Here is a 57,086-nt window from a genome sequence, read left to right as displayed (position 1 = left end):
GAGGATTTCGCGGCGGATCGTATGCATCAGGATACGAGCGGTGACCTGGCTGTACGCCGGTTCCTTCTCGATGAGGGTACGCGAGGCGAGGATCGCCGAATCGTAGACCTGCGACAGCGGCACGCCGTCGTACAGGTTTTTGATGGTCTCGGCCAGAATCGGCTCGGCGGTGACTTCACTGCCGAGATTGCTGCAGGCTGCATTCACCACGCCGCGCAGTGCCGCCATGTCGAGCGGGCGCGACACACCGTTGTCGGTAACATTCAGCACCGGGGTGTCGGGCGTTGCCGCCTCTTGCGCGGTCTCACCGGCGTGAGCGCGCTCTTGCGAACGCTTCTCACGGTACAGCACATAGGCGCGGGCGACGTTGTGCTCGCCTTCGCGCATCAGCGCGAGTTCGACCTGATCCTGAATGTCTTCGATGTGGAACGTACCGCCGTTCGGGCGGCTGCGCACCAATGCGCGCACGACGTTTTCCGTCAACTGCTCCACGAGCTCGCGTACGCGCGCCGAAGCCGCACCCTGACCGCCATTCACTGCCAGGAATGCCTTGGTCACGGCGATGGCGATCTTCGACGGCTCGAAACCCACCACCGTGCCGTTGCGTCGGATCACTTTGAAGTCGGCGTTGGTCGCCGGCTCGAATGCGCCCGTCGTCTGGGGCGCCGACGCACCCGTGCCACTGCCAGCGTTCGCGGCGGGCGTCGGGTTCGGGCGGGTGAGGTTTTCGTTAGTCTGCATGTAAAAACTCCCGTTCCAATGAGATGGTGCTGTTAGCGCACTTCCACCAGCAATACTGAGTACTGAAGTCGGCAAAAATGCGCCCTGGGGGCGCCGATGGAGCGAAGTGCTGAACACCGCACGACCGACGGACGGCCAAGGGTTCGAGGTGTCCGCTGCACGGCTTTGCTGCTGTGCCGCCCCACAAAACGCCGCAGGACAAGCACGGTATTGATGGATATTGCTTCCCGGTCACTGACCACTATATGTAGTGGTTGGGGGCCGGATTGGCACTAAGTATAGTGGAGATGACGCACTCCGCAAAATCAAAAATTTCATTCCCGGGAAGGCCCGTCGGGTCTTCGTGTCAAGCAAAACCTGCCCCCCGGTGAGGGTTAATCTGCCTTCTGAAACGGCAGCGCCTCCGGTTCCAGCGCCGCCATCCGACGCAGCCGTTGCCACTCGAAATGCGGCCCCGGGTCCGTCTTCCGGCCAGGTGCTATATCGGCATGTCCGGCCACGGCTTGAATCGGATAATGCTCACGCAAAACACGCGTGAGCGCCGCCAATGTCGCGTACTGCGCCGCCGTGAAAGGCACGTCGTCCGTCCCTTCCAATTCGACGCCTATCGAGAAATCGTTGCAGCGCGTGCGTCCGTCGAACGACGACGCCCCCGCATGCCACGCGCGCGCATCGCATGAGACGAACTGCTGCAACGCACCATCGCGACGCACCAGAAAATGCGACGACACATGCACGCCGCGAATCTCGTCGAAGAACGGATGCGCGTCGTGATCGAGCCGGTTCTGAAAGAACGCCGGAATCTCATCGCCGCCGAATTGCCCCGGCGGCAGCGAGATGTTGTGGACCACGAGCAAGCCGATGGGCATTTGCGGCGGACGCACGTCGAAGTTCGGCGATGGCAGGCGCTCTGCCTCCCGCACCCATCCTTCGGCGTCGAGTGTGAGCGCGGGCAGTTTGTCCGGTGCGTTCATGCGTCACCTCGCGAACGCGCAGCCGCGACGTCGACACCGCCGCCCTCCCCGAATCGACGCGTCGATGGAGACGATCGAACAAGGAGCCGCAGGGCAAACGACCGGAGCGAAACGTTAGGGGACGCAGATGACTGGAGCATGACGGGCACAACGAACTCCCGTGGAGCGAGGGGTGGCATTGTAGCCCACTTGGCGTGACGTCGCCGGTGACCGGCCCGGTCGTGAAGTCCGCCGCGAGGCAGGCGAAGTCCCAGTGTCGTGTGGGACTTCGTCCGAAACAAGTCGAAAAATAAAAAGGAAATTCCCAAAGAAGAAGCCCCTCGCCTGACCTGGCCGAGAGGCTTCCGTGGGCGTGTCCACGCCCGGGGATGGCACCGCTCTCGTGTCATAGAACACGGACACCATCCCGCGCCGCTCACAGGTGCGACGCTAATGGCCGTTGCCGGCCGGTAAAACGCGTTTGCACTCTCAATACCGTCACTGTCCTTGGTCTCCCTCCGCACGGTTTCAGGGGAACGCCGGAATCGCGGCCTCGATGCCCTCCATATGGGCTTCGGGGTGATGCTCCTTGAGCATCTCGCGAATCTCCTCGACGCGGCTCTCGCGCACATCCACCATCAGCAGGATCATGCCGCGCTCCAGGGGTTCACGAAACGCCTTGAGTCGCGAGTTCGGCACCGAGACGCCGATCATGCTCGACACCCATGCGCCAAACAGCGCGCCGAGCGGTGCCGTCACGATCATCAACTCCCATTGGGGGCGTGTGCCCACGATGGGGAAAAACGCCGCGACTGCACCGACTGCCAGACCACAGAAGCCGCCGATCACGAGCCCGGCTTCGGCGCCGTGCACGATATCGGAAGTCTGTAGCAGGTTAGCCTCGTGCAGTCCCTCCAGGTCCATTTCGTCACGTGCCATAAAGTGGATGTGACGCTCCTCGATCCGGGCGAGCAACAGATCGCTCATCGTGCGCTGGGCACTGGCCAGATCGGGAAGAAGGAAATACATCCGTCTGCGCATTAGCATATTGCGCCCTCCTGTCGTCGCCCCGTCCGCCTGTCATACCGTTTCGACGCGGCTCAACGAATGGGGTCGGTTACTGTGTTTTAGTGCATGCGACACGCATGCGCAAGCCGACGCACGTCGCGAGCGACGATGCGCAGCGTTCACAGGAAAACAGGGGATCAGGCGAGACGAGCAGAGTTGCGCAGGGATGCGCGATCGCTGCGCGGACAGGCCGCGCAGCGGGACTCAAACGCGGTGTTCGCGCGCGAGGTAGGCGTCTCGATGCGCCGTGCTGCAAAAGTGTTTGCCGCTGGTACCCGACAGCGATTCGCTTTCCGGAAGATAGGTATCGCACTCGCTGCAACGCACCATGCGCTCGGCGGGCGGCAGCGATTGTTGGGTCGTGGTCTGGCCACCATTGCCCTGCGGCGTGCGCATGCGCTCGTTGCGCTGGGGGCCTTCGGAATTGCGCTTACGCTCGTTGTGACGCATCCACCACGTCCCGGCGATAAGGAGCAACAGTAACAGCAGGATATTGCGCATCGCGCTTCAAGTCTCCGTCATGCGATGCAGCACCACCTCAAGCACGAAGCGAGAACCGACATACGCCAGCAACAGCGCCACGAACGACGCCAGAACCCAACGCAGCGCGACCTTTCCGCGCCACCCGTAAAAATGCCGCCCCAGCAGCACCGCGCCGAACATCAGCCACGACACCACCGCGAACACTGTCTTGTGATCGATGCGCACCGCACGCCCGAAGAGCGCCTCGGAGAACATCACGCCGGAGATCAGCGTGAGCGTCAGCAGCACGAACCCCGCGCCGATCAGGCGGAACAGCAGCTTCTCCATCGTGAGTAGCGGCGGCAGCGTTTCAAGCCAGCGCGAGAGCCAGCCCGTCGCCTCGTTGCTGCGCGACGGATGCAGTTGCCGCTCGGCATAGATCATTAGCAATGCGTGCAGCGCCGCCAGCGCGAACAGCCCATAGGCCATGTTGGCGATGATGAAGTGCGCCTTGAACACCGGATTGGCGGCAAAGCCCAGAATGCGCACGTCGGGAAAGATCATCGGCAGCAGACATGCGACAGCTGCCACAGGTGTGACCATCAGTCGCAGGCTCTCGAGCGGGAAAAAGAAACTTTCGATCCAGTAGATGCCGACCGAGAGCCACAACATGGCCGAGAGCATGTATGCGAAACCGAAGTGCATGCTGTCGGCACGGAAGATCGTCTGATGCAGCAACACCCCGTGCAGCACGAGCACGGCGAACAGCGAAAGCTGCATCGGCCAGCGCGAGGGCGTACCCGTGACAGGCGCAGGCGCGACTTGTCCACCCGCGAGTGCGAGCGCGGCGTCGCGCCGGTATCCTTGCCACGAACAAACCGCCAACCCGGCGTAGAGGATGGCGGTCAGCGCATACAGTAAAATAGTCATGTTTGAAGTTTACACCAGCCCATGAGGGGCGCGCTGCCGTGCTTGCCACCGCCGTCTACGGCCCGGGGGGCGGGCAACCGAGGCCGCTGAAGGTCTTACAGGATACGTTTCATGCTCGACAATCTCACTACGCGCCTTGCCAAAGTCGTCAAGACCCTGCGCGGCGAAGCCCGGCTGACCGAAGCCAACACGCAGGAAATGCTGCGCGAAGTGCGCCTCGCCCTGCTTGAGGCCGACGTCGCCCTGCCGGTGGTGCGCGATTTCATCGCCAAGGTGAAGGAAAAGGCCCTCGGTGAGGAAGTCATTTCCAGCCTGTCGCCCGGCCAGGCACTCGTCGGTGTGGTGCAGCGCGAACTGACCGCGCTCATGGGCGGCGACTACGAAGGACGTGCAGCCGAACTCAATCTCGCCACCACTCCGCCCGCTATCATCCTGATGGCCGGTTTGCAGGGTGCGGGTAAGACGACGACCGTCGGTAAGCTCGCCAAGCTGCTGCGCGCCCAGAAGAAGAAAGTCCTCACGGTTTCCACCGACGTCTACCGCCCCGCCGCTATCGCTCAGTTGGAGACGGTGACGAAGCAGGTCGACGCCGACTTCTTCCCGTCGCAGCCCGACCAGAAGCCGGTCGATATCGCCCGCGCCGCCGTGGACTGGGCGCGTCGCCATCACCATGAAGTGCTGCTCGTCGATACGGCCGGCCGTCTGGGTATTGACGAAGCGATGATGCAGGAAATTAGTGCCCTGCACGCTGAGCTGAAACCGATCGAAACGCTGTTCGTCGTCGACGCCATGCTCGGTCAGGACGCCGTCAACACCGCCCGCGCCTTCAACGACGCGCTGCCGCTCACCGGCGTGGTGCTTACCAAGCTCGATGGCGACTCGCGCGGCGGTGCAGCGCTGTCGGTGCGTCACGTCACGGGCAAGCCGATCAAGTTCGTCGGTGTCGGCGAAAAGCTCGACGGCCTCGAAGTCTTCTACCCGGATCGCATGGCGAACCGGATTCTCGGCATGGGCGACATTCTTGCGCTCGTCGAGGAAGCCCAGCGCGGCGTTGACGTTCAGGCCGCGCAAAAGCTCGCCGACAAGGTCAAGAAGGGTGGCGACTTCGATCTGAACGACTTCAAGGCGCAGATCGGCCAGATGAAGAAGATGGGCGGCCTGTCGTCGCTCATGGACAAGCTGCCGGCCCAGTTCCAGGCCGCCGCCAGCCAGACCAATATGGATCAGGCCGAGAAACAGGTGCGACGCATGGAAGGCATCATCAACTCGATGACGCCTGCCGAGCGCGCCAAGCCGGAACTGATCAAGGCGAGTCGCAAGCGCCGTATCGCCGCCGGTGCGGGCGTTCAGGTGCAGGAAGTCAACCGCATGCTGAATCAATACGATCAGATGCGCACGATGATGAAGAAACTCAAAGGCGGTGGCATGATGAAGATGATGCGCAGCATGAAGGGCATGATGCCCGGCATGCGCTGATTGAGACTCATCCGGTCGCGGTCCGGTCTGAACTACGGGCTTTCCGTATATACTCCGGGCCGCACATAGCGAAACCCCCGCAACACCGTTCCACAGGGTCGCCCCATATGAACCGCGAAGAAGCGCTCGAAGTATTCCGTAATTCCGAAGAAATCGTCTCCTCAGACGAGGTCAACCGGTCCGTCGACACCATGGCCAAGGCCATCAAGGCCGCCGTCGGCGACGACTTCCCGATGGTGCTGTCGGTCATGGGCGGCGCGGCCGTCTTCACCGGCATGCTGTTGCCGCGTCTCGACTTCCCGCTCGAATTCGACTACATCCACCTCTCTCGCTACAACAACACCACCACCGGTGGTGCGATGCAGTGGCGTGTGGCGCCGCGCGACTCGGTGCGCGACCGCGTGGTGCTTGTGCTCGACGACATTCTCGACGAAGGTGCGACGATGGCCGCGATTCGCGACCGCATTCTCGAGATGGGCGCGTCGAAGTTCTACAGCGCAGTGCTGTGCGAGAAGATCCTGACGAAGGACAAGCCGTCGCATCCGGATTTCTGCGGATTCACCGTGCCGGATCGCTACGTCTTCGGCTGCGGCATGGACGCCAAGGGATACTGGCGCAATCTGCCCGCGATTCGCGCGCTGACGACGCCGCGCTGATAAGAGCGCAACACTGTCGCAGGGTTCGCCTCGCGACAAAAGAGAAAGGGGCCTCTGTTCACACAGGGCCCCTTTTCTTTTGTGTCCCCCGGTAGCACCGGTCGCTTGAATCCCTATCAGAACTGGTGGACGAAGACTTTCACGCCCTTCAGGATCATCTCGACCGAGATCGCCACCAGAATCAGCCCCATCAGCCGTTCGAACGCCGCCACGACGCGCGAGCCCAGCCATCGTTCAATACGGTCGGCGAGCAATAGCACCACCGCGCACACGGCCATCGTCACGCTGAGCGCCGTAATCCATTCGAGCATGCGTCCCGGTTGCTGGGAGACCAGCAGCATGACGGTCGCGAGCGCCGACGGCCCGGCCAGCGCCGGAATCGCAAGCGGAACAATCAGCGGCTCACCGGCATCCGGCAGCGAGCCGTGGTCCGGACGCGGAAAGATCATCCGCAACGCGATCAGGAACAGCACGATACCGCCAGCGAGCTGCAACGACAGGTCGGTGAGACTCATCATGCGCAGGAACCGCTCGCCCACCAGCATGAACAGCAGCAGGATCGCGAACGCGATCAGCACCTCGCGAACGATCACGCGCGGCCGTCGGTTCGCTGGCACGTTCTTCAGCGCATTCACGAAAATGGGGATGTTGCCGAACGGATCGGTAATGAGCAGCAACAGCACGGTGGCCGACGCGAACGTGTATTCCATACAGACGACGCCTTCAGATATGACAACGGCAGCCGCGGGGCGACTGCCGTCAGGTAATGCATTTGTGCCGATACGAGGCGCGAGAGCGCTGAGCGCAGTGCTGCGCGCCACCGGCAATCACCGGCAACGCTTCGCACGTTACTTGATCAGACCGCCTTGGCGGCGCGCACGCGACCAGTGACGACTTCCGCCACCGAAGCGGCGTCGAGCAACTGGGCTTCCGTGTCGCGACGGCCCTGATACTCGATCTTGCCTTCCTTCAAGCCACGGTCGCCGATCACCACACGATGCGGCACGCCGATCAGCTCCCAGTCCGCGAACATCACGCCCGGACGCTCGCCACGGTCGTCGAGAATCACGTCGACGCCAGCGGCCACCAGATCTTCGTACAGCTTGTCGGCGGCAGCCCGCACGGCGTCGCTGCGGTCGTAACCCATCGGGCACAGCACCACTTCGAACGGCGCAATCGATTCCGGCCAGATGATGCCGCGGTCATCGAAGTTCTGCTCGATGGCCGCGCCGAGAATACGCGTGACGCCAATGCCGTAGCAGCCCATCTCCATCGGTGCCGGCTTGCCATTCTCGTCGAGGAACGTGGCGTTCATCGCCTCCGAGTACTTCGTCCCCAACTGGAACACGTGACCGACTTCGATGCCACGGCACAGTGCGATCTCGCCCTTGCCGTCCGGCGACGCGTCGCCCGGCACGATGTTGCGCAGATCGGCGACGATCTCCGGTTCCGGCAGATCGCGGCCCCAGTTCACACCGGTGATGTGGAAGTCCTTCTCGTTCGCCCCCACCACGAAGTCGCTCATGTGCGCGACGCTGCGATCGACCACGAGCTTGACCGGCTTCTTCGTGCCGATCGGGCCCAGATAGCCCGGCGGCGTGCCGAACCACTCGACGATCTCGGCTTCGCTCGCGAAGCGCAGTTCGCTCAGACCCGGCACCTTGCTCGCCTTGATCTCGTTGAGCTCATGGTCGCCACGCAGCAACAGCAGCCAGACCTGAGTACCGGCATCTTCGCTGTCGGTGGCCAGCACGATCGACTTGACGGTGCGTGCCAGCGGGATCGAGAGCAGTTCAGCCACGGCTTCGCACTTGGCCTTGCCCGGCGTCGCGGTCTTGGTCATGGCTTCGGCAGCGGCCGGACGCTCACCTTGCGGCGGCAGCGCTTCGGCCATCTCGACGTTGGCTGCATAGTCCGACGTCGGGCAGTAGGCGATGGCGTCTTCACCGGTCTCGGCGATCACGTGGAATTCGTGCGAGCCCGAGCCGCCGATGGAACCGTTGTCGGCCACCACAGCGCGGAACTCCAGACCCAGGCGCGTGAAGATGCGCACGTAGGCGTCGAACATCTTCTGATACGACACTTGCAGGCCCGCGCGGTCCTTATCGAAGGAATAGGCGTCCTTCATGATGAATTCGCGGCCACGCATCACGCCGAAACGCGGACGAATCTCGTCGCGGAACTTCGTCTGCACCTGATAGAAGTTCACCGGCAGCTGACGATAGCTCTTGATCTCGCGGCGAGCGATGTCCGTCACCACTTCCTCGTGGGTCGGGCCGACGACGAAATCGCGGTCGTGACGATCTTTCAGACGGAGCAGTTCCGGGCCGTACTTCTCCCAGCGACCCGACTCCTGCCAGAGTTCGGCCGGTTGCACGGCTGGCATGAGCAGTTCCAGCGCACCGGCGCGGTTCATTTCTTCACGGACAATGGCTTCGACCTTGCGGATAGAGCGCAGGCCGATCGGCAGGTAATCGTAGATGCCGCCGGCAACGCGGCGAATCATGCCGGCGCGCATCATCAGCTTGTGGCTGACGATTTCGGCGTCGGCGGGAGCTTCCTTGAGGGTGCCGATGAAGAAACGAGAGGCTTTCATGCAGATTTCCGGGAAAAAATAGGGTCAACGGCGCACGCGACGGTTCGGTCTGATGCAGGGAAGCGGGGCCGGGAGGATGCGGATTGACGACGGATGGTCGCCGTGCGCCATCCTCGCATCCCCTGAGACACCCGCCGGCCGTACGCGCCGCCCCGGTTGCCCGAGCCGCCGCCGGCCGCCGCGCCGGTGATTATCTGTTTATAATCGAAGCAATTTTAAAGGATTCAAGGGTGGTTGTATGCTGGACCGTGAAGGCTTTCGCCCGAACGTCGGCATCATCCTCTTAAACGCACGCAATGAAGTGTTCTGGGGCAAGCGGCTGGGCGAGCACTCCTGGCAGTTCCCGCAAGGCGGCATCAAGTACGGCGAAACGCCAGAACAGGCCATGTTCCGAGAATTGCACGAGGAAACCGGGCTAAAGCCAGAACACGTCAAAATCATCGGTCGCACACGCGACTGGCTGCGTTACGAGGTGCCGGACAAGTTCATCAAACGCGAAGTGCGCGGACATTACCGGGGCCAGAAGCAGATCTGGTTCCTGCTGCGCATGGTCGGACGCGACTGCGATATTTGCTTGCGCGCAACCGATCATCCCGAGTTCGACGCCTGGCGTTGGAACGAATACTGGGTGCCGCTCGACGCTGTGATCGAATTCAAGCGCGATGTGTATCAGCTCGCCCTGAACGAACTCTCGCGTTATCTGCGACGCTCGGCCGCACGCGCCCAGCAGGACCGGCGACGGTTTCCGCGCGCCGGTGCTCGGGTCGGCGAGATGCCGCCCGGGGCGACGGATGCGTCGCACGAGCAGGAGGACAGCTACGGCGGCGGCGATTGTGGCGACAGTGACGGCAGCAACACCGCCGATCCTGCCGCCAACGCCGGCAATGCCGACAGTGCCGACTTTCAGCACCGCCGGGGGCACTGAACCGGGCGGCTGACGGCCTGTCTCAACACCGGACGCGGGCAGCGTTGCCCGCGTCGGCTTTTTTTGATCTCTCGACCACATTCCCATGCGTCCTTCGATTGCCCGCCGCGCCCCGCGCCTGGCCACGCTTGTCTCTCTGGCCGCTCTGGCGCTGATCGCCGCCTGCAGCAGCGTGTCCCAGCCCGTTCAGGACTTTGACGAATACATGGCGCAGCAGGAAGCTGCCAAGGGCAAGTGGAAGGAGGCGGAATACAAGATGCCGACCGCCGCGCCGCAAGACGCCGATCTGATCAGCTTCTCGACTCTGCCGAACGCCACGCTCGACTACGCCGTCGACGCGAAGTCCATCGAGGTCACCCGGGAAGACGGCGTGGTGCGCTACATCGCGGTGATCCGCAGCAAGAGCGGTGCGCGCAACGTGTCGTACGAGGGCATCCACTGCTCGTCGTTCGAATCGCGTCTATACGCGACCGGCCGTCCGGACGGCACGTGGGCACCGGCGCGCAACAGCGAATGGCGTCCGATCAAGCCATACGGTTCGACCGCGTATCAGGGCATTCTGTACCGCGACTTCCTCTGTCAGGACAAGACGCCTTACGGCTCTGCCAAGGACATCATCCAAAACCTGCGCTATCCGACGACACCCGCCGCCTATCGCTAAGTCTGTGCCGTACCGACGCCGCATCGACGGCGTCACGACGCAAAAACGCCGGTCACGTATCACGTGCCGGCGTTTTTTGTCTTTGACGGTCTGCGCGGATAAGGATCAGCGCAGGATCAGGTTGTCGCGATGAATCAGTTCAGGCTCGTTCGCAAAGCCCAGCACCTGCTCGATGTCGCTGCTCGGGTGACGACGAATGAGGCGCGTCTCCGAGGCACTATAGTTGGACAGGCCCCGCGCGACCTCATGGCCCGCCTCATCGACGCACGAAATGACTTCGCCACGCGCAAACGTCCCTTCAACGTCGATCACGCCGATCGGCAGCAAACTCTTGCCCTCTTCCATCAGCTTCTTGCACGCGCCCGCATCGATCACCACACGACCGCGCACCTGAAGGTGATCGGCCATCCATTGCTTGCGGGCGGTCAGCACCGCCGTGCGTGCCACCAGTTGCGTGCCGATGGCTTCACCACCGGCCAAACGCACCAGGACGTCCGCTTCACGACCGGACGCGATCACGGTATGTGCCCCGCTCGTCGCTGCCCGTTTAGCCGCCAGAATCTTCGTCAGCATGCCGCCGCGACCGATGTTCGTGCCCGCACCGCCCGCCATCGCTTCGAGACGTTCGTCCCCCGCTTCGGCTTCGTGCACAAACTCGGCATCGGGGTCCTTGCGGGGATCGGCCGTATAGAGGCCCGACTGGTCGGTCAGGATGACGAGCGCATCGCCGTCGATCAGGTTCGTGACCAACGCGCCGAGCGTGTCGTTGTCGCCGAACTTGATTTCGTCGGTCACGACCGTGTCGTTCTCGTTGATGATCGGCACCACACCCAGACGCAGCAGCGTGAGCAGCGTCGTTCGCGCATTCAGATAGCGTTCGCGGTCGGCCAGATCGGCGTGCGTGAGAAGAATCTGCGCCGTACGCACGCCGTGTTCGGCGAAACGCGTCTCGTAGACTTGCGCAAGCCCCATCTGACCGACGGCGGCCGCAGCCTGCAATTCGTCGATGGCCTTCGGGCGCTTGGCCCAACCCAGACGCTGCATCCCCTCCGCAATCGCGCCCGAACTCACGAGCACGACCTGCTTTGGCGGACGCCCATCGCCCCCGTGCCGCAACGCGGCGATCTGCTGCGCCCAACGCGCAATGGCGACATCATCCAGCCCGCGACCGTCGTTGGTCACGAGACTGGAGCCCACTTTCACCACGAGCCGCTTGGCATCGGCGATGACCGAACGCATGGACCTGGATTCTCCTGCGGATGTATTGGGAAGACGAGACCACCGCGCCCCGGGACGATGCCGCGCGCGGATCGTCTCTCATTGGGCCACAGCAGCCGAATCGCTGGCGTTGGCGCAAGGTCCGGGACCTGATGACGTTCGAGACCTTACGACGTCAGCGCCAGCGTTTGAGTGATGTGGAGTTTACGCCTTTGGCGTGTCGTCCGTTGGGATTTGTGGTGCAGCGTCGGCGGCCGATGCGGCGCCAGCGGTACTACTTGCACGGAAGCGCGGATCGGCGGCAGCGTCTTCGATCGCTTCTTCGACTGCGCCACGTTGCTGGTACAGGTATTCCTGCACCTCCAGACACAACTTCTCGCAGCCTTCACCCGTCAGCGCGGAGATCTCGAAGGTCGGGCCGTCCCAGCCGTAGCGCGCCTTGAAGTCGGCGACGCGCGCTTCACGCTCTGCCTCGGGGACCATGTCGACCTTGTTGAGCACCAGCCAACGCGGCTTCTGGAACAGCTCTTCGTCGTACTTCTGCAATTCGAGGACGATGGCCTTCGCATCCGCCACCGGATCGACGCCTTCGTCGAACGGTGCGATGTCCACGATGTGCAGCAACAGACCGGTGCGCTGCAAGTGACGCAGGAACTGGTGGCCGAGGCCCGCCCCCTCGGCGGCGCCTTCGATCAGCCCCGGAATATCGGCGATCACGAAGCTTCGGCCCGGTGCCGTACGCACGACACCCAGATTGGGGTGCAACGTCGTGAACGGATAGTCTGCGACCTTCGGACGCGCGTTCGACACCGACGAGATAAACGTCGACTTGCCCGCATTGGGCATGCCGAGCAAACCGACGTCCGCGAGCACTTTCAGCTCAAGCTGGAGCATGCGGCGCTCACCGGGCTTGCCGGGCGTCGTCTGGCGCGGTGCTCGGTTCGTACTCGATTTGAAATGGATGTTACCCAGACCGCCCGCACCGCCCTGCGCGAGGACCACTTCCTGACCGTGTTCGGTCAGATCGGCGATGGTCTCGCCCGTGTCCATGTCAGTGATGATGGTGCCCACCGGCATACGCAGCGTGATATCGTCGCCGCCCTTGCCGTAGCAGTCCGATCCGCGACCGCGCTCACCGTCCTTCGCCAGATGCTTCTTCGAATAACGGTAGTCGATCAGGGTGTTGATGTTGCGATCCGCCACGGCGAGCACGCTGCCGCCACGACCGCCGTCGCCGCCGTCAGGTCCGCCGAACGGCACGAATTTCTCACGGCGCATCGATGCCGAGCCGTTGCCGCCGTCTCCGGCGATCACCTCGATTCGCGCTGCGTCAATGAATTTCATGTGGGTCCGTCCCGCTTAACGACCGTCCGCAGACGATCCTGATACTGTTCAATGATCCACACCGCACGCGGCATTACGCTGCGCACTGGCGGGAGAAACAAAAAAGGCTCCGCATGAAAGCGGAGCCTTTTGGTGGCAAAAGGCTTAGCTTACGCTGCCGCTACCACGCTAACCACTTGCTTCTTCGCTGCGCCCTTGACGGCGAATTGCACGTGACCGTCGGCCAGTGCAAACAGCGTGTGGTCCTTACCGATACCAACGTTTTCGCCGGCATGCATACGCGTACCGCGTTGGCGAACGATAATGCCGCCAGCCAGGATTGCCTGACCGCCGTACACCTTCACGCCGAGGCGCTTCGACTCGGAATCGCGGCCGTTACGGGACGATCCGCCTGCTTTTTTGTGTGCCATGACTTAACTCCTTACCTAGCTCGATCGATTAGCCGTTGATGCTGTCGATGCGCAGCTCGGTGTAGTTTTGGCGATGGCCTTGACGCTTTTGGTAGTGCTTGCGACGGCGCATCTTGAAAATCTTCACCTTGGGGTGACGACCCTGGGCGACAACGGTAGCCTTGACGGAAGCCCCAGTGACCAACGGCGCACCGAACTTAATCGATTCGCCCTCGCCAACGGCGAGAACCTGGTCAATGGTGATTTCAGCGCCAATGTCAGCCGGTATCTGTTCTACTTTGAGCTTTTCGCCAGCAGCAACCTTATATTGCTTACCGCCGGTTTTTATGACCGCGTACATTGTTGAACCTCACTCATAAACAAGAGAATTTCCGCGCAGACCGAGGGTCCCAAAAGGACTCCACTTACCGGTCGAACGCCCCCGCCGCAGCCCGCTTTCCGAAGTATTTTCGGACGCGGCGCAACGAATGCGCGCACGAAAACCGGGAATTATACAGACTTTCCCCTTTTGCGTCAAAGACTTCCGTAACTCCAGTCATTCCGCGGCCCTGGTGCCCGAAAGTTGCCGCGCCCACTATATAATTTGGGGCGAATTTTTCCTCACCCGAGCCTTGTCTTGACTGCTTCGACTTCTGCCCAGAACGTACTGGCCGCCATCACCGACGACATGAAAGCCGTCGATACGCTTATCCGCCATCGGCTGGCCTCCGAGGTGGTCCTGATCAATCAGATCTCGGAATACATCATCAATTCGGGCGGCAAGCGGCTACGCCCGGCATTGCTGCTGCTGGTCTCCGGCGCACTGGGCGTGACATCGCCCGCCCGCTACGAGCTGGCTGCCGTCATCGAATTCATCCACACCTCGACGCTGCTGCACGACGATGTCGTCGACGAATCCGACCTGCGCCGCGGCAAGCAGACAGCCAATGCGCTGTTCGGCAATGCGGCGTCGGTGCTGGTCGGCGACTTCCTGTATTCGCGTTCGTTCGAGATGATGGTGAGCGTGGACAACATGCGCGTGATGCAGATCCTTGCGCGCGCGACCAACGTCATCGCCGAAGGGGAAGTGCTTCAGTTGCTGAACATGCACGACCCCGATGTGGACGAGGCGCGCTACCTTCAGGTCATCAAGTACAAGACAGCCACGCTGTTCGAAGCAGCGACGCAACTGGCGGCCGTACTCGCCAACGCCGATGCGCAGACCGAAGCCGCAGTCTGCGAATACGGCGGCCGTCTGGGCACCGCCTTCCAATTGATGGACGACTGGCTCGATTACGCCGGCGACACCGATGCGATGGGCAAGAATGCCGGCGACGACCTGCGCGAAGGCAAACCGACGCTTCCGCTAATTCACGTTCTGCAACATGGCACGGAAGAAGAGCGCGCGCTCGTACGCGAAGCCATCGAGAATGGCGGCACCGACAAGTTCGAACCGATCCTCGCCGCGATCAAGCGCACGGGTGCGCTCGACTACACGCTCGCACGCGCTCAGGAAGAGGCAGATGCTGCTGCACGAATTATTTCTGCACTCCCCTCTTCCCATTATAAAAATAGCCTGCTAGAATTATGTTCTTACTCGATAGCGCGACGCACTTAGCGAAGTAGCAGTATCGAAGCGGGGTGTAGCTTAGCCTGGTAGAGCGCTACGTTCGGGACGTAGAGGCCGGAGGTTCGAATCCTCTCACCCCGACCAGGATTTACTTTGCTCTCAAGCAAAGCAAAAAAACCGACGGACTTGTCCGTCGGTTTTTTTATTTCTACTGTCGGATACATTCACGACGCCCGCCACATCGAAAAGTCGGCAGTCCTTCGCATCCGTCCGATGAGCTGCCCCCGTTTGGGTACGCAGCAAACGTTCCAATCCCCTCTGATATAGTGGCGACTCATTGCCACCGCCCGCGCTTAGCCGCCCCCAAACGCTTGGACGCCTTGCCCTTATGGGCGCAGATCTGCGCCGTCGCCTTCCTGATCATCTGCTCGGGATTCTTTTCCATTTCCGAGACGAGCATGATGGCGCTCAACCGCCATCGACTGAAGCACCTGGTACGCATGAACGTGCACGGCGCGCGCGCGACACAGGGATTGCTCTCTCGCACGGAAGATCTGCTCTCGACCATTCTCGTCGGCAATAACGTCATCAACACGGTCGTACCAGTGCTCACCACGTCCATCGCGGTGCGCTACTTCGGCAATGACGCCATCACGCTGTCGATCGCGACGGCGATGATCGCACTGCTCATCATCATCTTCGCCGAGATCGGGCCGAAGATCGTCGGCGCGACGTACCCCGACCGCATCGCCCTTTCCGTCAGCACGCCGCTCAAACCGATCGTGGCCGTGGCAACGCCACTGGTGTGGGTGCTCAACACGTTCGTGCGCGGCATGCTGCGCGTGCTGCGCATCGATACGCGCACTGCGGCGAGCGAGACACGTCTGACCACCGAAGAACTGCGCACCATCGTGCTCGAAGCCGGCAACTACATGCCGACCAAGCCACGTAGCGTGCTGCTCAATCTGCTCGATCTCGAGAACATCGCCGTCGACGATGTGATGGTGCCGCGCGCGCGCATTGAAGCGCTCGATATCTCAGCGCCGCTCGACACGATCCTCTCGCAACTCGAAACCTGTTATCACAACAAGTTGCCCGTCTATGACGGCGACATCGATCGCATCGTCGGCATTCTGCCGGTGCGTCGTACGCTCTCCGCGTTGCGTCACCCGGACGACCTCACAGTCGATACGTTGCGCGCGTTGCTCGTCGAACCGTACTTCATTCCGAGCGATACCCCCGCGCTGCGACAGTTGCAGTACTTCCAGGAGAACCATCGACGCGTGGGACTCGTGGTCAACGAGTACGGCGAAGTCGAAGGGCTGGTGACGACCGAGGACATCATCGAGGAACTCATCGGCGAGTTCACGACGAGCGTACCGGGCACCGGCGGCAGCCGTTCGGGCTGGACGACGGATGACGATTGCCTGGTCGGCGGCGGCGTGGGCCTTCGCGATCTGAATCGACGGCTGGGACTGCATCTGCCGACCGACGGCCCGAAGACACTCAACGGCCTGATCCTTGAAGTGTTGCGAGAGATCCCCGAAGCTTCGGTTAGTCTCGAGATCGACGGTGTGCGTATGGAAATCGTGCAGATCGATAACCAGGCGATCAAAACGGTACGCCTGTTCAAACCGACGGCGCGGGCCGCGCATCACGACTGAAACTACGTTATCGGCGGGAGACGCTCACATCATATTCGTTCACTGCCCGTCACCTAACGCTATTTTTCAGGTTATTCCGATTGAGGCACCGCAGGGATTTGACGAGACTGAAGCTTCACCCACCTCTCGCCGAACCCTGTCATGCCGCGTCAAACCATCGCCTCCGACGACGCCCTGCCGTCCACTGGAAGTCCGGCGTCTTTATCTCGCTCCGGAGTACCGCAAACGCCTTCAGCGGCTACCACACCGCTGCAACGCCTTGAGCGAATACTGAGCGAAGCGATTCGTGCAGGCGCTTCCGATATCCATTTCGAACCGATGGCGCAGCGCTTTCGGGTCCGCCTGCGTATTGACGGGGGCTTGCAGGACCATGGTGACGTTCCGCTGACAGCGCGCGACATGTTGGTCTCCCGCCTAAAGGTGCTCGCCAATCTCGACATCGCACAAAAGCGCTTGCCTCAAGACGGACGCATGGTGTGGCGCGAAGCTGGCGAACCGGTCGAGTGTCGCGTGAGTGCGCTCCCCACCCTGCACGGCGAGAAACTCGTGGTGCGCCTGCTCGATGGCGCGAAAGTCCCCCTCTCGCTTGAAGGTCTCGGCTATTCGCCGATGCAATACCTCGCACTCACGCAAGCGATTGCCCGGCCGCACGGCCTGATCTTGCTGACGGGCCCGACGGGCAGCGGCAAGACCGTCTCGCTCTATAGTTGCCTGCGACGTCTGAACGATGTATCGCGCAACATCGTCACCATCGAAGATCCGGTTGAAATTCGCTTGGCCGGTATCACGCAAGTCAATCTCAACGAACGCGCTGGCCTCGACTTTGCAACGGCCTTACGTGCGTTTCTGCGCCAGGATCCAGATGTCCTCGTCGTGGGCGAAATCCGCGATGCGCAGACCGCTGAAATCGCCATACAGGCGGCGCAGACCGGTCACCTTGTGTTTGCCACCGTGCACGCCAACGACGCACCAAGCACGCTCGCGCGGCTCTTCGATCTCGGCGTCGCCCCGTTCAATCTGTCGTCGACGTTATTGCTTGTCAGCGCACAGCGCCTGCTCAGGCGGCGATGCCCGGCCGGGTGCGAGCCGTCCGGCGCAACGACGAATGCAGCGGATCGCGAGCACACCTGCATGCGCTGTCACGGCACCGGTTTTGCGGGACGCATCGGCGCGTTTCAGGTGATGCCGATCAGCCCCACGCAGGCCATCAACATTGCGCAGGCCCGCAGTCCGCACGAGCTGGCGGCGCAGGCGCGCAGCGAAGGCGTCATGACGCTGCGAGAGGCCGGGCTCTGGCATGTCGATGCAGGCGCTGTCGATCAGGAGGATGTCGATGCGACGCTGCCCGCTTGATATCACTGAGATGCAAACACACGACACAGCGGACACACCGTCGATGAATCGAGCAGAGGGTGTTCAACACGACGGTGCGGACAACGACGCAAGACACGCGCCACCGGCCCGCCAATGGCAACCGCCGATCACGTCGGGCGCAGGTGCCGCATGACGATGTCGACACATCTACAGCGATGGCGCTGGCACGGACGGGACGCCGACGGACAACGTCTTCACGGAGACGTGATCGCTCACGGCGAGGCGGCCGCCCGAGTGGCATTGAGGCATCGGCATCCGCAATTGACCGTCACGCAAATACGTCCGCAGCGCCGCCATTCGCCGGCAGCACGCACGCGTCCGACAGACGCCACCGACCTCGTGCGACGTCTTGCGACGTTGCTCGGCGCAGGCGTGCCTCTGAGCGCCGCCCTTGATGTGCTTGCCAGAGGCGCGCACACACGGGGCCTCAAGCGGCTGGCCGCCACCGTCGCCGAGAATATCGCCCTGGGGCACCCGCTCGCGCAAGCGATGGCGCATGCCAGCCGTCGCTTCAGCAGCGTCGATTGTCAGTTGATCGCGGCGGGAGAAATGAGCGGCCAACTCGGCCCGACGCTGGCACGGCTGAGCGCACAGTACGATCACGTGCAAAGCGTTCGCGACAAACTGCAACGCGCACTTGCCTATCCGCTGACCGTATTGGCGGTGGCCATCGCCGTCGTCATCGCGCTCCTGCAATGGGTGATCCCGGAGTTCGAGCGGCTATTCGCGAGCGCTGCCGGCGGTGGCGTGCCGTTGCCGCCGCTGACTCGCTGGCTCATCGACATCTCGCGTGCGTCGCTCGACAACGGCCACTGGGTGCTGACGAGCACAGGTGCCGCCGGGCTGGTCGTCGCTGTCGGTTTGCGGCGAAGTCGACAGTTGCGACGTCATCGCGACCGGCTATTGCTGCGCCTGCCCGGCGCAGGCAAGATTCTTCGGATGATGAGCGCCGCGCGATGGGCCAGAACCCTCGGCACACTCCTCGACGCCGGGGTCGCACTGCCCGACGCCATGGACGCGGCCGCGAGCGCTTGCGGCAATCTCGTGATGCAGCGATCGGCGCACGACGTACATCGCAAAGTGGCCCGAGGCGAGCGTCTGGCGACGGCGTTGGAAGGCGATGAACACTGGCCACTGGCCGTGGCGCAACTGGTCGTCATCGGAGAGGAATCGGGTACACTCGGGCGCATGCTCAATCAGGCCGCCGGCCTGCTCGACGAGGAAGCGTCGCATGCGCTGGTCAGTACCTGCGCAACGCTCGAACCCATGATGATTACGTTGCTCGGCCTGCTGATCGGCGGCATGGTCCTCGCCATGTACCTGCCGATGTTCCAACTCGGATACGGTGTCGCATGAACGCCATGAATGGCTATGGCGAGCTGCTTCTCGTCGACTGGCTCGCGCAACTCTCTCCTCACTGGCGTCTTGCCTTGTTTGCCGTTTCCGGCATGATTGCCGGACTGCTCCTCGATGTCGTCGTGCGACGGGTGCCTGCCGCCATCGAGCGCGCGTGGCTCGAAGAATTGCAGGCCACCGAAAGCTCGGGCACCCACGCCCTGCCTGCCGCATCACCTCAGGTCTCCCCCCTTGCGCTCGCCTCGACCAGCGAGATGTCGGGCGTCGGCGCGGTCAACCTGCCCGTCGCACTCTCCGACCCCGCACCGTCGCGCCGATGGCAACTCGCGCTGCTCAGCGGCGTGCTGAGTGTCGCCATCTCCTGGCGTTTTGGCCCGACGTGGCAGAGCGTCGGCGCGCTCGGACTCGTCTGGACGCTGATCGCCCTCGCCTACATCGATCACGACACGCAATTGCTGCCCGACATCCTCACGCTCCCGCTGCTTTGGGCCGGGCTGCTCTGTAACCTCGGTCACTGGTTTGCCAGCCTGCCGTCGGCCGTCATCGGCGCGGCGGCGGGATACATGAGTCTCTGGGCGATGTATTGGGTGTACTGGTGGATCCGGCGTCGCGAAGGCATGGGCTTCGGTGACTTCAAACTTTTTGCGGCGCTCGGCGCGTGGTTCGGCTGGACGGCGTTACCGCAAATTCTGCTTGTCGCCTGCGTGCTCGCCATTGTCATTGCGGGCAGCGCATGGCTGATAGGACGCTTGCGCGGCGATCAGATGTTTCCTTTCGGCGCGTTTCTTGCCGCCGCAGGCATTGTCACGCTCTTCGGTGGCGACAGCCTCATGCTCTGGATCGGAGGAAATCCATGACTTACGCCATCGGCCTGACCGGCGGCATCGGCAGCGGCAAGACGACCGTCGCCAATCTGTTTGCCACGCATGGCATCACCATCATCGATACCGACGCCATCGCGCACAGCATCACCGCTCCGGGGGGCGCGGCGATGCCCGCGATCCGCCGGGACTTCGGCGATGCCTTCGTCGCACCGGACGGCTCACTCGATCGTGCGCGCATGCGCGAAGCGGTGTTCTCGGACAACGCCGCAAAAGCGCGTTTGGAGGCAATCACCCATCCGCTCATACGTACGGAGTGCGAGCGTGCAGCGGCCGAAGCCGAAGGGCCCTATCTGATTTTCGTCGTGCCGCTGTTAGTGGAGTCCGGCACATGGCGTGAGCGGGTGCAGCGCATTCTCGTTGTCGATTGCACCGAGGAGACGCAGATTGCTCGCGTCATGTCGCGCAATCGGTTCACACGCGAGCAGGTGCAGGCCATCATGGCACGTCAGGCGTCACGGGCGCAGCGACTCGCCGTGGCGGATGACATCATCGACAACGACGCGCAGGAGGCACCGCTCGCGCCCCAAGTCGACCGTCTGCACGCGGCCTATCTTCAGTTCGCCAGGCAGACCGGCGGCGAGTGATTTCCGGTCACGGCACATCGGAATACCGATGTCTGGAGGTATGTCGGGAGGCATTTCGTGCAGGCGTCTTGCGTTCGGTGGCCAATTGAGCGCCCACTCGCGTTGCAACCCGACAGATTCCCGCATTAGAATGTCGCCATTACGCTGAAAAGCGCCAACTTTTGGGCCAACGCGCTTGATCCTGTACGAATATCCGCTCAACGAACGCATTCGCACGCTGCTTCGGCTAGAAGAGCTGTTCGGGCGCTTTGCCTTTTTCGTCGGACAGGATCAGCCGCTCGATCATCACGCGGCCCTGATCACGATGTTTGAGATTGCCGACATCGCCGGTCGCACCGATCTGAAAAACGAGTTGGTCAAGGAGCTCGACCGGCAACGTCAGACGCTGCAGACCTATCGCGGCAATCCCGATATCGCTTCCGACGCGCTCGAACAATTCATTGGCGAAGTCGAGCTGGCCATCGCGAACCTCAACCAGATTCCCGGCAAACCCGGTCAGCATCTGAACGACAACGAGTGGCTTGCCAGCATTCGGAGCCGTTCGGTCATTCCGGGCGGCACCTGCCGATTCGATCTGCCGTCGTATTACGCCTGGCGTCACAACGATGCCGAGCAGCGCCGTCACGACATCGATAAATGGATCGGCCCGCTGTTCCCAATTCGCGACGCCATCAGCATCGTGCTGGGGCTGGCGCGCGAGTCCGGCCATGCCAGCAAGGCGATGGCGCAGCAGGGCAGCTATCAGCAAATGCTCACCGGCCGTGTCTATCAGCTGATGCAGGTGCGTGTCGCCGCCGACCTTCGCGTCATTCCGGAAGCCAGCGCCAACAAGTACATGCTGTGGGTGCGCTTCACGACGCAGGACGGCGATCTGAAGCCGCGTCCGGTCGACAGCGACGTGCCGTTCCTGCTCACCCTCTGCAATTTGTAAGCCGATGACGAGCGTCGTGAACTGCCCGACCTGCGGCAAGAAAGTCATCTGGGGTCCGCAAGCCAAATTCCGCCCGTTCTGCTCGGAACGCTGCAAGCAGATCGATATGGGCGCGTGGGCCGCGGAGAAGTACACCATCCCGTCAGAATCGCCGGAAGATCCCTCACAGGAATCGCCGCTCGACCCGACACAACGCTAAGTGCTGACGAACTCGCACCGAGCGATATAGAAAAAAGCCGCTTCGACATCTATCGAAGCGGCTTTTTTCCTTTTCAGCAGACCCGACCGGCATTCGCCTCGCCAACGCCCTCGGAGGCGTCATGGGTGCGTCATGGGTGCGTCATGGGTGCGTCATGAACGCTGCGCCAACTCCTCGGCGAGCCACGTCAGCGGCGGCAACGCAGCGGGTAGCAGCGGCTCCACGCTCACCGGCGGATGCTCCCACGCGAGGGCCTGCCCTTCCTTGCCATGCGGCTCGCCCTGCCATGCCGTCACTTTGCAGAAGTGCAAACGCACATACGCATGCGGGTAGTCGTGCTCGAGGACACGCCAGGGCGCGCAACGCTCGACCGTGACGCCCAGTTCCTCGTGCAGCTCGCGCGCCAGCGCCGCCGCAACCGACTCGCCCACTTCGAGTTTGCCGCCCGGGAACTCCCAGTAACCGGCGTACGGCTTGCCCTCAGGACGCTGCCCAAGCAGCACCGCGCCATCCGGGCGCACCATGACGCCAACGGCCACTTCCGTGACCGGACGCCCGTCCGGCGCCGTTTGTTTCGAATCTGTCATATCGCTACGCATTGCTGAATTTCGGGATCGGGCAAACGGCGGGCCGGGTCATCCCCGGACGACGCCATCCGCCCAATCGTTACGATGCCTGTGCCGCGCCTCGCTGCTTGCCCGCCCAATCGCGCGCAAACTGGAATGCCACACGGCCCGAGCGCGAACCGCGCTCCAATGCCCAGATCAGCGCTTCCTGACGCGCGCTTTCCGTCTGATCCGCCGACACGCCGAAGTGTTGCAGCCAGTGGCCAACGATCGTCAGGTAGTCGTCCTGCTTGAACGGGTAGAAACTCACCCACAGGCCGAAACGTTCGGACAGCGAGATCTTCTCTTCGATCACTTCGCCCGGATGAATCTCGCCGTCGTCGGTGTGACGATAGCTCTCGTTGTCCTTCATGTACTCGGGCAACAGGTGACGACGGTTGGACGTCGCGTAAATCAGCACGTTGTCCGACTGCGCGGCCACGGAACCGTCGAGCGCCACCTTGAGCGCCTTGTAACCCGATTCACCATCTTCGAACGACAGGTCGTCGCAGAACACGACAAAGCGTTCCGGACGCTGCGAGATCAGGTCGACGATGTCGCCCAGATCGGTCAGGTCGTCCTTGTCGACTTCGATCAGACGCAGCCCTTCCGACGCGTACTGATTCAGACAAGCCTTGATCAGCGACGACTTGCCCGTGCCGCGTGCACCGGTCAGCAGCACGTTGTTGGCCGGCTCACCACGCACAAACTGACGCGTGTTCTGCTCGATCAGCGCCTTCTGGCGTTCGATGTTCTGCAGGTCGCTTAGCGTAATGGAGGAGACGTGCGCGACGGGCTGCAGAAACCCACGGCCCTGCTTCTTGCGCCAGCGAAACGCCGTGGCGACGCTCCAGTCGATCTCAGGGGTCGCCGGGGGCAGCATTGCCTCCAGCCGGGCCAGCACGCCTTCCGCGCGCGTCAGGAACTGTTCCAGTTTGTCCATGCTTCGATATCCCCGCGCCGCTCATGGGCGCTCATGTCGATGCTTCGAGGTGTTGTCGTTTCCCTTCGCTGTGCGCCGCGGTGCTTTTGCCACCCGTCCGGCAGTCCAAACGTTGATTCCGATGGACTTGCGCGTTTCGCTCATTCACTTCCACCGGCACATGGCCGACGCCGGTCAGACATCGGTGCCATGCGCCGACGGCCCTCGCCTCCTGTGGGAAGCCTAGACCTTCAGGGCCGTCGCGTCGGGTCTCAGGAGCGGTAATCCGCGTTTATGCTCACGTATTCGTGCGAGAGATCGCACGTCCACAGCGTAGCGGCCGCGTCGCCGCGACCCAGCACTACGCGTACCGTAATTTCGCTTTGCTTCATCACGCGCTGACCGTCTTCTTCGCGATAGTCGGCGTTGCGGCCACCTGCGCGCGCCACCAGCACATCGTCGAGATACAAGTCGATCTTGCTGACGTCGAGGTCGTTCACGCCCGCATAGCCAATGGCGGCCAGAATGCGACCCAGATTCGGATCGGACGCAAAGAAAGCCGTCTTCACCAGCGGCGAATGGCCGATGGCATAAGCGATCTGACGGCACTCGGCCACGTCACGGCCACCTTCGACCGTCACGGTGATGAACTTGGTCGCGCCTTCGCCGTCGCGCACGATCAGTTGCGCCAGCTCTTGGGAGATCGACAGCAGCGCGTCGCGAAAGGCAGCAAACGCCGGGGTGTCCGTGCTGGCGATTTCCGGCAACTCGGTCTGGCCCGTGGCGGCCACGATGAACGAATCGTTGGTGGACGTATCGCCGTCGATGGTGATGGCGTTGAACGAGCGGTCGGCCACGTATTTCACCAGCGCGTCGAGCACCGGTTGTGCCACGCGGGCGTTCGTGCCCACAAAGCCCAGCATGGTCGCCATGTTCGGCTTGATCATGCCCGCGCCCTTGCTCACGCCCGTCATCACGATCGTCTGGCCGTCGATCACGATCTGACGCGAGGCAGCCTTCGGCAGCGTGTCGGTCGTCATGATCGATTGTGCAGCTTCGAACCAGTGCGCCGGTGCCAGATTGGCGATGGCCTGCGGCAGACCGGCGACCAGACGGTCGACCGGCAGCGGCTCGAGAATCACCCCCGTCGAAAACGGCAGGATCTGGTTGCTCGAGACCGACAGCAGCTTGGCCAGCGCGTCGCAGGTGGCGCGCGTGGCCAGCATGCCCGGCTCGCCGGTGCCCGCATTGGCGTTACCCGTGTTGACGACGAGCGCGCGGATGCCCGCATGGGCGGCCAGATGTTCCTTGCACACCGTCACCGGGGCTGCGCAAAAGCGGTTGGTCGTGAAAACGCCCGATACCGTGCTGCCGGCAGCCAGTCGCATGACCAGCACGTCCTTGCGGTTCGGTTTGCGGATATTGGCTTCGGCCCAGCCCAGTTCGACGCCCGGAACGGCGTGCAGTTGGGAGGCTTCGATCGAGGGGAAATTGACGGCCATGGGGGTTCGCCCGCGAGAGGTAAGAGTTCAAGCACCCGCCCTGGCGATGTCGGCACGACAGCCCGCCCGGGCGGCGGTTGATCGGTGCGGCCGGTTTCGAAGCTTTGCAAATCCTCACAAACCGGCGCTACAAACGACGCGGCGCCGATAAAGTGTCGGCGCCGCGTCGATCGTTCACATCTTAAGACAGTTTGCCGTGGCAGTGCTTGAATTTCTTGCCACTGCCGCACGGGCACGGGTCGTTGCGTCCGACCTTCGGCAGCATGTCGCCGCCAGCGGCCGCACCGGCCACACCCACAGCACCGGCTGCCTGGGCGAGCGCCGCGACCACCGGACGACCGGCGTCTTCGTCCACTTCGCCGTCGCCGCCCACGGTTTCGAGTTCGTCATGCTTGAACTCGATGTTCACCAGACCGCCTGCGTTGTCGTCGAGCGACTCCGTGGCTTGCTCAAGCTCTTCCTGTGACTGAATGCGCACGTTCATGATGACGCGCGTGACTTCCAGCTTGATGGTCTCGAGCAACTGCGCGAACAATTCGAACGCTTCGCGCTTGTATTCCTGCTTCGGATTCTTCTGAGCGTAACCGCGCAGATGGATACCCTGACGCAGGTGATCCAGCGCGGCCAGATGCTCACGCCAGTTCGAATCCACGCTTTGCAGCATGACCGAACGCTCGAAGCCCGAGAACGACTCACGGCCCACCAGATCGACCTTCGCGGCATACGACGCTTCGGCCGCCTCCATGACTTCCTTGAGGATGTCTTCGTCGTCGATCTCTTCCGCGCCTTCGATACGCGATTGCAGCGGCAGATCGAGCTGCCACTCTTCGCGCAGCGTCGTCTCCAGACCCTTCAGGTCCCACTGCTCTTCCACGGTCCCGACCGGCACGTAGTTGCGCACCAGATCCTCGAACACGCTTTGACGCATGCCCGCAATCGTTTCCGACACATCCTGCGCTTCAAGCAGTTCGTTGCGCTGCTGATAGATCACCTTACGCTGATCGTTCGCAACGTCGTCATACTCCAGCAACTGCTTACGCACGTCGAAGTTACGTGCTTCGACCTTGCGCTGTGCCGACTCGATCGAACGCGTGACGATGCCCGCTTCGATGGCCTCGCCTTCCGGCATCTTCAGACGATCCATGATCGCGCGCACGCGGTCGCCCGCGAAAATGCGCAGCAGCGGATCTTCCAGCGACAGATAGAAGCGCGACGAACCCGGATCGCCCTGACGGCCCGAACGGCCGCGCAGCTGGTTGTCGATACGGCGCGATTCGTGACGCTCGGTGCCGATGATGTGCAGACCGCCAGCGGTCTTCACCTGCTCGTGCAACCCTTGCCACTCGTCCTGCAACTGCTGGATGCGGGCCGCCTTGTCGGCGTCCGACAGGCTTTCGTCCGCTTCGATGAAACCGGATTGCTTCTCGACGTTACCGCCCAGCACGATGTCGGTACCGCGCCCGGCCATGTTCGTCGCGATGGTGATCACGCCCGGACGGCCCGCCTGCGCCACGATCTCGGCTTCACGCTGGTGCTGCTTGGCGTTGAGCACCTGGTGCGGCAGCTTTTCGCGCGTGAGCAGTTGGGAGAGGTATTCGGACGTTTCGATCGACGTCGTGCCCACCAGCACAGGCTGGCCGCGCTCGACGCAGTCGCGAATGTCCTTGATGACGGCGTCGTACTTTTCCTTGGCCGTCTTGTAGATCTGATCCTGACGGTCGATCCGCTTCGGCTGACGGTTCGTCGGGATCACCACCGTCTCAAGCCGGTAGATCTCGTTGAATTCGAACGCTTCGGTATCCGCAGTACCCGTCATGCCCGAGAGCTTGGCGTACATGCGGAAGTAGTTCTGGAACGTGATAGAGGCGAGCGTCTGGTTCTCGTGCTGGATCTTGACGCGCTCCTTCGCTTCCACGGCCTGATGCAGACCTTCGGACCAGCGACGGCCTGCCATCAGACGGCCCGTGAACTCGTCGACGATCACGATCTCGTTGTCTTGCACCACGTAGTGCTGATCCTTGTGGAACAGCGTGTGCGCGCGCAGTGCGGCGTACACGTGGTGCATGAGCGTGATGTTCTGCGGCGCGTACAGGCTATCGCCCTCGGCGATCATGCCCCACTCGGCGAGCAGTTGCTCCGCCTTCTCGTGGCCGCGCTCGGTCAGGAACACCTGACGCCCCTTCTCGTCGAGCGTGTAGTCGCCCGGCACTTCGACGCCCGTACCGTCGGACTTCTCTTCGCCGATCTGACGTTCGAGCATCGCCGGCAGGCGATCCATCTTTACGTACAGTTCGGTGTGATCTTCAGCCTGACCGGAGATGATCAGCGGCGTACGGGCTTCGTCGATCAGGATCGAGTCCACTTCGTCGACGATCGCGTAGTTGAGCGTACGCTGCACCCGCTGCTCGGTCTCGTAGACCATGTTGTCGCGCAGGTAGTCGAAACCGAACTCGTTGTTCGTGCCGTACGTGATGTCGGCCGCGTAAGCGCCTTGCTTCTGGTCGTGCGGCATCTGCGACAGGTTGATACCCACCGACAGACCCAGGAAGTTGTACAGACGCGCCATCCACTCGGCGTCGCGCTGTGCCAGGTAGTCGTTGACGGTCACGACGTGCACGCCCTTGCCCGAGAGCGCATTCAGGTAAGCGGGCAGCGTGGCAACGAGCGTCTTGCCCTCGCCCGTGCGCATTTCGGCGATCTTGCCGTAGTGCAGCACCATGCCGCCGATCAGCTGAACGTCGAAGTGACGCATCTTGAGGACGCGCTTGCCCGCCTCACGGCACACGGCAAAGGCTTCGACGAGCAACGAATCCACGCTCGCCCCCTGGGCGATACGTTGCTTGAATTCCTCAGTCTTGCCGCGCAGTTGCTCATCGCTCAGTTGGGCGATCTGCGGCTCGAGGGCGTTAATCGCCGTGACGGTTTTCTGGTACTGCTTGATGAGCCGCTGGTTGCGGCTGCCAAATACTTTTTTAAGAAGACCGGGAATCATCGGATCACTGGTTAGGGCGGCAAATGTCGTTCGCAATCACGCAGTCTGTCGTCTGACGGAAAACCTCACCCCGGAGTTGTGCCCCATGAGTAACGATCCGCCCGAACGTCTGCGCGCTGCGGGTCACCGGTATTTGGCACGTTGGCCGCACGCCGGTTCGATACCTGTACTGAAAAATGGATTCTAGCATGCTGACGTGGCACCTCCCGACGGCACCCAACGTCAACAAACCGGGGCTTTCAGGGGACGAGACGAGGCGACGCCCGATGGCGGGGTAAAATATGCGGCGACTTCTGTCTCATCATATGAAACGACCCAAAGCGCCTCGCGTTGCCCGACCTCTGACCGACCTGTTATCCGCATCCGACGGTGCCGGATCGCTGCTGGTCGCCGCCGAACAACTCGGCCGTCTGGAGCGTGACGTTCACGCGCTGTTGCCCGCCGCACTCAGCGGCAGCGTGAGGCTCGCGCCGCCGCGTGAAGGGGCGCTCGTCTTCCTGGTGAGCAATAACGCGCTGGCGGCGCGTCTGCGTCAACAAACGCCGTCGCTGATCGACGGACTGGCGACGCGCGGATGGCTCATCCGTTCGATCAAGATCCGTGTGAGCATCGCCACGCCGGAGCCGCAGAAGCCCCCTAAAGAGGCCCGGCTGTCGCGTCAGGGGCTCGTGAGCCTGCGCGATCTGCGTGACGCTCTGGAGCCGTCTCCGCTGCGCGATGCGCTCGCGCGACTCGTTGCTCGTCACTCTTATGGCGGGACGCGCAAACCCTGAACGTCGCACGCAATTGCAGCCCCCGATTTTGCTCGCGCGTCAAATAAAAAAGCGCCGGATCACCGGCGCTTTCTTTTTGTTACATCCCCGTCATACAGGATGACGGTTTGCGTCACTTACGCGAACTGTGTCTGCGGTTCGAACTGGAAGCCGCGCGGGGCGTCTTCTGCGCGCTCGAACGTGACGATTTCGTAGGCCTCCTGTGCGAGAAGCTCGCGCAGCAGTTGGTTGTTCAGACCGTGACCCGACTTGTACGCCGTGTACGACGCCAGCAGCGGGTGGCCGATCACGTACAGGTCGCCAATCGCGTCGAGCATCTTGTGCTTCACGAACTCGTCGTCGTAGCGCAGACCGTCATTGTTCAGAATGCGGTACTCGTCGAGCACAATCGCGTTGTCCATACTACCGCCGCGCGCAAGCCCCAGCTCACGCAGCATTTCGACTTCATGCGCGAAACCGAACGTGCGCGCGCGCGCGATTTCCTTCGCGTAGGACGTATCGGCGAAATCGACCTCAAGCGCCTGGCCCGTGCGATCCACGGCCGGGTGACGGAAGTCGATGGTGAACTTGAGCTTGAAGCCGTCGTACGGATCGAGACGGGCAAGCTTGTCGCCTTCGCGAATCTCAACCGGCTTCGTCACACGGATGAATTTCTTGGCAGCGGGCTGCTCTTCGATGCCGGCCGACTGGATCAGGAAGACGAACGTCGCAGCGCTGCCGTCCATGATCGGAATTTCTTCGGCGGTGACGTCGACATACAGATTGTCGATGCCCAGCCCCGCGCATGCCGACATCAGGTGTTCCACGGTGGACACCCGCGCACCATCCTTTTGCAACACCGACGCAAGACGCGTGTCGCCAATCGCCATCGCCGACGCCGGAATCTCTACAGGCGGATTCAGATCGGTACGGCAGAAGACAATGCCCGTATCGGGCGGCGCCGGACGCAGCGACAACTCGACCTTGCGACCGGAGTGCAAGCCGATGCCGACTGTCTTGGCGATGGATTTGAGAGTGCGCTGCTTAAGCATGCTATTTATTAAAACTATTAGGCGCTAAGTATCATAGATCGAATTATATCAGATCGGCGCCTTCATCGCTGTGCCACAAACACAACGCTTCGTTACCAAACATTCCGGATGTTGCCTCATCGGATTGTCCCTTACCTATAGCGCGATACGAAATGACGTATTTGCGAAAATCGGCTTTTTCCATCTTAGACGTCAGGCCATAGACCTGCGCGTCCATTAATTTTCGGGGCACCCCGGCCACTGCGACGGAGGCAAGCCGCAGCGGTCGGGGGGACAGATCCGCGAGACCGGGTCAGGGATCACGAACGCTTACCCGTAACGTCCGTCATCTGTGACGCGTCGATACCTTTTGCGACTCTGGTCGTCGCAACCACAAGGCATCTCGGCGCATCACAACCTTGCCGTATCGTCCTTCGGACCCGTACCCAGGCGCGCCTCCCCCACGCCACAGGGCATGGTAGTTGGAGCGACGGCGAATCCTCACGACGACCTGCGTAGGTCTCGCGATTCCCAAGGTGCGGCGGCGCCAGGCACTGGCACCCAGCCCGCGCGCAACCTTGTCAGTCGGCTTGCTTGCGCAGGAAGGCCGGGATGTCGTACGTGTCGACACCCTTTTCCTGCAACGCAGCGACGTGCGAAGCTGCGGTCTCCCGCGTGCTGCGCCACACGGCCGGCGTATCCAGCGCGCCGTAGTCCGTACCGGCAGCCTGACCGACGTTCGGCACGTGGCCGGTCGCGATCGGCATGTTGTCGGTACCGGTCTTGAGCAGCGTCATCGGTGCAGCGGCCTTCTTCGCAATAGCACGGCCCAGGCCGGTTGCCACGACGGTCACGCGCAGTGCATCGCCCATCTTGTCGTCGTAGACGGTACCGAAAATCACGGTCGCGTCTTCAGCGGCGTAGCTCTTGATGGTGTTCATCACTTCACGCGTTTCCGACAGACGCAGCGAACGCGATGCCGTGATGTTCACCAGCACGCCACGCGCACCCGACAGATCCACGCCTTCGAGCAGCGGGCTTGCCACGGCTTGCTCGGCAGCCAGACGCGCACGATCGACACCGGCAACCGTCGCCGTACCCATCATCGCCTTGCCTTGCTCGCCCATCACCGTCTTCACGTCTTCAAAGTCGACGTTCACCAGACCGTCAACATTGATGATTTCGGCGATGCCGGCCACCGCGTTGTGCAGCACGTCGTCGGCGCACTGGAAGCACTTGTCCATCTCGGCATCATCGCCCATGACTTCGAACAGCTTGTCATTGAGCACGACGATCAGCGAGTCGACGTTGTCTTCCAGTTCCTGCGCGCCCGTCTCGGCCACACGCATACGCTTGCCGCCTTCGAACTCGAACGGCTTGGACACCACGCCGACGGTCAGAATGCCCATTTCCTTGGCGATCTGCGCCACCACCGGTGCTGCGCCCGTGCCCGTACCGCCGCCCATACCGGCGGTGATGAACACCATGTGCGCGCCACGCAAGGCGTCGGCCACGCGCTCGCGCGCTTCTTCAGCGGCGGAGCGGCCCATTTCCGGCTTCGCGCCAGCACCCAGACCGGTCTTGCCGAGCTGAATGTTCACGCTGGCCTGCGAGCGGCCCAGTGCCTGAGCGTCGGTGTTCATGGCGATGAATTCCACGCCTTGCACACCACGGTTGATCATGTGCTGGACGGCATTGCCGCCAGCTCCACCAACACCCACCACCTTGATGATGGTGCCGTTGGTTTCCGTTTCCAACATTTCGAAGTTCATAGCGCCTCCAGTGAATTAAAAGCAGATCCGGTACTACGGGTCACGTGCCGCTCGGGTAAGCCGCGCGTGTTTTCAACACCGAATCCACACCCCTCAAAAACTCTTTAAAAAGACAACTTAAAAATTGCTGAAGAACCAGTCGCGCATCCGCGTCCAGACCTGGTTCGCCTGCCCCGACTGCACCGCAACCTTGCGGCCGCGCATGCGCTGGGAACGCCCTTCGAGCAGCAGGCCCATCGCCGTGGCGTAGCGCGGGCTGCGCACCACGTCGGCCAGACCGCCTGCGTATTCCGGCACGCCAATGCGCACGGGCTTGAGGAAGATGTCCTCGCCCAGCTCGACCATGCCCGGCATCATTGCCGCGCCGCCGGTGAGCACGATGCCCGAGGAAAGCAGTTCTTCGTAACCCGACTCGCGCACCACCTGCTGCACCAGCGAGAACAGCTCTTCGACACGCGGCTCGATCACCGCGGCCAGCGCCTGACGCGAGAGCGTACGCGGACCGCGCTCGCCCAGCCCCGGCACTTCGATCATTTCGTCCGGATCGGCCAGCGACTGCTTGGCGATGCCGTGCTGAATCTTGATGTCTTCCGCATCCGGCGTCGGCGTGCGAACGGCCATCGCGATATCGCTCGTGATCTGGTCGCCAGCAATCGGAATCACAGCCGTGTGACGAATCGCCCCTTCGCTGAAGATTGCGATGTCGGTCGTGCCGCCGCCGATGTCGATCAGCACCACACCGAGTTCCTTCTCGTCTTCCGTGAGCACCGAGATGCTCGACGCCAGCGGTTGCAGAATCAGATCGTTCACTTCGAGGCCGCAACGTCGCACGCACTTCACGATGTTTTGTGCGGCCGACACCGCGCCGGTCACGATATGCACCTTCACTTCGAGACGGATGCCGCTCATGCCGATCGGCTCGCGCACATCTTCCTGACCGTCGATGATGAATTCCTGCGTGAGGATATGCAGCACCTGCTGATCGGTCGGGATATTGATCGCCTTGGCCGTTTCGATGACGCGCGCCACGTCGGCCTGCGTCACTTCCTTGTCCTTGATCGCCACCATGCCGCTCGAATTGAAGCTGCGGATGTGACTGCCGGCGATACCGGTGAACACGTTGGTGATCTTGCAGTCGGCCATCAGCTCCGCTTCTTCGAGCGCACGCTGAATGGACTGCACTGTGGCCTCGATGTTCACCACCACGCCCTTTTTGAGGCCGCGCGATTCACTCTGGCCGAGGCCGATGACTTCATAGCGGCCTTCAGGGCGCAGTTCGGCCACCACCGCCACGACTTTCGACGTGCCGATATCGAGGGCGACCAACAGATCCTTGTAATCTTTGCTCATAGCGTGTGTAAGTCCTGAAGTCTCACTGGCTTCGCTTTACCGGCGCGGCAGGTTTCGCTGCCGGCTTCTGCGAATCCCGCTTTTGCACGGGTGTCGCGGCAAGCTTCTTGGCCTGTTCTTCGCTCAAGAAACGCATGCCCGCGGCACGCACTGCAAAACCGTTCGGGTACCGCAGATCGGCATACTCGATCTGATTTCCCCAGCGTGCCGCTACCTGCGGATACGCCTGTACGAAACGTCGGCTGCGCGTGGCGAGGGTCTCGGGGGTTCGCTCCCGTCCCAGCGCCAGTTGCACGCCCCCTGCGAGCCGTACGCCCCAGGCGTAGCGATTCGACAGCGTGACGGCTTCGGGTTTCATATTCAGCGGCGCAAACCACTTCACGAAGTCGTAGTACCGCGCCGTCACATCCTTCTCGCTGCCCGGCGGCCCCGCGAACTCCGGCAATTTGCCGTCGTCCTCCGCTTCCGCCAGGTTGGCTGCGAACAACTCGCCGTCCACACTCACCAGACGGCCGTCGTTCCACGTTGCCAGCGGTTTGTACTCCTCGATCGACACCGCGAGCTGATTCGGCCAGACACGCCGCACGCTCGCATGACGCACCCAGGGCACCGCTTCGAACGCCGCTCGTGTGGCGTCCAGATCGATCGTGAAGAAGTTGCCCTTCAGCCTCGAGACCGCATTCGCCCGCAAGGTCGGTCCGTTGATGTGGGACACATCCCCATCGATCTGAATCGCCTTGAGCGTGAAAACCGGCCGCTGAATCAGCCAATGACCGCCCGCCGCGAGCGCCGCCAGCACGACGAGCGCGACGAGCACACTCGCAATGGCGTTGAGCAGGCGTACGTTGTGCCACATGGCGATTTGCTTTCCGTATCAGGGCGTTCTTCAACGCGTTCAATGTCTTACTCGGGTTTCCACTGCGCGTTCGGATGCAGATCGAGCGTCGCAGTTGCCAGAATTTCAACCACCAGGTCTTCGTACGACAGGCCCGCCGCGCGCGCCGAAATCGGCACCAGCGAGTGACCGGTCATGCCCGGCGACGTATTGATCTCCAACAGGTACGGCTTGTTATCGCGCTTGCGCAGCATCACGTCGGCACGGGCCCAGCCACGGCAGCCGAGCACGAGGTAGGCGCGCAACACGAGGCGCTGCACTTCCTCTTGCAAGGACACCGACAACGGCGGCGGGCACTCGTAGCGCGTGTCGTCCTTGAAGTACTTGTTCTGGTAGTCGTAGTTCGCGTCCGGCGCGACGATGCGGATGACCGGCAGCGAGCGCGCGGCATTCGCGCCCTTCGTGCCCACGCCAAGCACCGGCACGGTCAGCTCGTCGCCGTCGATGAACTCCTCGGCGAGCACGTCCGGGTCGAGTGCTACCGCCTTCTCGAACGCCGCCTTCAGTTGCGAGGCTTCCGTCACCTTCGTCAGACCGATGGTCGATCCTTCGCGCGACGGTTTGACGATGAGCGGCAACCCAAGATCGCGCGCGACGGCATCGAAGTCGGTGTCGGCATTCAGCATCGTGAAGCGCGGCGTCGGCAGCCCTTCGTTGATCCAGATGCGCTTGGTCATCTCCTTGTCCATCGCCAGCGCGGAAGCCAACACGCCACTGCCGGTGTACGGAATGCCCAGATGCTCCAGCGCGCCTTGCAGCGTGCCGTCTTCGCCATAGCGGCCATGCAATGCGATGAACACACGGTCGAACTTCTGCGCGGCGAGCGCGGCGAGATCGTGCATGCCCGTATCGAACGCATGCGCATCGACGCCGCGCGAGCGCAGCGCTTCGAGCACACCATTGCCCGAAATCAGCGAGATCTGACGCTCGGCCGAGCGCCCGCCCATCAGGACGCCAACCTTGCCGAAACGTTTCGGATCGAAAGCACTCACGTCAAACTCCTTGCTGAACTTGCAACTTGCCGGGCACCGCGCCGATGGAGCCGGCACCCATGGTGATCACGACGTCGCCCGCACGGGCGACTTGCAGAATGGCGTCGGGCAGTTGCGCAACGTCTTCCACGAAAACCGGTTCTACCTTGCCCGCGACACGCAAAGCGCGCGCCAGCGCACGACCGTCGGCAGCCACGATAGGCGCCTCACCAGCCGAATAGACTTCGCCGAGCACGACGGCATCCGCATCCGAGAGCACCTTTACGAAGTCCTCGAAACAGTCGCGCGTACGCGTGTACCGATGCGGCTGGAACGCCAGCACGATGCGACGACCGGGGAACGCACCGCGCGCCGCCGCCAGCGTTGCCGCCATCTCGACCGGGTGATGCCCATAGTCGTCGATGAGCGTGAACGAACCGGTGCCGCTGGACTTCGGCAGCGCGATTTCGCCATACCGCTGAAAACGTCGGCCCACGCCGTTAAATTCCGCCAGCGCCTGTTGAATCGCGGCGTCCGGCACTTCGAGTTCGGTCGCAATCGCAATCGCGGCCAGCGCGTTGCGCACGTTGTGCTCGCCCGGCAGATTGAGCGTGATGTCGAGCGGTGCCGCGCCCGCGCCGAACTTACGCAGCACGGTGAAGCGCATCTGCCCGCCGTCCGCCCGCACGTCGATGGCGCGCACCTGCGCGTCGTCCGACAGGCCATAACGCACGATCGGCTTCGAGACGAACGGCAGGATCTCGCGCACGTTCGAATCGTCGACGCACAGCACGGCGATGCCGTAGAACGGCAGGCGCTGCGTAAATGCGACGAAGGATTGCTTCAGACGAGCGAAGTCGTGCCCGTACGTATCCATGTGATCGGCATCGATGTTGGTGATGACTTCGATGACCGGATTCAGATTCAGGAACGACGCGTCCGATTCGTCGGCCTCGACCACGATAAAATCGCCCGTGCCGAGTTTCGCGTTCGCCCCGGCGCTGTTCAGACGGCCGCCGATCACGAACGTCGGATCGAGCCCGCCTTGCGCAAGCACGCTGGCCACGAGACTCGTCGTGGTCGTCTTGCCGTGCGTGCCTGCAATGGCGACGCCCTGCTTCAGACGCATGAGTTCCGCGAGCATCAGCGCACGCGGGACGATCGGAATCTGACGTGCACGGCCCGCCAGCACTTCCGGGTTATCCGCAGTGATGGCGGTGGAGACGACGATGGCGTCGGCCCCTTCGATATGTTCGGCAGCATGGCCGCGTGCAATACGCGCACCAAGACCGGCGAGACGCTGCGTGACCGCGTTGTCGCCGAGATCGGAGCCGCTCACCTGATAGCCCAGGTTAAGCAACACCTCGGCAATGCCGCTCATGCCCGAGCCGCCAATGCCGACAAAGTGAATATGTTTGACGATGTGTTTCATTTCAATCCTTGGCCAGAGCCGCGCACACGCGCGCCACTTGTTCGGTGGCGTCCGGCTTGGCGAGCGCCCTGGCTTTCTCTCCCATCGCGAGCAGCGATTCGCGCGTCTGACGGCGCAGCCACTCGGCCAGGGTCTCGACCGACAGCTCGCGCTGGTCGATCAGCGTTGCCGCGCCCTTGTCGGCGAGGAAACGCGCATTCGTTGTCTGGTGATCGTCGACCGCGTGCGGGAACGGCACGAACAGTGCCGCCACGCCTGCCGCCGCCACTTCGGCCACCGTCATCGCGCCCGCCCGGCAGATCACCAGATCCGCTCCGGCATAGGCCGCGACCATGTTGTCGATGAACGGCAGCGCTTCGACCGTCACCCCAGCTGCGGCGTAATTCGCCTGCAACGTCTGAATATGTTTGACGCCCGCCTGGTGCGTGACCTGCGGACGATCTTCGCGCGGCAGCTTCGCCAGCGCCTTCGGCACGATCTCGTTGAGCACCGTCGCGCCCAGACTCCCACCGACGACCAGAATGCGCAGTGGCCCGGTGCGTGCGTTGTAGCGCTCGGCGGGTTCGGCCATCTCGTCGAAGTCGGCGCGAATCGGGTTGCCAACCCACTCGCCACCCGGAATCGTGTCCGGGAACGCGAGCAACACCTTGTCCGCCACGCGCGCGAGCACCTTGTTCGCCATGCCCGCCACCGAGTTCTGCTCGTGCAACACCAGCGGACGCCCCAGCAGCGACGCCATCATTCCCGCCGGGAACGTGATGTAACCGCCCATGCCGAGCACGACGTTCGGCTTAGCGCGACGAATCGCGCCGATGCTCTGCCAGAACGCGCGCAGCAGATTGAGTGGCAGCAGGAACTTGGTCATCAAGCCTTTGCCGCGCAACCCGCCGAACTTCACGAACTCCATCGGGATGTCGTACTTCGGCACCAGCGTGGCTTCCATGCCGGTCGGGTTGCCGAGCCAGACCACGCGCCACCCCTGCACACGCAGGAAGTTGGCGACCGCGAGCCCCGGGAAGACGTGACCGCCCGTGCCGCCGGCCATGACCAGCAGCGTGCGTGTCTTCGTCTGCGGTGCCGGCATCGCGGTAGCGCGCTCGGTCATACCTTGCCTCCCCGCATCAGCACGCGGTTCTCGTAATCCACTCGCAGCAAAATCGCCACGGCTACACAGTTCAGCAAGATGCCCGAGCCGCCGTAACTGACCAGCGGCAACGTCAGCCCCTTGGTCGGCAGCAGGCCCAGATTCACGCCCATGTTGATGAAGGTCTGCGCCCCCAGCCACACGCCTACGCCCTTGGCGAGCAGCCCGGCGAACGTGCGCTCCAGCGCCAGCGCCTGACGCCCGATTTCGAACGCGCGGCGCACCAGCCAGTAAAAGAGCAGAATGACGACCAGCACGCCGACGAAGCCGAACTCCTCGCCGATCACTGCGAGGATGAAGTCGGTGTGCGCTTCAGGCAGGTAGTGCAGTTTTTCGATGCTGCCGCCCAGCCCCACGCCGGTCCATTCACCGCGTCCGAACGCGATGAGCGAGTGCGTCAGCTGATAAGCCTTGCCCAGGGCATAGTCTTCGCGCCACGGATCGAGATAAGCAAAGATCCGCTCGCGACGCCACGGCGACAACCAGATCAGCATCGCGAACGTGCCGACCGCCGTGAGCGCCAGACCACCGAACAAGCGTCCGTTCACTCCGCCGAGGAACAGAATGCCCATGGCGATGGCCGCGACCACCATGAACGCGCCCATGTCCGGTTCGAGCAGCAGCAGCATGCCGACGAACACGACGGCAATCCCCATCGGCAGGAAGCCCTTACCGAAGCTCTGCATGAACTCCTGCTTACGCACGGTGTAGTTCGCGGCGTACAGCGTGACGGCGAGCTTCATGATTTCGGACGGCTGAAGGTTCAGCACGCCAAACGGAATCCAGCGCTTCGACCCGTTCACGCCCTTGCCTACGTGCGGGATCAGCACGATCACCAGCAGCAGCAGCGCCAGCAGGAAGAGCTTCGGCGCGAGCTTGTCCATCGTCTTGACCGGAATCCGGAAGGTGATGACCGCCGCGACCAGCCCGATCGTGAGCGACACGATGTGACGACCGAGGAAGTGGAATGTCGAATAGCCGCTGTACTTCGGTGAGTCCGGCAATGCGACCGACGCCGAATAGACCATGATCAGACCGAGCGACAGCAACGAGATCACCACCCAAACGAGCGCGTGATCGTATTCGAGCATGCGCGAGCGCGTCGGCTTGATGCTGCCGAGCGTGCGGTTTGCCGCCGTGGTCGCCGCGCCCGGCGCGTTGGCCGTGCCCGCGCCGGCGAAACCGGCCTGACGCTTCTTGCTGAAGAACGACTTGATACGGTTCATAGCATTACCCCCGCGTCGGCGGCCAGATCAACCACGGTGTCGCGAAACACGTTTGCGCGATGCTCGTAGTTGCGGAACATGTCGAAGCTCGCGCAGGCCGGCGATAGCAGCACGGCATCGCCGGGCTGCGCCAGGCGGGCGGCTTCGCGTGTGGCGTCTTCCAGCGTTGCGACGTCGATCAGCTCGACGCCGGTGTCCGTGAGCGCTTCGCGCAGCAGCGGTGCATCGCGACCGATCAGCAGCACCGCGCGCGCGTGATGGGCGACCGGATTGGCCAGCGGCGAGAAGTCCTGCCCCTTGCCGTCACCGCCGAGGATCAGCAGCAGCTTCTTTTCGAGCCCCGTAATCGCCGCGACCGTCGCGCCGACGTTGGTGCCCTTGCTGTCGTCGTAGAACTCCACTTCGTTGATCGTGGCGATGAGCTGAACGCGATGCGGCTCGCCCGGATACTCTCGCAGGCCGTGCAGCAGCTTGGCCAGAGGCAGATCGATCGCGCGGGCGAGTGCGAGCGCCGCCAGGGCGTTCGCGGCGTTGTGCTGACCGCGGATTCGCAGCGCGTCGGCTGGCATCAGACGCTTGCCCAGCACCTCGACCGTAACTTCCGGTGTGCCCGCCTTTCGACGCTTGGGTGCAGGCGGAGCATCATCGCGCGTGAAGCCCTCGACCAACCACCACATGCCGCCTTCCATCTCCAGACCGAAGTCACCCACGGCGTCGGGCTTGCCCGTGCCGAAGGTCACCACGTTGGCTTCCGGCGACGCGAAGGCGATCACGCGGGCGTCGTCGCGATTGAGCACGCGCACGGTGTTCTCACCGAAGATGCGTGCTTTGGCTCTGGCGTAGGCGTCCATATCGCCGTGCCAGTCCAGATGGTCTTGCGTAATGTTGAGAATGGCCGCCGCATCGGGCGCGAGCGAATGCGTCGTCTCCAGCTGGAAGCTGGAGAGTTCGAGCACCCAGACGTCGGGCAGCGTGGCCTCGGCGATGCACTCGCTCAGACGGTCGAGCGCCGTGGGGCTGATGTTGCCCGCCACCGCCGTACGCTTGCCGGCCCGGCGGCACAGCAACCCGGTCAAGCTTGTCGTCGTGGTCTTGCCGTTCGTGCCGGTAATCGCGAGCACCTTCGGCGCGTAGCCACTCGTCGACTGCATGTGACGCAATGCCTGTGCGAAGAACTCGATCTCGCCCCACACAGGAATGCTGCGCTCGGCAGCTTCGGCCAGCAGCGCCGCCACGTCTTCGGCGAGCGGCGAAAGGCCCGGACTGATGCCGATGAGTTCGATGTCATCGAGCAGCGCGTCGATCTGACCGGCGAATGCGCCGCCCACGAATTCGGCTTGCGGTGCGTCGATGCGCAGGGTCGCCACGTTCGGCGGTGTCTCCGACGACGCAAAGCGCGTGTCGGCTGCACGCACTCGGCAGCCGTAACGCGCGCACCAACGCGCCATCGCCAGGCCGGACTCTCCCAGACCCAGGATCAGGACACGCGGTTGCCAGGATTCACCAAACTTCTCGCCGAACACGTCGCTCTTTCCTTTATCGATTCAAACAACCTACGAATGCATCGCTTCAACGACACCGATCTACTGCTATCGGCGCGAGCGGCCTTACCTTTAATTCCACTTGCACGAAAGCGACTTCACAAATTTGCGAAGTCGCTATCTTGTGACTTCCTGCCAGTCACGTCTCGTCTTGTTTCGTCTCGTTACGTCGAGACACGCCATCAGCAGCGTCAGCGCAGCTTCAACGTCGACAAGCCGATCAGCACCAGCATCAGCGTGATGATCCAGAAACGGACCACCACCTGCGTTTCTTTCCATCCCGACAATTCGAAGTGGTGATGCAGCGGGGCCATCTTGAAGATGCGACGCCCTTCGCCGAATCGCTTCTTGGTGTATTTGAACCAGGTGACCTGCAACATCACCGACAGCGTTTCCGCGACGAACACACCGCCCATCACGAACAGCACGACTTCCTGTCGCACGATCACGGCGACCGTGCCGAGCGCGCCGCCAAGCGCCAGTGCACCCACGTCGCCCATGAACACCTGTGCCGGATGGGTGTTGAACCATAGGAACGCCAACCCGGCCCCCGACATCGCGGAACAGAACACGAGCAACTCGCCTGCGCCCGGTATGTGAGGGAACAGCAAGTACTTCGAGTAGACGACGTTGCCCATCACGTAAGCGAACACACCGAGTGCCGCGCCGACCAGCACGACCGGCATGATGACCAGTCCGTCGAGGCCGTCCGTGAGGTTAACGGCGTTGGACGAGCCGACGATGACAAAGTAGGTCAGCGCGATGAAGCCAAACACGCCCAGCGGGTAGCTCATCGTCTTGAAGAACGGCACGATGAAGTCCGCTTTCGGCGGCAAATCGAGCGGGAAGCCGTTACGCACCCAACTGATGAACAGCTCGAAGACCTTCAGGTTGCTCGTCTCCGAGACGGAGAACGCCAGATAGATCGCAGCGAACAGACCGATGATCGATTGCCAGAAATACTTCTCGCGCGACGACATGCCGCGCGGGTCCTTGAAGACGACTTTCCGGTAATCGTCGATCCAGCCAATGATCCCGAAGCCTAGCGTGACCAGCAGCACGATCCAGATGAAACGATTGCTCAGATCCGCCCAGAGCAGCGTGGCGACGGTAATGCCGATGAGAATCAGCACGCCGCCCATCGTGGGCGTACCCGACTTCACAAGGTGCGTCTGCGGGCCGTCGGTACGCACGGCCTGACCCACCTTCATCTCGGCAAGCTTGCGAATGACCATCGGCCCGAACGAGAGCCCGATCACCAGCGCCGTGAGGCTTGCCATCACGGCCCGAAACGTCAGGTAGTTGAACACGCGCAAATAGCTCGCATCCGCTTGCAGCCATTGCGCCAACGTCAGCAACATTCCATCAATCCTTTATCACTTGGCCGGGGCGTTGCCGCCCCCGCTTTCATTCGTCGCGCGCAACTGTTCGAGCACGCGCTCCATCCGCATAAAGCGGCTTCCCTTCACCAGCACCGTTGCCGGCGCACTCAACGTGGCGTTCAGCGTCGCTACGAGCGGCGCCACGTCGTTCACATCTGAAAAATGTTCACCGCCGTCGCCGAACGCGACAACGCTGGCCTGCGTCTGTTCACCCATCGCGAGCAGGCGATCGATACCGCGCTGTGCGGCGTACTCGCCCACTTCGCGGTGGAATGCGGGGCCGTTGTCACCGACCTCACCCATGTCGCCGAGCACCAGAACACGCGGCGCCGGCGTCTGAGCAAGTACGTCGATTGCGGCCAATACGGAATCGGGGTTCGCATTATAGGTGTCGTCGATCAGCGTGACACCCGCGAGTGGTCCCTTCGACAGCGTGGACACCTGAAGTCGGCCTTTGACGGCAGAGAACGCTTCGAGTGCCCGCACGATCGAACCAATGTCCACGTGCGCACCCAGTGCGCAGGCGATCGCGGCCAGCGCGTTGCGTGCGTTGTGCTCGCCGAGCAGCGGCAGCGTGAGCGAAAACTCGCCAGCGGGCGACGCCACGCGTAACACACGCGTCGCGACGTCGTACCGCCCCGACACCGCTGCACGCGCGTCCAGCGCAAAGTCCAGCACGCGACGCTTGCCCGCCACCTCGCGCCACATCGGTGCGAATTCGCTCTCTGCCGGGAAGACGGCCACGCCGTCGCCGGGCAGCGCCGCCAGCACCGCCGAATGCTCCTCGGCCACGGCGGCCACGTTCACCATGAATTCCTGATGCTCGCGTTGCGCATTGTTAATGACAGCCACCGTCGGCTGCGCGATCTTCGCCAGATACGCGGTCTCGCCCGGGTGATTCATGCCGAGTTCGAGCACCGCGAGCTTGTCGCCGTCTTTCAGACGGAACAGCGTCAGCGGCAGGCCGATGTCGTTGTTGAAGTTCCCGGCGGTCGCCAGACGCGCGTCCGCGCCTGCCGCCTCGGCGAAAATCGCCGAGATCATTTCCTTGACGGTCGTCTTGCCATTGCTACCCGTGACCGCGACGACCGGAATCGCGAAGCGGCGACGCCATGCGGCGGCCAGTTCGCCCAGCGCGATGCGCGTGTCGGGCACGATCAGCGCAGGCGTCTCGAAACCGTCCGGCACGTGGGTCGCGACCACAGCGGCTGCGCCTGCGCGCGCCACGTCGGCCAGAAAATCGTGTGCATCGAAACGCTCGCCCTTGAGGGCCACGAACAGATCGCCCGGCTGCACCGAACGGCTATCCGTCACGATGCGGGCAAACGCCGTCGACGGCACGCCGGTGACGCGCGAATCCGTCACGGCCGCCTGTGCGTCGCTCAGTTGCCACATGATGGCGTGCTTCGTCGGCGTCATTCGCCACCTCCGCGCACCGTGGTCGCACGCGCAGCGAGTGCCAGACGCGCGTGTTCCTGATCGGAGAACGGCCGCTTCTTGCCCATGATTTCCTGTGTACTTTCGTGTCCCTTGCCCGCGATCAGCACGACGTCGGCGGCCTGCGCGCCGCGCACAGCCTGAAGAATCGCGCTTGCGCGGTCTTCGATGCGACGTGCGGCGTCCGGCTGCGCGAGACCGGCGGCGATCTGCGCCATGATCTCGGCGGGCACTTCGGTGCGCGGGTTGTCGCTCGTGAGCACGATCGCATCCGCCAGACGCTCGGCCACCGCCCCCATTTGCGGACGCTTGCCCGCATCGCGATCGCCACCGCAACCGAACACGCAGACGAGCTTGCCACCGCGCGCTTGCGTGACCGGCCGCAGGGCGGCCAGCGTTTTGTCGAGTGCGTCGGGCGTATGGGCGTAATCGATCACCACCAACGGCTGCCCCGGCTGTCCGATCTGCTCCATGCGGCCGGACACCGGCGCGAGCGTCGCGAGTCCGGCGATGGCGGCATCTTGCGCGACACCGGCGGCCAGTGCTGCGCCCAGCACGGCAAGGGCGTTGCTGATGTTGAACTCACCGATCAGCGGCACCGTCACTTGCTGGCTGTGATCGTCGATGTGCAGCGTGAAGCGCGTGCCCGCAGTCGTTGCGCGGATGTCTTCCGCCCGCAACACGCGGTTGCCTTGCGCCGACGTCGCGGCACCGTGAATGCCGTATTCGAAGACCGGTGTCTTGCCAGCCAGACGCGTCAGCAAACGCTGTCCCATCGCATCGTCGCGATTGATGACCACCGCCTTCAGTCCCGGCCAGTCGAACAGTCGCGTCTTGGCCGCTTCGTACTCGGCCATCGTGCCGTGATAGTCGAGGTGGTCCTGCGTCAGGTTCGTGAACACCGCCACGTCGAACGCCACACCGTTCACGCGTCCCTGATACAAACCGTGCGACGACACCTCCATCGCGACCGCTGCAGCGCCTTGCGCGCGCAGATCGTCGAGGCTGTGTTGCAACTGGACCGCGTCGGGCGTGGTGAAGCCCGTCACTGTGAGATGACCGGGGAAGCCGCTGCCCAACGTACCGATCACGGCGCTGCGCACGTTCGTCTTCGACAGCAATTGCGCCAGCCATTGACTGCACGACGTCTTGCCGTTGGTCCCCGTCACGCCGAACATCGTCATGCCGACGCTCGGCTCGCCGTACCACAGCGCCGCCAGCGGGCCCGCGAGCCAGTCGAGGCGCGCCACGCCAAACTGCGGCACGTTGGCTAGCGACGTGAGCGATGCCGGCCAAGTGAAATCATCGCTCTGCCAAAGCACTGCGGCGGCACCGCGCTCGACGGCGTCGGCAATGAAGCCACGGCTGTCTGCACCCTTCACCGCGTAGGCGACGAAAACGTCACCCGGCGTCACACGACGGCTGTCCGCATGCAACGTGGCACCCGCCGACACCGTGCGGCGCAGCCAGTCCCACGCCTGCGCGAGCGCGGCGCGATCGGTGGCGTCCGCAACCATGGCGAACGTGGCAGGATTTTGCGGCGTCGGGGTCACGGTGCCCATGGCTCGCTCTCCTCCACCTTGTCGCTCACGACGAGCTTCGTCACCGGCGAATCCGGCACTACGTTCAATGCCCGCAACGTCCCGCCCACAATCGACGCAAACGCCGGACCGGCAGCCACGCCGCCGTAGTGGGAACCGCGGCCCGGCTCGTCGAGCGTAACGGCCACGATGATGCGCGGCTCGGACATCGGCGCCATGCCGACGAACGATGCGCGGTACTTGCTCTTGTCGTATCCCTTGCCCGATTGCTTGTAGGCCGTGCCGGTCTTGCCACCCACGCGATATCCGATCACCTGAGCACGCGTGGCTGTGCCGCCGGGCGACGTCACCATCTCCAGCATCTTGCGCACTTCGCGTGCAGTCGCTGGCGAGATGACCTGCGTGCCCTTCACGACGCTGCCGTCCGTCTTATAGATAGAGATCGGCAGCAATTCGCCGTCGTGGGCGAAGACGGTGTATGCACGCGCCAGTTGGATCAGCGAAGCCGACAGCCCGTAGCCGTAGCCCATCGTCGCCTGCTCGATCGGTCGCCAGCTCTTGGCCGGGCGCAGGCGTCCCGCCACAGCTCCCGGAAAACCGAGCTTCGGTGCCTGACCGAGGCCGACGCTGGTGAACATGTCCCACATTTCCTGCGGCTTCATCTGCAGCGCGATCTTTGCCGTGCCGATGTTGCTCGACTTCTGAATGACGCCGGCCACCGTGAGCAGGCCGTAATCGTGGGTATCGGTAATGTTCGCGCCGAAGAAGTTGGCGCGGCCCGTGGTCATGACCGTCGACGTCGGCTTCACATAGCCGTTTTCCATCGCCGCAGCGATGGTGATCGGCTTCATGATGGAGCCGGGCTCGAAGGTGTCCGTGATGACGCGGTTGCGAAGCTGCGCGCCCGTCAGGTTCGTGCGGTTGTTGGGGTTATATGTTGGCAGGTTGGCCAGCGCGAGCACCTCGCCCGTGCGTACGTCGAGCACCACGGCGCTGGCAGCTTTCGCGCCGGTGCGCTCCATGGCGTCCTTGAGTTCGCTGTAGGCGAGGAACTGGATCTTGCTATCGATCGAGAGCGTAATGTCATGACCGTCGCGCGGCTGCGCGAGGATGTCGATATCCTCGACCACGCGTCCCAGGCGATCCTTGATCACCCGGCGGCTGCCCGGGGTTGCGGCCAGATCCTTCTGCATCGACAGTTCGACGCCTTCCTGGCCGATATCCTCGACGTTCGTAAAGCCGACCACGTGCGCCGCGATCTCGCCTTCCGGATAGAAGCGCTTGTACTCCTTGCGCTGATACACGCCGGGGATGTCGAGGTCTGCGACTTGCTTGGCCACGTCGGGCAGGACCTGACGCTTCACATAAACGAAGCTCTTTTCCTGATTGAATTTGCGACGCAGATCCGACTCGCTCATCTCGAGCAGTTTCGAGAGCTGACGCACCTGCTGCGTCGAGACATCGTCTGGCACATCTTCCGGAATCGCCCAGATGGCCTTCACGGGCAGACTGGTGGCAAGCACCTGTCCGTTACGGTCGAACACTTTGCCGCGCGTGGCGGACATCTCCAGTGTGCGTTCGTAACGGCTCTCGCCCTGACGTTGATAGAAGGCGTTGCCCGGCCCCTGAATCCAGAAGGCACGTGCGACGAGCGACGCGAACGCGCCGAAGATCACGAAGACGAGCATCTTCGAGCGCCACATCGGCAGACGCACGGACAGGACCGGGCTGGCAGAGAACTGCACATCCTTGGTCTTGGCCTTGGCGTCTTTGCGGCGAATCATCGTTTGCCTCCGCTCGCAGGGGCGGACGCGGCGCTTGCGGTCGGCACCGGCACATCCACCATCGCGCCCGTGCTGCCCGCCGGCGCGGACAGATATTGCGTGCGGCCGGGCGAGACGGCCTGCATCTTCAGGTCGCTGCGGGCAACGCTCTCGATACGGGCGCTCTTGCTCTGCGCGCTCTGTTCATACTGGAGACGGTCCCAGTCCTGCAGCAATTGATGCTCGAGCGCCTGCTCGCGATTGAGTTCGACGAACGTGCCGCGCGCACGGTATTGCGCATTGATCAGCGAAAGAGCGCAGCCGATCAGCACGGCGAGCAGGAGGATATTGAGCCGGCTCATGTCGACACCCGCTCCATGACGCGCATGATCGCCGAGCGCGAACGGGCGTTCGCCTCCACCTCGGCGGCGGACGGCTTGATCTTGCGGCTGGCTTTGAACGGCGGCTCGGGAATTTCGTGAGCGCGCAGCGGCACGCGGCGATCCACCGCCGGCGCGCTTGAGCGAGCCTGCATGAAGCGCTTCACGATCCGGTCTTCCAGTGAATGAAAGCTGATCGCCACGAGTCTGCCTCCCGTTTCGAGGACATCGGCCGCCACATCCAGTGCTATCTGCAAGTCCGCAAGCTCTTGATTGACGTGAATCCGTAGAGCCTGAAAGGTACGTGTTGCCGGGTCCTTGCCCTTCTCACGGGTTTTGACGGCGCCCGCCACGATCGCGGCAAGCTCGCGTGTACTGACGAGAGGCCCGAGGCGGTCGGCGTCTGCCCGGCGAGCAACAAGCGCCTTTGCAATCTGAAAAGCAAACCGTTCTTCCCCATAGTCCTTGATGACCTCCGTCATTTCTTCCAGCGTTGCCCGGGCCAGCCAATCGGCAGCCGACTCGCCGCGCGTGGGATCCATGCGCATATCGAGCGGACCGTCGGCCCGAAAACTGAATCCGCGCGCCGGGTCGTCGATTTGCGGCGACGACACGCCCAGGTCCAGCAAAACGCCCGACACCTTGTCAATACCGCGCCGGGCTAGCGCCTCGCGCAACGTCGCGAAGCTCTCGTGCTCAATCGAAAATCGCGGATCGGCAATCTTTGCCGCCTCCGCGATCGCTTGGGGATCCTTGTCGAATGCGATCAGCCTCCCCTGAGCACCCAGCCGCTCGAGCAGCCTGCGACTGTGCCCGCCGCGGCCGAACGTGCCGTCGACGTAGACGCCATCGTCGCGCCATAGCAAGGCATCCACGGCCTCCTCTAGCAGGACCGTGCGGTGCTGCATTACCGTTTCCACCGCGTGCGCCATGCTCGTCGGACCACCTGATCTGTCAAAAAGTGAAGTTCTTCAGCGCTTCCGGCATACCTTGCGCCATCGCCGCCTGTTCCTTGGCGGCATACGTCGCGGCATCCCAGAGTTCGAAATGACTGCCCATGCCCAGCAGCATGACTTCCTTGTCCATGCCCGCGGCGGCGCGCAATTCGGGCGCCACCAGGACACGGCCCGCCGAATCCATCTCGACATCGGCTGCGTTGCCCAGGAAGATGCGTCGCCACCAGTGCGCGTCCATCGGCAGTGCGGCGATCTTGCCGCGGAAGATCTCCCATTCGGGACGCGGGAACAGCAGCAGACATCCATCCGGGTGCTTGGTGATCGTCACCTTGCCTTCAGCGTCGCCCTGAAGCACGTCACGGTGCCGGGCCGGAATCGACATCCGTCCCTTTGCATCCAGTGAAAGTGCCGAGGCTCCCTGAAACACGTGCGCTCCCGTGAGGTTTCTTCCGCCTGCCCGTCATGCCGAAAGAGAAAGATTTTGTGCCCTACGCCACACAAAAATACACTTTCTCACACTATTTCCCACTTTAGAGGAGAGTGTAGGGGCGGTCAAGCGTTTCGCCCATTTTTCAGAGGGAATTTGGTAGTCAGAACAATGACTTAGCTCACTTTCCTAAAGTTGGAAAACGGAATTTTGTCAGGAAAATTAAAGACATAAGTGCGATAGTGAAAGTGGAACCTCATATTTTGAGCATCACTTCGTGCGAGGCCCGTCAGCACTGTCGATACGGCGTAGTGCGCGCTCACGCCGTGCCGACACCGTGGAAAACCGGCCAGCACGCGCTTACACAAGAGGGAATCGATGCAGTAGGCAGGGGGTCTTTCGGAGAGTTCTTGCGGACGCTCTATATATAGTAGGCCGTCGTCGTCATGACCTTTGCCGCTGCGCGCATGACACGCTGGACCGGCGCCGGCAGCTCAATGCCGCCAGCGTCACGCGCAGCCTGTCCGTGTTCGATCTCGTCCAGACGCATCTGATCGACGATGGCCCGCGAGCGCAGGTCGTGCGCCGGCAAGTCGTCGAGATGGCTGTCCAGATGACGCTCGACCTGACGCTCCGTCTCCGACATGAAGCCGAGACTTACCTTGTCGCCACACTTCCCGGCGACGAAGCCGATGGCAAAAGCGCCCACGTACCACAACGGATTGAGCAGACTGGGGCGCGAGCCGAGCTCCGAGAGACGGTGCGCCGTCCATGCGAGGTGATCCTCCTCTTCCTTGCCCGCGTGCTCGAATGCCGTGCGCAACTCCGGGCGCTTCGTTGCCAGCTTCTGCGCCTGATACAGCGCTTGGGCACAAACCTCACCGACGTGATTCACGCGCATGAGGCCAGCGACGTGGCGCCGCTCCTGCGACGTCAACGCGTCGTCGCCTATGGGGGCGTCGCTATTGTCGGATTGGACTGCGGCGGGAGTCGGACGGGACGCTTGCGTGACACCTGCGATGGCACGCAGACCACGGTCAAGCTCGGAGATCAGACTGTCGGAGAACATCGTACTTTCAACTCACTCAAATCTTTCACAATGCGGAACGCAGGACGATTCTTTCACGTCCGCGGCCAATGATACGCCCCTTTATCCGGCGCGCCTTGCGCGGGCGCAAACGCGCGAAATCCCCGCCAGATGCCGGTTTCCGCGATGTTGCGTAAACGAAACAAAACCCGCTCCGACCCCGCGTAAAACCGGCCTTTTCCTTTGCCGCCTAAAGTGAATTTGTTACATTACGTCCAACTTCTCGCGAAGTTGATTAGCAAGGACGTTATCACTAGTGACCTTGTTAAACAAATCTCACAATCCTTTGGAGATCACTCAATGAAAAAGTCGCTTCTCGCTCTGGGTGTGCTCGGCGCATTCGCTGGCGCTGCTCACGCTCAAAGCAGCGTGACCCTGTACGGTATCATCGACGCTGGCCTGCAGTACGTCAGCAAGACTGGTGGCAACCTGGCTGGCACGGGTAACACCTCGAAGAACTTCCAGTTCGCCAACGGCAACCTGCAAGGTTCGCGTTGGGGCCTGAAGGGTGCTGAGGACCTCGGTGGCGGCCTGAAGGCGATCTTCGTCTTGGAAAACGGCTTCAACCTGGGTACGGGCACGCTGGGCCAGAACAGCCGCATGTTCGGTCGTCAAGCCTACGTTGGTCTGAGCAGCGCAACGGCTGGTACGTTGACCATCGGTCGTCAGTACGACTCCGTGGTTGACTTCGTTGGTCCGTACGCTTCGGGTAGCCAATGGTCGACGTTCGCGGGCGCTCACCCGTTCGATAACGACAACTTGAACAACTCGTTCCGTCTGAACAACTCGGTCAAGTACACGTCGGTCAACTACAACGGCTTCAGCGCTGGCGGTCTGTACAGCTTCTCGAACTCGGCCAACAACGGCTCGACGGGTTCGGGTTTCGCTAACAACCGCGCTTACTCGTTCGGCCTGGGCTACGCTAACGGCCCGGTGTCGTTCGGCGCTGGCTACCTGTACCTGGGTTCGCCGTCGAGCAACGGTACGGGCTCGATCAACAACACGGGCGACGCTACGACGGCCATGACGGCTGGCGGTGCTAGCGACAAGGCATGGATCGCATCGGCAGGCGGTTCGTACGCCTTCGGCCCGGCAACGATCGGCCTGGTGTATGGTCACTCGGTGTACCAGTACGTGAACGGCGGCAGCTGGAAGTTCGACAACGCCGAACTGAACGCCAAGTACATGCTGACCCCGGCACTGCAACTGGGCGCATCGTACACGTACACGTGGTCGACGCTGAACGTGCTGGGTAGCAACGTGTCGCCGAAGTACCACCAAGTCAACCTGGGCGTCGACTACTTCCTGTCGAAGCGCACGGACACGTACCTGGTTGGTCTGTGGCAACACGCCAACAACGACGCTCCTGGCGGCGCATCGTTGAACGGCCTGGGCTTCTCGAACAGCACGAACCAATTCGCTGTTACGGCCGGTATCCGTCACAAGTTCTAAGCTGACAGTTTCTGTCACTTAGGCTTTGGCGAAAGGGCACCTTCGGGTGCCCTTTTTTTATGCATCAGGCGCACAGGGCAACGGCCCTCGGTGCAATCACTCAGGCCCAGTAACCGCCCTATCTTGACCCGGCGATTATTTCAAACCTAAAATTTCCATACTGTAAATTTTCCACCATCGACCATGAGCCTCGCCGACTCCGATTCTCTCGATCTCGAAACGCGAGCCCACGATCGCGAGCACGACGCGCTGCGGCTCTGGCTGCGGCTGCTCACCTGCGCCAACTTGATCGAGACGGACATCCGCTCACGCTTACGTCAGGAATTTGACTGCACGCTTCCACGCTTCGATTTGCTTGCACAGCTCGATCGTCACCCGGAAGGGCTGAAGATGGGGGAGCTCAGTAAGCGAATGATGGTGACTGGTGGAAACGTGACCGGCATCACCGATCAGTTGGAGAAAGAAGGCTGGGTGACGCGCGAGACCGTCGTCAACGACCGCCGAGCGTTCCTGATCAAACTGACGGCGCGCGGAAAAAAGGCGTTTTCCAATATGGCTCGTGCTCACGAGCAATGGATCGAGCAACGCCTGGGAGCGTTGCCGGAAGATCAGCGGCAGCAACTTTATCTGCTTCTCGGCGATTTGAAGTCGGTCATTTCGTAGCGATACCCAGTCCCGCGAACGCGCTTCGTGCACAGATCACCGCACAGCCTGCATCGGCGCATCCAGTAGCGCTCGGGCGGCGACTGCCGCCGGCGTACTGTCCAATGCCGTGAGCGTCGCATTGCGTTCTGCTTCCGGCCGTTTCGACATAGCTTTTACCGCCGCATAGAACTTCGGAAGGTCGTCGTGCTCTTGCGCGAGCAGCGCCATAAACGCCGGCACCCACTGGTTATAGGTCGCGAACGATCCGATCTTGGCGTTGTTCAGGTCCGTGGCAAACCACAGATCGAAGCCTTTGTAACCACCCCAGGACGTCTTCAGCGCGTCGTAATCCGCACGCATGCGGTCGAACAGGACGTCCTTGTGCGCCACCTTTTCCGCGTCCGTTTCCGAGCTGTCATACACGGCTTCGAGACGTTTGCGATACCCGTCGACCAATTTGCGGAACTGGCGACGATGCGCATCGTAACGGTCGTACTCCATTGCCGCGTCGGGGTGCGCGGCGAGCCAGCGCCGAACACCCACCGTCTCGACTGTCACGGCAAAGGACTCGTTAAACGCCGTATCTCCCCGAACGAAGAGAATCTGGTGCGCGAGCTCGTGGAAGATCATGCGCGCAACTTCCGCCCGCGGGAGGTAGATGAAGGTGTTGAGCAGCGGATCGTCGAAATAGCCTAGCGTCGAATAGGCAGGGATTCCCGCGACGAAGGTCTCCCATCCATCCCGGTGGAGTTCGGCCGCGTATGCTTCGGCAGACTCGCGTGAGTAATAGCCACGATACTCGACGCAACCGACGACCAATAGGCACGACTCATATAGCTTCAGGGACAGGGCCGGCGCAGCAAAAACGTTGTACACGACGAATGGCCGCTTCAGATCGGCATAGCTACGATAGCTGCCGTTATCCGGTTCGCCGAGTGCCGAGACAGCGTAGCTGCGAATTTGCTCTGCCTCGATGAGCCGTGTACGCAGACGCGGATCGATAGAAGGATCCGCCAGCAAATCACTTACCGGCTGCGCTTCATGCAAGACCGTGAAGTGGCCGTTGATCGACTGCGCGTAGTACCCGACCTGCGCGCAGCCGGGAAGCCCAATCGCGAGGGCTATCGCCACGGCGAGTCCCGCGCCTCGGGATGTCCACCGCAGGAGCATCGCAAGCAAGATCGGCATTGCTAGACTCCTGGGTATTGATTCGGAAGGGACTCGGAACCAGCTTGGTGCGTCGTCGCCCTCAGACCGGCGCGACGTCGACCAGGCAATCGTAAAACGTCGGCGCCCGGCCAAGATCGGTGAGTTGCTGGCTGGTGACTTCATTGGCGTTCTTTCCGTCCGGCGCGAGCTTCTTCCACCAGATCGAAAGTCCAACGACAACGCCCTCCCGCGCTTTCTCCGTGACCCGGGCCTTGGCATTCAGGGTGCCCCGGTCATTGAAAATACGCACGTTCGCACCATCCGAAATGCCGCGTGGTGCAGCGTCTTCCGGGTGAATGTCCAAGGTAGGCTCTCCGACCGAAGCCCGAAGACTGTCGACGTTAACAAAGCTGGAATTCAGGAAGTTGCGCGCAGGTGGCGAAATCATGGCCAGCGGATAGCGCTCGGCCAATTCCGGATTACTGGCAACCGATTCGTACGGGGGCACCCAATCCGGCAGCGGATCGAATCCTTCTTCACGCATACGCTCGGAGTAGAACTCGCATTTACCGGACGGTGTATAAAACTGACCGTTCGCAAAGGGTGCTTCAGGCAAATCGTAGCGAATCCACCCGTCACGTTTGAGCGTCTCCCAGTCACTGCCAGCCATGCGAGCATCGCTCCAGCGGATCGATTGCGCCGCCAGCTGGTCGTCGGTGTCAGAAAAACACGGGTCCTGCCACCCCATCCGCTTGGCCAGCAGACGAAAAATCTCCGAGTTCGGCTTCGACTCGCCGAGCGGCGCAATGGCCGGGTTATTCGCGAGCAGATACGTGTGACCGTAGGCCTTGTGAATGTCCAGATGCTCCAGTTGCGTCGTCGCAGGCAACACAAAGTCGGCGTAGTCTGCCGTGTCCGTCTGGAAGTGTTCGAGTACGACAGTGAAGAGATCTTCGCGTCCGAAGCCAGCCGCCACCTTGCTCGACTCAGGCGCAACGGCCACCGGGTTGCTGTTGTAAACCACCAGCGCCTCGATCTTCGGGCCAAAAACGTCGTCACCCGGATGACACAACGCGTCACCGATGGCGCTCATATTGACGATGCGCGCCGGTCTGTCCTGGCGCGCCCGCAGATCGGGACGCGCCTGCGCCGCCGCATCCACCGGCGCAAAGCCAGACGACGACATCAGCAGGCCACCCGCCGGGTCTCGCCATGCGCCGATCAGCGCCGGGAGACAGGCCACTGCACGGGTTGCCTGACCACCGCCCTTCGCGCGCTGCATACCGTAGTTAAGACGAATGGCGGCAGGCTTCGCGCTGGCGTACTCGCGAGCCAGCGTCGTCACCGTTTCTTCGGGAATACCGCAAATCTCGGCGACACGCGCCGGCGTGTAGCGACGAACGCGATCCTTGAGCTCGCTGTAACCGACCGTGTAACGTGCGATGTACTCGTGATCGACCAGATCTTCCGCGATCAGCACGTGCATCATGCCCAGCGCCAACGCCGCATCGGTGCCCGGCAGCAATGCGATGTGCTGATGGCACTTCTCGGCGGTGAGAGACCGGTAGGGATCAATGGCAATCAGCTTGGCACCCCGTCGCTTGGCTTCCTGCGCAATGGCCCAGAAGTGCACACTCGACGTGATGGGATTGCTCCCCCAGATGAGGATGAGTTTGCTGTCGACGAAGTGCTCGACATGCATGCCGACGCCAGCGCCATACGTATATCGCAGCCCTGCGGCCCCTGCGCTCGCGCAGATGGTGCGATCGAGATCGGACGCACCGATCTTGTTGAAGAATCGGGCAGCCATCGACTCGCCCTGCACGAAGCCCATCGTACCGGCATAGCTGTAGGGCAGAATCGCTTCAGGTTCTCTGGCTGCAATGGCGCCAAGGCGGGTGGCGATCTCGTCGAGCGCTTCGTCCCAGCTCACCCGGACGAACTCTCCGCTGCCCTTCGGCCCAACGCGCTTCAGCGGGTGCAGCAGACGATCCGGGTGATAAGTTCGTTCGGTGTAACGAGAGACTTTCGTGCACAGGACGCCCTTGGTCGTCGGATGGTCCGCATCTCCCTGGACCTTTGTCGCGACACCGTTCTCCACCGTCACATGCAGTGCGCACGTATCGGGGCAGTCATGCGGGCATGCGGCCCGAACGACGTGGGTATTGGTCGTCATCAAACTACTCCTCTCTCTACCAAATTTCTGCGCTCAGGGACTTTGGCGCGCTGGAGATATTGTATTACGTTCGCCCGCGGGCCGCCCCGCCACGCGGGCATTTCCGAGCTTTTGCGGGCGTGTCCGACGGCTCATTCGGACATTTCCGAGCGGAGTGCCAGACCTGCCCAATAGGGGTAAGATGAGCCATTGCGCTCCGCAGGAAACCCCGTCATGAAGCTCATTCCAGAAATCGACGCCGCTCGCGGCGAAATACAGACCATCCGACGTGACATCCACGCGCACCCCGAGCTGTGCTTCGAAGAGAAACGCACCTCAGACGTCGTCGCCGACACGTTGACCCAATGGGGCATCCCGATCCATCGTGGCCTCGGCAAGACCGGTCTCGTTGGCATCATCAAAAATGGCAGTAGCGACCGCGCGATCGGTCTGCGCGCCGACATGGACGCGCTCCCGATTCACGAAGCTAATACCTTCGAGCATGCCTCCCGACATGAAGGGAAGATGCATGCCTGCGGGCATGACGGGCACACCGCCATGTTGCTTGCTGCGGCGCAATATCTGCAAAAGCACCGAAATTTCGACGGCACGGTCTACCTGATTTTCCAGCCAGCGGAAGAAGGCGGTGGCGGTGCGCGGGAGATGATCAAGGACGGATTGTTCGAGCGTTTCCCGATGCAAGCGGTGTTCGGTATGCACAACTGGCCGGGCGTACCGACGGGCACCTTCGCCGTCACGCCTGGGCCGATGATGGCATCGAGCAACGAATTCAAAATTTCGATTCGCGGCAAGGGCACGCACGCCGGTATTCCGAATGCGGGGATCGATCCGGTGATTGCAGCCGTCCAGGTCGCTCAAGCGCTGCAAAGCATCATTACCCGCAATAAGCGTCCGATTGACGCAGCAGTGCTCTCGATTACGCAAATCCACGCTGGCGACGCAACGAACGTTGTCCCTGATCTGGCATGGCTTGGCGGTACGATTCGCACGTTCTCCATCGAGGTCCTCGATCTGATTGAGACACGGCTTCGCGAGATTTCCGAGTTTGTGGCCAAGGGGCTCGGTTGTACGGCCGAAATCGAGTTTCATCGTAACTATCCGCCGACCATCAATGAGCCGGGCATGGCCGCGCTGTGTGCCGATGTGATGCGGCAAGTGGTGGGTGACGAAAACGTCAATGACAAGGTCGAGCCCACGATGGGCGCGGAGGATTTCTCGTTCATGCTGCTCGAGAAACCGGGTGCCTACGTCTTCATCGGCAATGGGGACGGGACGCACCGGGACAGCGGTCACGGCCTCGGTCCTTGCAACCTTCACAATGCCAGCTATGATTTCAACGATGATCTGTTGCCGCTCGGTGGCACCTATTGGGTCAAGCTGGTCGAGACGTATTTCGAGCGCAATAAGTGAGTGAACGACGCTGACATCTCAGCGCCCAACAAAAAAGCCAGCAATGTGATTTGCTGGCTTTTTTTGCTCTTCATGGCGGCATCATCGGCTATTTTGCCGCCGTGGTCGTCGGAATCCCGTCTGTGTCCAAGTGGATGTCTCCGTACCATGCAGTGAACTTGGACTGCGTGTTATCGCCGTCACTCATGATGGCGATGCCGATTAAACGGCCCGGCGGTTCGCCAAACGCCTTTTCGTAATCCTTCGCGATATCCCGGGAATACGTCAGCCATTGACCGAGGTTGCTCGCGCCTCTCTCGACGACCACGGAACGGATTCGGGCGGTGTACGGATTGGGTACCACGTCATTCACGGCGAGTTTGTCGTCACCCCATGTGTACATCAGCGTCGCGAACGGCAACTCCCTGCCGCTGACCATTCGGGCCAGCTCACGATGCATGTGATCTTGCATAGAGAGTTTGCCAGCGTCGCCGTCAAAAGCGAGCGCAATGCGCAGCGGCGCATCGTCATATCGCTTCGTACGGATGTCCGCGTTGATCGGCATGGCGTCTGCTCGCCAACGCCACGTCAGCTTCGCACCGGGATATACGGGAATATCGAGCTTCTGCGCAATGCCGGAAGCCGATCCGTCAACGGTTGCGCGAATCACTGCGATTCCTTCGCTATCCGTGGCTTGCTCGTAGTGCGTCAGACGCTTGTTGCGGGTGACAAGATAGGTTTCCCAATGCGGAGGAAGGCCTTCAGCATCCACAGCCGCGGAGAGCGGTGTGATTTCCTCTCGATGTGACAACACCACCGAAGTTGAAGTGTGCGCCTGTGCCATCGACGCGTCTTGCGACGCACATCCACCTATGCCGCCAATCGTGATGGCAGCACCAAAGCTCACCACCCCGACCTGCCACCATGCGTAATGCCTATTTCTATTCCGATCGACCACCCGTTTTACTCCCCGAACTCCCAACCCGTGGCCGAATGCTAAGCGAGAAATGCACGACGATCTACCCGGAATTTCACTTCGTGCCGACGTTACAACAACGCAGTGATGCACAAAGTGTCCGGCACAAAGCAAAAACCCCTTGCTACTGTTGTAGCAAGGGGTTTTTAAGGGGAGCCTGACGATTACCTACTTTCACACGGGTATCCGCACTATCATCGGCGTGGAGTC

Annotated in this window: 53 protein-coding genes and 1 tRNA gene (1 of these 54 running past the window's edge); 17 read left to right on the top strand and 37 right to left on the bottom strand. The window is 62.3% G+C overall.

From position 1 onward, the window contains the following. The 5 genes from PAN31117_RS05900 to PAN31117_RS05880 all read right to left on the bottom strand — a co-directional run. Positions 1-741 carry the start of a ribonucleoside-diphosphate reductase subunit alpha gene (locus PAN31117_RS05900; RefSeq protein WP_150737382.1) on the bottom strand. The gene continues 2,211 nt to the left of window position 1, outside the view, so 741 of the gene's 2,952 nt are visible here — the first part of the coding sequence; its start codon is at positions 739-741; its stop codon lies beyond the left edge, outside the window. A 374-nt stretch (positions 742-1,115) separates the two neighbouring features. Continuing rightward, complete coding sequence (gene ampD / locus PAN31117_RS05895) at positions 1,116-1,715, bottom strand: 1,6-anhydro-N-acetylmuramyl-L-alanine amidase AmpD (protein ID WP_150737381.1); 600 nt, start codon at positions 1,713-1,715, stop codon at positions 1,116-1,118. A 507-nt stretch (positions 1,716-2,222) separates the two neighbouring features. Then, positions 2,223-2,735, bottom strand: coding sequence for a DUF1269 domain-containing protein (locus PAN31117_RS05890; protein ID WP_150737723.1), 513 nt, complete (start codon positions 2,733-2,735; stop codon positions 2,223-2,225). Between the two features lie 231 nt (positions 2,736-2,966). Beyond that, on the bottom strand, positions 2,967-3,263 hold the full coding sequence (locus PAN31117_RS05885) for a PP0621 family protein (protein ID WP_150737380.1): 297 nt from the start codon (positions 3,261-3,263) through the stop codon (positions 2,967-2,969). Between the two features lie 6 nt (positions 3,264-3,269). Further along, positions 3,270-4,154, bottom strand: a complete 885-nt coding sequence (locus PAN31117_RS05880) for a cytochrome C assembly family protein (RefSeq protein ID WP_150737379.1) — start codon at positions 4,152-4,154, stop codon at positions 3,270-3,272. A gap of 111 nt (positions 4,155-4,265) precedes the next feature. On the opposite strand from PAN31117_RS05880, the gene ffh reads away from it, so the two are divergent. Both ffh and PAN31117_RS05870 read left to right on the top strand, forming a co-directional pair. Next, a complete protein-coding gene (gene ffh, locus PAN31117_RS05875) occupies positions 4,266-5,630 on the top strand; it encodes a signal recognition particle protein (protein ID WP_150666578.1) in 1,365 nt (454 codons plus the stop codon). Between the two features lie 107 nt (positions 5,631-5,737). Then, on the top strand, positions 5,738-6,286 hold the full coding sequence (locus PAN31117_RS05870) for a hypoxanthine-guanine phosphoribosyltransferase (RefSeq protein WP_150737378.1): 549 nt from the start codon (positions 5,738-5,740) through the stop codon (positions 6,284-6,286). Positions 6,287-6,402: 116 nt separating this feature from the next. On the opposite strand, the gene PAN31117_RS05865 is transcribed toward PAN31117_RS05870, so the two are convergent. Both PAN31117_RS05865 and PAN31117_RS05860 read right to left on the bottom strand, forming a co-directional pair. After that, positions 6,403-6,996: a MarC family protein gene (locus tag PAN31117_RS05865; RefSeq protein ID WP_150737377.1), complete on the bottom strand. Its 594-nt coding sequence runs from the start codon at positions 6,994-6,996 to the stop codon at positions 6,403-6,405. A gap of 146 nt (positions 6,997-7,142) precedes the next feature. After that, the gene (locus PAN31117_RS05860) at positions 7,143-8,882 is read right to left on the bottom strand and encodes a proline--tRNA ligase (RefSeq protein ID WP_150737376.1); all 1,740 of its coding nucleotides are present in this window, start codon (positions 8,880-8,882) and stop codon (positions 7,143-7,145) included. A gap of 238 nt (positions 8,883-9,120) precedes the next feature. On the opposite strand from PAN31117_RS05860, the gene PAN31117_RS05850 reads away from it, so the two are divergent. Both PAN31117_RS05850 and PAN31117_RS05845 read left to right on the top strand, forming a co-directional pair. Further along, on the top strand, positions 9,121-9,807 hold the full coding sequence (locus PAN31117_RS05850; RefSeq protein WP_370855730.1) for an RNA pyrophosphohydrolase: 687 nt from the start codon (positions 9,121-9,123) through the stop codon (positions 9,805-9,807). 85 nt (positions 9,808-9,892) lie between these two features. After that, positions 9,893-10,468 carry a CNP1-like family protein gene (locus PAN31117_RS05845; protein ID WP_150737374.1) on the top strand — a complete coding sequence of 192 codons (576 nt, stop codon included), beginning with the start codon at positions 9,893-9,895 and terminating at the stop codon, positions 10,466-10,468. A gap of 105 nt (positions 10,469-10,573) precedes the next feature. On the opposite strand, the gene proB is transcribed toward PAN31117_RS05845, so the two are convergent. The 4 genes from proB to rplU form a co-directional block, all read right to left on the bottom strand. After that, positions 10,574-11,707, bottom strand: coding sequence for a glutamate 5-kinase (proB, locus tag PAN31117_RS05840; RefSeq protein ID WP_150737373.1), 1,134 nt, complete (start codon positions 11,705-11,707; stop codon positions 10,574-10,576). A gap of 183 nt (positions 11,708-11,890) precedes the next feature. Continuing rightward, a complete protein-coding gene (gene obgE, locus PAN31117_RS05835) occupies positions 11,891-13,030 on the bottom strand; it encodes a GTPase ObgE (RefSeq protein ID WP_150737372.1) in 1,140 nt (379 codons plus the stop codon). Positions 13,031-13,179: 149 nt separating this feature from the next. After that, positions 13,180-13,440: a 50S ribosomal protein L27 gene (rpmA, locus tag PAN31117_RS05830; protein ID WP_039393311.1), complete on the bottom strand. Its 261-nt coding sequence runs from the start codon at positions 13,438-13,440 to the stop codon at positions 13,180-13,182. A gap of 28 nt (positions 13,441-13,468) precedes the next feature. Then, positions 13,469-13,780, bottom strand: coding sequence for a 50S ribosomal protein L21 (rplU, locus tag PAN31117_RS05825; RefSeq protein ID WP_039393314.1), 312 nt, complete (start codon positions 13,778-13,780; stop codon positions 13,469-13,471). Positions 13,781-14,107: 327 nt separating this feature from the next. Between rplU and PAN31117_RS05820 the strand changes: the two genes are divergently transcribed. Together PAN31117_RS05820 and PAN31117_RS05815 are read left to right on the top strand one after the other, a co-directional pair. Then, complete coding sequence (locus tag PAN31117_RS05820; protein ID WP_246188958.1) at positions 14,108-15,037, top strand: polyprenyl synthetase family protein; 930 nt, start codon at positions 14,108-14,110, stop codon at positions 15,035-15,037. Between the two features lie 19 nt (positions 15,038-15,056). Then, positions 15,057-15,133 (top strand) — tRNA-Pro (locus tag PAN31117_RS05815). A 190-nt stretch (positions 15,134-15,323) separates the two neighbouring features. Here PAN31117_RS05815 and PAN31117_RS27690 read toward each other — a convergent pair. After that, positions 15,324-15,449, bottom strand: a complete 126-nt coding sequence (locus tag PAN31117_RS27690) for a hypothetical protein (protein ID WP_263596972.1) — start codon at positions 15,447-15,449, stop codon at positions 15,324-15,326. On the opposite strand from PAN31117_RS27690, the gene PAN31117_RS05810 reads away from it, so the two are divergent. The 7 genes from PAN31117_RS05810 to yacG all read left to right on the top strand — a co-directional run bounded on the left by PAN31117_RS05810 (position 15,448) and on the right by yacG (position 21,981). Next, entirely contained in the window at positions 15,448-16,653 is a 1,206-nt protein-coding gene (locus PAN31117_RS05810; RefSeq protein ID WP_246188935.1) for an HlyC/CorC family transporter, read from the top strand. The two genes, PAN31117_RS27690 and PAN31117_RS05810, sit on opposite strands and share 2 nt — an antisense overlap. 141 nt (positions 16,654-16,794) lie before the next feature. Further along, positions 16,795-18,006: a GspE/PulE family protein gene (locus tag PAN31117_RS05805; RefSeq protein WP_150737369.1), complete on the top strand. Its 1,212-nt coding sequence runs from the start codon at positions 16,795-16,797 to the stop codon at positions 18,004-18,006. A gap of 156 nt (positions 18,007-18,162) precedes the next feature. Next, a complete protein-coding gene (locus PAN31117_RS05800; RefSeq protein WP_174990847.1) occupies positions 18,163-19,383 on the top strand; it encodes a type II secretion system F family protein in 1,221 nt (406 codons plus the stop codon). Beyond that, positions 19,380-20,240 carry a prepilin peptidase gene (locus tag PAN31117_RS05795; RefSeq protein WP_150737367.1) on the top strand — a complete coding sequence of 287 codons (861 nt, stop codon included), beginning with the start codon at positions 19,380-19,382 and terminating at the stop codon, positions 20,238-20,240. The genes PAN31117_RS05800 and PAN31117_RS05795 overlap by 4 nt, the downstream gene beginning before the upstream one ends. Then, on the top strand, positions 20,237-20,851 hold the full coding sequence (coaE, locus tag PAN31117_RS05790) for a dephospho-CoA kinase (RefSeq protein ID WP_150737366.1): 615 nt from the start codon (positions 20,237-20,239) through the stop codon (positions 20,849-20,851). Before PAN31117_RS05795 ends, coaE begins: the two co-directional genes overlap by 4 nt. Before the next feature lie 175 nt (positions 20,852-21,026). After that, entirely contained in the window at positions 21,027-21,782 is a 756-nt protein-coding gene (zapD, locus tag PAN31117_RS05785) for a cell division protein ZapD (RefSeq protein ID WP_039393327.1), read from the top strand. 4 nt (positions 21,783-21,786) lie between these two features. Continuing rightward, positions 21,787-21,981 (top strand): DNA gyrase inhibitor YacG, encoded by a 195-nt coding sequence (gene yacG, locus PAN31117_RS05780; RefSeq protein ID WP_150737365.1) that lies wholly within the window; start codon positions 21,787-21,789, stop codon positions 21,979-21,981. A gap of 152 nt (positions 21,982-22,133) precedes the next feature. Here the strand turns inward: yacG and PAN31117_RS05775 are convergent, their stop codons facing one another. The 4 genes from PAN31117_RS05775 to secA all read right to left on the bottom strand — a co-directional run bounded on the left by PAN31117_RS05775 (position 22,134) and on the right by secA (position 28,002). Next, positions 22,134-22,568, bottom strand: a complete 435-nt coding sequence (locus PAN31117_RS05775; protein ID WP_150737364.1) for an NUDIX domain-containing protein — start codon at positions 22,566-22,568, stop codon at positions 22,134-22,136. A 79-nt stretch (positions 22,569-22,647) separates the two neighbouring features. Then, positions 22,648-23,529, bottom strand: coding sequence for an ATP-binding protein (locus PAN31117_RS05770; RefSeq protein ID WP_150737363.1), 882 nt, complete (start codon positions 23,527-23,529; stop codon positions 22,648-22,650). A 251-nt stretch (positions 23,530-23,780) separates the two neighbouring features. Next, positions 23,781-25,010, bottom strand: coding sequence for a bifunctional glutamate N-acetyltransferase/amino-acid acetyltransferase ArgJ (gene argJ, locus PAN31117_RS05765; protein ID WP_150737362.1), 1,230 nt, complete (start codon positions 25,008-25,010; stop codon positions 23,781-23,783). Between the two features lie 181 nt (positions 25,011-25,191). Next, positions 25,192-28,002 (bottom strand): preprotein translocase subunit SecA, encoded by a 2,811-nt coding sequence (gene secA, locus PAN31117_RS05760; protein ID WP_150737361.1) that lies wholly within the window; start codon positions 28,000-28,002, stop codon positions 25,192-25,194. Between the two features lie 305 nt (positions 28,003-28,307). Here secA and PAN31117_RS05755 point away from each other — a divergent pair, with 305 nt between their 5' ends. Further along, positions 28,308-28,775 (top strand): DciA family protein, encoded by a 468-nt coding sequence (locus PAN31117_RS05755; protein WP_046289867.1) that lies wholly within the window; start codon positions 28,308-28,310, stop codon positions 28,773-28,775. 116 nt (positions 28,776-28,891) lie between these two features. On the opposite strand, the gene lpxC is transcribed toward PAN31117_RS05755, so the two are convergent. The 18 genes from lpxC to coq7 form a co-directional block, all read right to left on the bottom strand. Then, the gene (gene lpxC / locus PAN31117_RS05750) at positions 28,892-29,806 is read right to left on the bottom strand and encodes a UDP-3-O-acyl-N-acetylglucosamine deacetylase (RefSeq protein WP_150737360.1); all 915 of its coding nucleotides are present in this window, start codon (positions 29,804-29,806) and stop codon (positions 28,892-28,894) included. 43 nt (positions 29,807-29,849) lie between these two features. Continuing rightward, the gene (locus PAN31117_RS27040) at positions 29,850-30,023 is read right to left on the bottom strand and encodes a hypothetical protein (protein WP_174990846.1); all 174 of its coding nucleotides are present in this window, start codon (positions 30,021-30,023) and stop codon (positions 29,850-29,852) included. Between the two features lie 343 nt (positions 30,024-30,366). Continuing rightward, positions 30,367-31,557 carry a cell division protein FtsZ gene (gene ftsZ / locus PAN31117_RS05745; RefSeq protein ID WP_150737359.1) on the bottom strand — a complete coding sequence of 397 codons (1,191 nt, stop codon included), beginning with the start codon at positions 31,555-31,557 and terminating at the stop codon, positions 30,367-30,369. Positions 31,558-31,674: 117 nt separating this feature from the next. Continuing rightward, a complete protein-coding gene (gene ftsA, locus PAN31117_RS05740) occupies positions 31,675-32,907 on the bottom strand; it encodes a cell division protein FtsA (protein ID WP_010806905.1) in 1,233 nt (410 codons plus the stop codon). Positions 32,908-32,929: 22 nt separating this feature from the next. Beyond that, positions 32,930-33,763 (bottom strand): cell division protein FtsQ/DivIB, encoded by an 834-nt coding sequence (locus tag PAN31117_RS05735; protein WP_150737358.1) that lies wholly within the window; start codon positions 33,761-33,763, stop codon positions 32,930-32,932. Between the two features lie 47 nt (positions 33,764-33,810). After that, positions 33,811-34,794, bottom strand: coding sequence for a D-alanine--D-alanine ligase (locus tag PAN31117_RS05730; RefSeq protein WP_150575878.1), 984 nt, complete (start codon positions 34,792-34,794; stop codon positions 33,811-33,813). Position 34,795: 1 nt separating this feature from the next. Continuing rightward, the gene (murC, locus tag PAN31117_RS05725) at positions 34,796-36,205 is read right to left on the bottom strand and encodes a UDP-N-acetylmuramate--L-alanine ligase (protein ID WP_150737357.1); all 1,410 of its coding nucleotides are present in this window, start codon (positions 36,203-36,205) and stop codon (positions 34,796-34,798) included. A 1-nt stretch (position 36,206) separates the two neighbouring features. Beyond that, positions 36,207-37,310, bottom strand: a complete 1,104-nt coding sequence (gene murG / locus PAN31117_RS05720) for an undecaprenyldiphospho-muramoylpentapeptide beta-N-acetylglucosaminyltransferase (protein ID WP_150737356.1) — start codon at positions 37,308-37,310, stop codon at positions 36,207-36,209. Next, on the bottom strand, positions 37,307-38,575 hold the full coding sequence (gene ftsW, locus PAN31117_RS05715) for a putative lipid II flippase FtsW (protein ID WP_039393354.1): 1,269 nt from the start codon (positions 38,573-38,575) through the stop codon (positions 37,307-37,309). The genes murG and ftsW overlap by 4 nt, the downstream gene beginning before the upstream one ends. Further along, positions 38,572-40,098 (bottom strand): UDP-N-acetylmuramoyl-L-alanine--D-glutamate ligase, encoded by a 1,527-nt coding sequence (gene murD / locus PAN31117_RS05710; RefSeq protein WP_150737355.1) that lies wholly within the window; start codon positions 40,096-40,098, stop codon positions 38,572-38,574. The genes ftsW and murD overlap by 4 nt, the downstream gene beginning before the upstream one ends. Before the next feature lie 209 nt (positions 40,099-40,307). Continuing rightward, positions 40,308-41,477: a phospho-N-acetylmuramoyl-pentapeptide-transferase gene (gene mraY, locus PAN31117_RS05705; protein WP_039393356.1), complete on the bottom strand. Its 1,170-nt coding sequence runs from the start codon at positions 41,475-41,477 to the stop codon at positions 40,308-40,310. A 15-nt stretch (positions 41,478-41,492) separates the two neighbouring features. Further along, complete coding sequence (locus PAN31117_RS05700) at positions 41,493-42,917, bottom strand: UDP-N-acetylmuramoyl-tripeptide--D-alanyl-D-alanine ligase (protein WP_174990845.1); 1,425 nt, start codon at positions 42,915-42,917, stop codon at positions 41,493-41,495. Continuing rightward, positions 42,914-44,452, bottom strand: coding sequence for a UDP-N-acetylmuramoyl-L-alanyl-D-glutamate--2,6-diaminopimelate ligase (locus tag PAN31117_RS05695; RefSeq protein ID WP_150737721.1), 1,539 nt, complete (start codon positions 44,450-44,452; stop codon positions 42,914-42,916). The genes PAN31117_RS05700 and PAN31117_RS05695 overlap by 4 nt, the downstream gene beginning before the upstream one ends. Positions 44,453-44,484: 32 nt before the next feature. After that, positions 44,485-46,260, bottom strand: a complete 1,776-nt coding sequence (locus tag PAN31117_RS05690; protein WP_039393357.1) for a peptidoglycan D,D-transpeptidase FtsI family protein — start codon at positions 46,258-46,260, stop codon at positions 44,485-44,487. After that, a complete protein-coding gene (gene ftsL, locus PAN31117_RS05685) occupies positions 46,257-46,601 on the bottom strand; it encodes a cell division protein FtsL (protein ID WP_150666603.1) in 345 nt (114 codons plus the stop codon). The genes PAN31117_RS05690 and ftsL overlap by 4 nt, the downstream gene beginning before the upstream one ends. Next, complete coding sequence (gene rsmH / locus PAN31117_RS05680) at positions 46,598-47,551, bottom strand: 16S rRNA (cytosine(1402)-N(4))-methyltransferase RsmH (protein ID WP_039393359.1); 954 nt, start codon at positions 47,549-47,551, stop codon at positions 46,598-46,600. The genes ftsL and rsmH overlap by 4 nt, the downstream gene beginning before the upstream one ends. Positions 47,552-47,573: 22 nt before the next feature. Then, positions 47,574-48,002 (bottom strand): division/cell wall cluster transcriptional repressor MraZ, encoded by a 429-nt coding sequence (gene mraZ, locus PAN31117_RS05675; RefSeq protein WP_010806918.1) that lies wholly within the window; start codon positions 48,000-48,002, stop codon positions 47,574-47,576. A 421-nt stretch (positions 48,003-48,423) separates the two neighbouring features. Next, positions 48,424-49,071: a 2-polyprenyl-3-methyl-6-methoxy-1,4-benzoquinone monooxygenase gene (coq7, locus tag PAN31117_RS05670; RefSeq protein WP_150737354.1), complete on the bottom strand. Its 648-nt coding sequence runs from the start codon at positions 49,069-49,071 to the stop codon at positions 48,424-48,426. A gap of 318 nt (positions 49,072-49,389) precedes the next feature. Between coq7 and PAN31117_RS05665 the strand changes: the two genes are divergently transcribed. Continuing rightward, the gene (locus PAN31117_RS05665; RefSeq protein WP_150737353.1) at positions 49,390-50,541 is read left to right on the top strand and encodes a porin; all 1,152 of its coding nucleotides are present in this window, start codon (positions 49,390-49,392) and stop codon (positions 50,539-50,541) included. Between the two features lie 183 nt (positions 50,542-50,724). Continuing rightward, on the top strand, positions 50,725-51,204 hold the full coding sequence (locus PAN31117_RS05660) for a MarR family winged helix-turn-helix transcriptional regulator (protein ID WP_039393362.1): 480 nt from the start codon (positions 50,725-50,727) through the stop codon (positions 51,202-51,204). A gap of 36 nt (positions 51,205-51,240) precedes the next feature. Here the strand turns inward: PAN31117_RS05660 and PAN31117_RS05655 are convergent, their stop codons facing one another. Continuing rightward, the gene (locus PAN31117_RS05655; RefSeq protein ID WP_174990869.1) at positions 51,241-52,356 is read right to left on the bottom strand and encodes an aminopeptidase; all 1,116 of its coding nucleotides are present in this window, start codon (positions 52,354-52,356) and stop codon (positions 51,241-51,243) included. Between the two features lie 79 nt (positions 52,357-52,435). Further along, entirely contained in the window at positions 52,436-54,511 is a 2,076-nt protein-coding gene (locus PAN31117_RS05650; RefSeq protein WP_150737352.1) for a molybdopterin-containing oxidoreductase family protein, read from the bottom strand. Between the two features lie 213 nt (positions 54,512-54,724). Between PAN31117_RS05650 and PAN31117_RS05645 the strand changes: the two genes are divergently transcribed. After that, positions 54,725-55,921 (top strand): M20 aminoacylase family protein, encoded by a 1,197-nt coding sequence (locus PAN31117_RS05645; protein ID WP_150737351.1) that lies wholly within the window; start codon positions 54,725-54,727, stop codon positions 55,919-55,921. A gap of 88 nt (positions 55,922-56,009) precedes the next feature. Here the strand turns inward: PAN31117_RS05645 and PAN31117_RS05640 are convergent, their stop codons facing one another. After that, positions 56,010-56,969, bottom strand: a complete 960-nt coding sequence (locus tag PAN31117_RS05640; RefSeq protein WP_150737350.1) for a DUF3047 domain-containing protein — start codon at positions 56,967-56,969, stop codon at positions 56,010-56,012. Positions 56,970-57,086 lie beyond the last annotated feature (117 nt).

The sequence above is a fragment of the Pandoraea anapnoica genome (genome assembly GCF_902459765.1).
GTDB classification, from domain to species: domain Bacteria; phylum Pseudomonadota; class Gammaproteobacteria; order Burkholderiales; family Burkholderiaceae; genus Pandoraea; species Pandoraea anapnoica.
This window is presented reverse-complemented; position numbering and strand designations above follow the sequence as displayed.

Bases quoted from the DNA above. Each gene is read 5' to 3' on its own strand.
- PAN31117_RS05805 (WP_150737369.1), top strand. From the start codon at position 16,795: ATGCCGCGTCAAACCATCGCCTCCGACGACGCCCTGCCGTCCACTGGA.
- ampD (WP_150737381.1), bottom strand. From the start codon at position 1,715: ATGAACGCACCGGACAAACTGCCCGCGCTCACACTCGACGCCGAAGGA.
- ftsW (WP_039393354.1), bottom strand. From the start codon at position 38,575: ATGAACCGTATCAAGTCGTTCTTCAGCAAGAAGCGTCAGGCCGGTTTC.
- PAN31117_RS05865 (WP_150737377.1), bottom strand. From the start codon at position 6,996: ATGGAATACACGTTCGCGTCGGCCACCGTGCTGTTGCTGCTCATTACC.
- ffh (WP_150666578.1), top strand. From the start codon at position 4,266: ATGCTCGACAATCTCACTACGCGCCTTGCCAAAGTCGTCAAGACCCTG.
- lpxC (WP_150737360.1), bottom strand. From the start codon at position 29,806: ATGCTTAAGCAGCGCACTCTCAAATCCATCGCCAAGACAGTCGGCATC.
- PAN31117_RS05860 (WP_150737376.1), bottom strand. From the start codon at position 8,882: ATGAAAGCCTCTCGTTTCTTCATCGGCACCCTCAAGGAAGCTCCCGCC.
- PAN31117_RS05735 (WP_150737358.1), bottom strand. From the start codon at position 33,763: ATGTGGCACAACGTACGCCTGCTCAACGCCATTGCGAGTGTGCTCGTC.
- PAN31117_RS05665 (WP_150737353.1), top strand. From the start codon at position 49,390: ATGAAAAAGTCGCTTCTCGCTCTGGGTGTGCTCGGCGCATTCGCTGGC.
- argJ (WP_150737362.1), bottom strand. From the start codon at position 25,010: ATGGCCGTCAATTTCCCCTCGATCGAAGCCTCCCAACTGCACGCCGTT.
- rplU (WP_039393314.1), bottom strand. From the start codon at position 13,780: ATGTACGCGGTCATAAAAACCGGCGGTAAGCAATATAAGGTTGCTGCT.
- rsmH (WP_039393359.1), bottom strand. From the start codon at position 47,551: ATGGCGCACGCGGTGGAAACGGTAATGCAGCACCGCACGGTCCTGCTA.
- ftsZ (WP_150737359.1), bottom strand. From the start codon at position 31,557: ATGAACTTCGAAATGTTGGAAACGGAAACCAACGGCACCATCATCAAG.
- PAN31117_RS05690 (WP_039393357.1), bottom strand. From the start codon at position 46,260: ATGATTCGCCGCAAAGACGCCAAGGCCAAGACCAAGGATGTGCAGTTC.
- PAN31117_RS05695 (WP_150737721.1), bottom strand. From the start codon at position 44,452: ATGGTTGCGGACGCCACCGATCGCGCCGCGCTCGCGCAGGCGTGGGAC.
- PAN31117_RS05885 (WP_150737380.1), bottom strand. From the start codon at position 3,263: ATGCGCAATATCCTGCTGTTACTGTTGCTCCTTATCGCCGGGACGTGG.
- PAN31117_RS05870 (WP_150737378.1), top strand. From the start codon at position 5,738: ATGAACCGCGAAGAAGCGCTCGAAGTATTCCGTAATTCCGAAGAAATC.
- murC (WP_150737357.1), bottom strand. From the start codon at position 36,205: ATGAAACACATCGTCAAACATATTCACTTTGTCGGCATTGGCGGCTCG.
- PAN31117_RS05645 (WP_150737351.1), top strand. From the start codon at position 54,725: ATGAAGCTCATTCCAGAAATCGACGCCGCTCGCGGCGAAATACAGACC.
- coaE (WP_150737366.1), top strand. From the start codon at position 20,237: ATGACTTACGCCATCGGCCTGACCGGCGGCATCGGCAGCGGCAAGACG.
- mraY (WP_039393356.1), bottom strand. From the start codon at position 41,477: ATGTTGCTGACGTTGGCGCAATGGCTGCAAGCGGATGCGAGCTATTTG.
- obgE (WP_150737372.1), bottom strand. From the start codon at position 13,030: ATGAAATTCATTGACGCAGCGCGAATCGAGGTGATCGCCGGAGACGGC.
- ftsA (WP_010806905.1), bottom strand. From the start codon at position 32,907: ATGAGCAAAGATTACAAGGATCTGTTGGTCGCCCTCGATATCGGCACG.
- murG (WP_150737356.1), bottom strand. From the start codon at position 37,310: ATGACCGAGCGCGCTACCGCGATGCCGGCACCGCAGACGAAGACACGC.
- PAN31117_RS05770 (WP_150737363.1), bottom strand. From the start codon at position 23,529: ATGGACAAACTGGAACAGTTCCTGACGCGCGCGGAAGGCGTGCTGGCC.
- ftsL (WP_150666603.1), bottom strand. From the start codon at position 46,601: ATGAGCCGGCTCAATATCCTCCTGCTCGCCGTGCTGATCGGCTGCGCT.
- rpmA (WP_039393311.1), bottom strand. From the start codon at position 13,440: ATGGCACACAAAAAAGCAGGCGGATCGTCCCGTAACGGCCGCGATTCC.
- proB (WP_150737373.1), bottom strand. From the start codon at position 11,707: ATGCGTTCGGTCATCGCCGATGCCAAGCGGCTCGTGGTGAAAGTGGGC.
- PAN31117_RS05800 (WP_174990847.1), top strand. From the start codon at position 18,163: ATGTCGACACATCTACAGCGATGGCGCTGGCACGGACGGGACGCCGAC.
- PAN31117_RS05845 (WP_150737374.1), top strand. From the start codon at position 9,893: ATGCGTCCTTCGATTGCCCGCCGCGCCCCGCGCCTGGCCACGCTTGTC.
- PAN31117_RS05755 (WP_046289867.1), top strand. From the start codon at position 28,308: ATGAAACGACCCAAAGCGCCTCGCGTTGCCCGACCTCTGACCGACCTG.
- PAN31117_RS05890 (WP_150737723.1), bottom strand. From the start codon at position 2,735: ATGCGCAGACGGATGTATTTCCTTCTTCCCGATCTGGCCAGTGCCCAG.
- PAN31117_RS05655 (WP_174990869.1), bottom strand. From the start codon at position 52,356: ATGCTCCTGCGGTGGACATCCCGAGGCGCGGGACTCGCCGTGGCGATA.
- PAN31117_RS05850 (WP_370855730.1), top strand. From the start codon at position 9,121: ATGCTGGACCGTGAAGGCTTTCGCCCGAACGTCGGCATCATCCTCTTA.
- PAN31117_RS05775 (WP_150737364.1), bottom strand. From the start codon at position 22,568: ATGACAGATTCGAAACAAACGGCGCCGGACGGGCGTCCGGTCACGGAA.
- coq7 (WP_150737354.1), bottom strand. From the start codon at position 49,071: ATGTTCTCCGACAGTCTGATCTCCGAGCTTGACCGTGGTCTGCGTGCC.
- PAN31117_RS05820 (WP_246188958.1), top strand. From the start codon at position 14,108: ATGAAAGCCGTCGATACGCTTATCCGCCATCGGCTGGCCTCCGAGGTG.
- PAN31117_RS05795 (WP_150737367.1), top strand. From the start codon at position 19,380: ATGAACGCCATGAATGGCTATGGCGAGCTGCTTCTCGTCGACTGGCTC.
- yacG (WP_150737365.1), top strand. From the start codon at position 21,787: ATGACGAGCGTCGTGAACTGCCCGACCTGCGGCAAGAAAGTCATCTGG.
- secA (WP_150737361.1), bottom strand. From the start codon at position 28,002: ATGATTCCCGGTCTTCTTAAAAAAGTATTTGGCAGCCGCAACCAGCGG.
- PAN31117_RS05880 (WP_150737379.1), bottom strand. From the start codon at position 4,154: ATGACTATTTTACTGTATGCGCTGACCGCCATCCTCTACGCCGGGTTG.
- PAN31117_RS05650 (WP_150737352.1), bottom strand. From the start codon at position 54,511: ATGACGACCAATACCCACGTCGTTCGGGCCGCATGCCCGCATGACTGC.
- PAN31117_RS05810 (WP_246188935.1), top strand. From the start codon at position 15,448: ATGATGGCGCTCAACCGCCATCGACTGAAGCACCTGGTACGCATGAAC.
- PAN31117_RS05660 (WP_039393362.1), top strand. From the start codon at position 50,725: ATGAGCCTCGCCGACTCCGATTCTCTCGATCTCGAAACGCGAGCCCAC.
- PAN31117_RS27040 (WP_174990846.1), bottom strand. From the start codon at position 30,023: ATGGACGCGCAGGTCTATGGCCTGACGTCTAAGATGGAAAAAGCCGAT.
- PAN31117_RS27690 (WP_263596972.1), bottom strand. From the start codon at position 15,449: ATGCTCGTCTCGGAAATGGAAAAGAATCCCGAGCAGATGATCAGGAAG.
- PAN31117_RS05700 (WP_174990845.1), bottom strand. From the start codon at position 42,917: ATGACGCCGACGAAGCACGCCATCATGTGGCAACTGAGCGACGCACAG.